50 protein-coding genes and 1 riboswitch (1 of these 51 running past the window's edge) are annotated in these 57671 nt (G+C 38.7%); of the genes, 13 read left to right on the forward strand and 37 right to left on the reverse strand.

What is annotated here, in order from left to right; translation table 11 throughout:
* Window positions 1-136: 136 nt before the first annotated feature.
* The 19 genes from JOE23_RS05270 to speE all read right to left on the reverse strand — a co-directional run bounded on the left by JOE23_RS05270 (window position 137) and on the right by speE (window position 20348).
* Window positions 137-685, reverse strand: coding sequence for a manganese efflux pump MntP (locus tag JOE23_RS05270; RefSeq protein WP_204436256.1), 549 nt, complete (start codon window positions 683-685; stop codon window positions 137-139).
* A gap of 203 nt (window positions 686-888) precedes the next feature.
* Complete coding sequence (locus JOE23_RS05275) at window positions 889-1914, reverse strand: L-threonylcarbamoyladenylate synthase (RefSeq protein ID WP_204436257.1); 1026 nt, start codon at window positions 1912-1914, stop codon at window positions 889-891.
* Window positions 1915-2122: 208 nt separating this feature from the next.
* On the reverse strand, window positions 2123-2488 hold the full coding sequence (locus JOE23_RS05280; RefSeq protein ID WP_204436258.1) for a hypothetical protein: 366 nt from the start codon (window positions 2486-2488) through the stop codon (window positions 2123-2125).
* Between the two features lie 66 nt (window positions 2489-2554).
* Window positions 2555-3115: a stage II sporulation protein R gene (gene spoIIR, locus JOE23_RS05285; RefSeq protein WP_204436259.1), complete on the reverse strand. Its 561-nt coding sequence runs from the start codon at window positions 3113-3115 to the stop codon at window positions 2555-2557.
* A gap of 57 nt (window positions 3116-3172) precedes the next feature.
* A complete protein-coding gene (gene prmC / locus JOE23_RS05290) occupies window positions 3173-4030 on the reverse strand; it encodes a peptide chain release factor N(5)-glutamine methyltransferase (protein ID WP_204436260.1) in 858 nt (285 codons plus the stop codon).
* Window positions 4031-4032: 2 nt separating this feature from the next.
* Entirely contained in the window at window positions 4033-5103 is a 1071-nt protein-coding gene (prfA, locus tag JOE23_RS05295) for a peptide chain release factor 1 (protein WP_204436261.1), read from the reverse strand.
* 216 nt (window positions 5104-5319) lie between these two features.
* Entirely contained in the window at window positions 5320-5943 is a 624-nt protein-coding gene (locus tag JOE23_RS05300; protein ID WP_204436262.1) for a thymidine kinase, read from the reverse strand.
* Between the two features lie 340 nt (window positions 5944-6283).
* Window positions 6284-6529 (reverse strand): type B 50S ribosomal protein L31, encoded by a 246-nt coding sequence (locus JOE23_RS05305; protein WP_204436263.1) that lies wholly within the window; start codon window positions 6527-6529, stop codon window positions 6284-6286.
* 278 nt (window positions 6530-6807) lie between these two features.
* Complete coding sequence (gene rho, locus JOE23_RS05310) at window positions 6808-8094, reverse strand: transcription termination factor Rho (RefSeq protein WP_204436264.1); 1287 nt, start codon at window positions 8092-8094, stop codon at window positions 6808-6810.
* A 512-nt stretch (window positions 8095-8606) separates the two neighbouring features.
* Window positions 8607-9890: a UDP-N-acetylglucosamine 1-carboxyvinyltransferase gene (locus JOE23_RS05315; RefSeq protein ID WP_204436266.1), complete on the reverse strand. Its 1284-nt coding sequence runs from the start codon at window positions 9888-9890 to the stop codon at window positions 8607-8609.
* A gap of 427 nt (window positions 9891-10317) precedes the next feature.
* Window positions 10318-11172 (reverse strand): class II fructose-bisphosphate aldolase, encoded by an 855-nt coding sequence (locus JOE23_RS05320; RefSeq protein WP_204436268.1) that lies wholly within the window; start codon window positions 11170-11172, stop codon window positions 10318-10320.
* 251 nt (window positions 11173-11423) lie between these two features.
* Entirely contained in the window at window positions 11424-11786 is a 363-nt protein-coding gene (locus JOE23_RS05325) for a response regulator (protein WP_204436270.1), read from the reverse strand.
* Window positions 11787-12485: 699 nt separating this feature from the next.
* A complete protein-coding gene (locus tag JOE23_RS05330; protein WP_204436273.1) occupies window positions 12486-14081 on the reverse strand; it encodes a CTP synthase in 1596 nt (531 codons plus the stop codon).
* Window positions 14082-14646: 565 nt separating this feature from the next.
* Window positions 14647-15192 carry a DNA-directed RNA polymerase subunit delta gene (rpoE, locus tag JOE23_RS05335; RefSeq protein WP_204436274.1) on the reverse strand — a complete coding sequence of 182 codons (546 nt, stop codon included), beginning with the start codon at window positions 15190-15192 and terminating at the stop codon, window positions 14647-14649.
* A 144-nt stretch (window positions 15193-15336) separates the two neighbouring features.
* Window positions 15337-15924 carry a P-loop nucleotide/nucleoside kinase family protein gene (locus JOE23_RS05340; protein WP_204436275.1) on the reverse strand — a complete coding sequence of 196 codons (588 nt, stop codon included), beginning with the start codon at window positions 15922-15924 and terminating at the stop codon, window positions 15337-15339.
* 207 nt (window positions 15925-16131) lie between these two features.
* The gene (gene argS, locus JOE23_RS05345) at window positions 16132-17802 is read right to left on the reverse strand and encodes an arginine--tRNA ligase (protein ID WP_204436276.1); all 1671 of its coding nucleotides are present in this window, start codon (window positions 17800-17802) and stop codon (window positions 16132-16134) included.
* The gene (locus JOE23_RS05350) at window positions 17799-18236 is read right to left on the reverse strand and encodes a YwiB family protein (RefSeq protein WP_204436277.1); all 438 of its coding nucleotides are present in this window, start codon (window positions 18234-18236) and stop codon (window positions 17799-17801) included. The genes argS and JOE23_RS05350 overlap by 4 nt, the downstream gene beginning before the upstream one ends.
* Window positions 18237-18641: 405 nt before the next feature.
* Window positions 18642-19514 (reverse strand): agmatinase, encoded by an 873-nt coding sequence (gene speB / locus JOE23_RS05355; protein WP_204436279.1) that lies wholly within the window; start codon window positions 19512-19514, stop codon window positions 18642-18644.
* Between the two features lie 12 nt (window positions 19515-19526).
* Window positions 19527-20348, reverse strand: a complete 822-nt coding sequence (gene speE / locus JOE23_RS05360) for a polyamine aminopropyltransferase (RefSeq protein ID WP_204436283.1) — start codon at window positions 20346-20348, stop codon at window positions 19527-19529.
* A 276-nt stretch (window positions 20349-20624) separates the two neighbouring features.
* Here speE and JOE23_RS05365 point away from each other — a divergent pair, with 276 nt between their 5' ends.
* Entirely contained in the window at window positions 20625-22520 is a 1896-nt protein-coding gene (locus JOE23_RS05365; RefSeq protein WP_204436292.1) for a transglycosylase domain-containing protein, read from the forward strand.
* Window positions 22521-22560: 40 nt separating this feature from the next.
* On the opposite strand, the gene JOE23_RS05370 is transcribed toward JOE23_RS05365, so the two are convergent.
* Entirely contained in the window at window positions 22561-23073 is a 513-nt protein-coding gene (locus JOE23_RS05370) for a YwhD family protein (protein WP_204436294.1), read from the reverse strand.
* A gap of 272 nt (window positions 23074-23345) precedes the next feature.
* On the opposite strand from JOE23_RS05370, the gene JOE23_RS05375 reads away from it, so the two are divergent.
* Complete coding sequence (locus JOE23_RS05375; protein WP_204436296.1) at window positions 23346-23531, forward strand: 2-hydroxymuconate tautomerase; 186 nt, start codon at window positions 23346-23348, stop codon at window positions 23529-23531.
* A gap of 108 nt (window positions 23532-23639) precedes the next feature.
* Here the strand turns inward: JOE23_RS05375 and JOE23_RS05380 are convergent, their stop codons facing one another.
* Both JOE23_RS05380 and JOE23_RS05385 read right to left on the reverse strand, forming a co-directional pair.
* A complete protein-coding gene (locus JOE23_RS05380) occupies window positions 23640-24146 on the reverse strand; it encodes a YwgA family protein (protein WP_204436299.1) in 507 nt (168 codons plus the stop codon).
* An 11-nt stretch (window positions 24147-24157) separates the two neighbouring features.
* Window positions 24158-25456, reverse strand: a complete 1299-nt coding sequence (locus JOE23_RS05385) for an HD domain-containing protein (protein WP_204436301.1) — start codon at window positions 25454-25456, stop codon at window positions 24158-24160.
* Between the two features lie 99 nt (window positions 25457-25555).
* On the opposite strand from JOE23_RS05385, the gene JOE23_RS05390 reads away from it, so the two are divergent.
* Window positions 25556-26395 (forward strand): lipoate--protein ligase family protein, encoded by an 840-nt coding sequence (locus tag JOE23_RS05390; protein ID WP_204436303.1) that lies wholly within the window; start codon window positions 25556-25558, stop codon window positions 26393-26395.
* Between the two features lie 167 nt (window positions 26396-26562).
* Here JOE23_RS05390 and pta read toward each other — a convergent pair whose 3' ends face one another.
* On the reverse strand, window positions 26563-27534 hold the full coding sequence (gene pta, locus JOE23_RS05395; RefSeq protein ID WP_204436305.1) for a phosphate acetyltransferase: 972 nt from the start codon (window positions 27532-27534) through the stop codon (window positions 26563-26565).
* 904 nt (window positions 27535-28438) lie between these two features.
* Here pta and JOE23_RS05400 point away from each other — a divergent pair.
* On the forward strand, window positions 28439-28858 hold the full coding sequence (locus tag JOE23_RS05400; protein ID WP_204436307.1) for a cell wall hydrolase: 420 nt from the start codon (window positions 28439-28441) through the stop codon (window positions 28856-28858).
* Window positions 28859-28886: 28 nt separating this feature from the next.
* The gene (gene gerQ, locus JOE23_RS05405; RefSeq protein WP_204436308.1) at window positions 28887-29348 is read left to right on the forward strand and encodes a spore coat protein GerQ; all 462 of its coding nucleotides are present in this window, start codon (window positions 28887-28889) and stop codon (window positions 29346-29348) included.
* Window positions 29349-29463: 115 nt separating this feature from the next.
* On the opposite strand, the gene JOE23_RS05410 is transcribed toward gerQ, so the two are convergent.
* Window positions 29464-29739: a YwdI family protein gene (locus JOE23_RS05410; RefSeq protein ID WP_204436310.1), complete on the reverse strand. Its 276-nt coding sequence runs from the start codon at window positions 29737-29739 to the stop codon at window positions 29464-29466.
* A 95-nt stretch (window positions 29740-29834) separates the two neighbouring features.
* On the opposite strand from JOE23_RS05410, the gene JOE23_RS05415 reads away from it, so the two are divergent.
* The gene (locus JOE23_RS05415; protein ID WP_204436312.1) at window positions 29835-30689 is read left to right on the forward strand and encodes a fructosamine kinase family protein; all 855 of its coding nucleotides are present in this window, start codon (window positions 29835-29837) and stop codon (window positions 30687-30689) included.
* A gap of 204 nt (window positions 30690-30893) precedes the next feature.
* Here the strand turns inward: JOE23_RS05415 and JOE23_RS05420 are convergent, their stop codons facing one another.
* A complete protein-coding gene (locus JOE23_RS05420; protein WP_204436314.1) occupies window positions 30894-31886 on the reverse strand; it encodes an acyltransferase family protein in 993 nt (330 codons plus the stop codon).
* Window positions 31887-32439: 553 nt separating this feature from the next.
* Between JOE23_RS05420 and JOE23_RS05425 the strand changes: the two genes are divergently transcribed.
* The gene (locus JOE23_RS05425; protein ID WP_204436319.1) at window positions 32440-33522 is read left to right on the forward strand and encodes an AI-2E family transporter; all 1083 of its coding nucleotides are present in this window, start codon (window positions 32440-32442) and stop codon (window positions 33520-33522) included.
* A 95-nt stretch (window positions 33523-33617) separates the two neighbouring features.
* The gene (gene recQ / locus JOE23_RS05430) at window positions 33618-35687 is read left to right on the forward strand and encodes a DNA helicase RecQ (RefSeq protein ID WP_204436325.1); all 2070 of its coding nucleotides are present in this window, start codon (window positions 33618-33620) and stop codon (window positions 35685-35687) included.
* Between the two features lie 377 nt (window positions 35688-36064).
* Here recQ and JOE23_RS05435 read toward each other — a convergent pair whose 3' ends face one another.
* Complete coding sequence (locus JOE23_RS05435) at window positions 36065-36832, reverse strand: class I SAM-dependent methyltransferase (RefSeq protein WP_204436328.1); 768 nt, start codon at window positions 36830-36832, stop codon at window positions 36065-36067.
* 173 nt (window positions 36833-37005) lie between these two features.
* Window positions 37006-37437 carry a DinB family protein gene (locus JOE23_RS05440; protein WP_204436330.1) on the reverse strand — a complete coding sequence of 144 codons (432 nt, stop codon included), beginning with the start codon at window positions 37435-37437 and terminating at the stop codon, window positions 37006-37008.
* A gap of 353 nt (window positions 37438-37790) precedes the next feature.
* On the opposite strand from JOE23_RS05440, the gene JOE23_RS05445 reads away from it, so the two are divergent.
* A complete protein-coding gene (locus JOE23_RS05445; RefSeq protein WP_204436341.1) occupies window positions 37791-42047 on the forward strand; it encodes a 2-hydroxyacyl-CoA dehydratase in 4257 nt (1418 codons plus the stop codon).
* Window positions 42048-43078: 1031 nt separating this feature from the next.
* Here JOE23_RS05445 and JOE23_RS05450 read toward each other — a convergent pair.
* From JOE23_RS05450 to cls, 3 genes are all read right to left on the reverse strand, one after another.
* Window positions 43079-44317 (reverse strand): aminopeptidase, encoded by a 1239-nt coding sequence (locus JOE23_RS05450; protein ID WP_204436344.1) that lies wholly within the window; start codon window positions 44315-44317, stop codon window positions 43079-43081.
* Between the two features lie 71 nt (window positions 44318-44388).
* The gene (locus tag JOE23_RS05455) at window positions 44389-46266 is read right to left on the reverse strand and encodes an ABC-F family ATP-binding cassette domain-containing protein (RefSeq protein ID WP_204436347.1); all 1878 of its coding nucleotides are present in this window, start codon (window positions 46264-46266) and stop codon (window positions 44389-44391) included.
* 274 nt (window positions 46267-46540) lie between these two features.
* On the reverse strand, window positions 46541-47983 hold the full coding sequence (cls, locus tag JOE23_RS05460) for a cardiolipin synthase (RefSeq protein WP_204436351.1): 1443 nt from the start codon (window positions 47981-47983) through the stop codon (window positions 46541-46543).
* A gap of 506 nt (window positions 47984-48489) precedes the next feature.
* On the opposite strand from cls, the gene JOE23_RS05465 reads away from it, so the two are divergent.
* Window positions 48490-48903, forward strand: coding sequence for a NusG domain II-containing protein (locus JOE23_RS05465; RefSeq protein WP_204436353.1), 414 nt, complete (start codon window positions 48490-48492; stop codon window positions 48901-48903).
* Here JOE23_RS05465 and JOE23_RS05470 read toward each other — a convergent pair.
* Complete coding sequence (locus JOE23_RS05470; protein WP_204436355.1) at window positions 48900-49346, reverse strand: Hsp20/alpha crystallin family protein; 447 nt, start codon at window positions 49344-49346, stop codon at window positions 48900-48902. The two genes, JOE23_RS05465 and JOE23_RS05470, sit on opposite strands and share 4 nt — an antisense overlap.
* Window positions 49347-49612: 266 nt before the next feature.
* A riboswitch (SAM riboswitch) is annotated at window positions 49613-49724 on the forward strand.
* A gap of 204 nt (window positions 49725-49928) precedes the next feature.
* On the opposite strand from JOE23_RS05470, the gene JOE23_RS05475 reads away from it, so the two are divergent.
* From JOE23_RS05475 to JOE23_RS05485, 3 genes are all read left to right on the forward strand, one after another.
* The gene (locus JOE23_RS05475) at window positions 49929-51611 is read left to right on the forward strand and encodes an O-acetylhomoserine aminocarboxypropyltransferase/cysteine synthase family protein (RefSeq protein WP_204436357.1); all 1683 of its coding nucleotides are present in this window, start codon (window positions 49929-49931) and stop codon (window positions 51609-51611) included.
* Between the two features lie 214 nt (window positions 51612-51825).
* Complete coding sequence (locus JOE23_RS05480; protein ID WP_204436359.1) at window positions 51826-52767, forward strand: SGNH/GDSL hydrolase family protein; 942 nt, start codon at window positions 51826-51828, stop codon at window positions 52765-52767.
* 53 nt (window positions 52768-52820) lie between these two features.
* Window positions 52821-53459 (forward strand): YpmS family protein, encoded by a 639-nt coding sequence (locus JOE23_RS05485; protein WP_204436361.1) that lies wholly within the window; start codon window positions 52821-52823, stop codon window positions 53457-53459.
* Window positions 53460-53727: 268 nt separating this feature from the next.
* On the opposite strand, the gene JOE23_RS05490 is transcribed toward JOE23_RS05485, so the two are convergent.
* From JOE23_RS05490 to JOE23_RS05515, 6 genes are all read right to left on the reverse strand, one after another.
* Window positions 53728-54564: a DUF4097 family beta strand repeat-containing protein gene (locus tag JOE23_RS05490; RefSeq protein WP_204436362.1), complete on the reverse strand. Its 837-nt coding sequence runs from the start codon at window positions 54562-54564 to the stop codon at window positions 53728-53730.
* Window positions 54564-55118, reverse strand: a complete 555-nt coding sequence (locus JOE23_RS05495) for an HAAS signaling domain-containing protein (protein ID WP_204436363.1) — start codon at window positions 55116-55118, stop codon at window positions 54564-54566. Before JOE23_RS05495 ends, JOE23_RS05490 begins: the two co-directional genes overlap by 1 nt.
* Window positions 55119-55136: 18 nt before the next feature.
* Entirely contained in the window at window positions 55137-55766 is a 630-nt protein-coding gene (locus JOE23_RS05500) for a response regulator (RefSeq protein WP_204436364.1), read from the reverse strand.
* A 6-nt stretch (window positions 55767-55772) separates the two neighbouring features.
* Window positions 55773-56813, reverse strand: a complete 1041-nt coding sequence (locus JOE23_RS05505; RefSeq protein WP_204436365.1) for a sensor histidine kinase — start codon at window positions 56811-56813, stop codon at window positions 55773-55775.
* Window positions 56810-57529, reverse strand: coding sequence for a cell wall-active antibiotics response protein LiaF (gene liaF / locus JOE23_RS05510; protein ID WP_204436366.1), 720 nt, complete (start codon window positions 57527-57529; stop codon window positions 56810-56812). Before liaF ends, JOE23_RS05505 begins: the two co-directional genes overlap by 4 nt.
* Window positions 57530-57599: 70 nt before the next feature.
* Window positions 57600-57671: the 3' portion of a PspA/IM30 family protein gene (locus JOE23_RS05515; RefSeq protein WP_204436367.1), read on the reverse strand. 558 nt of this gene lie beyond the right edge of the window; the window shows 72 of its 630 coding nt (coding positions 559-630); its start codon lies off the right edge, out of view; its stop codon occupies window positions 57600-57602.

Consider the following 57671-nt stretch of genomic DNA (forward strand, 5'->3'; position numbering starts at 1 on the left):
CGGAAAGCGAATCACTGGATGATCGAACCCATTTCTATTTTTAGAGAAATAGAAAAGACGTTAGCGAAAGTCTACCCCCATTTCACAAACGCATGAAATGGAGAATTCCCTTCACCATTCAAATAGTATACAACCTTTAAAATATAATATATAGACCAAGAAAGCAGAGAATCACACCACCTAACCAATCAAATGACCGGCCTATATTACGTTGTACCTTCTTGCCAATTAACAAACTTAGCCAAGTCAATGTGGTCGTTATCACCCCAAACATTAACAACGTTAATGTTGCTTCAATCCCCGACATTCCTAAACTTATTCCTACTGGGAAGCTATCAATACTTACTGAAAAAGCAAGCAAAATAATAGCCGTAACATTCAATGTTGTTTGCCGTTGTTGATAATGGTAGTGCTCACCAAATGTATGAATAATCATATAAGTACCTAATCCAAAAAGGAGCAGTCCACTCATTGTTTCTGTCACATTAGCCACGCGTTCAAAGAGAAGTGAACCTAATAAAAGACCGATTAGCGGCATAATAATATGAAAAAAACCGATCCAAAGCCCAATCACAGCAATTTTCTTGAGACGGATTTGTTGTAAGCCAATGCCCAAGCAAACCGAAAAAGCATCGAGTCCTAAAGCAAAGGCAATAAAAAATTGGGCGGCTATTGAATCAAGCATGAAATATCCTCCTTAAACGGACAGGCTACTCCATCTTATGTATCTTAAGCCAGAAAAATAACAGATTTCTATGCTTCTATTCCCTCGGTAACTCTATAAAACGAACCTTCAATCCGCGGGAGCTTCGTCCTTCGCCCACTGAGTGAAGCGTGCGTTATCACCCACCACAATAGATTTGCTCTACTCTCTATTTTGAGGGGGGTTTACGGACGGTTATCTATGATAGACGTGGCCGCTTTCTTTAAACGATTCATAATCGCTTGGCCTATCCCTTCTTCTGGAAAACACTCGGCTAAAATGACATCGACATCACTTTCTTTAAACCCCCTTAAGGATTGGTATAATTGAGCAGCTACAGTAGACAGGTCAGCAACTGAGCCACACATCTGCACTTGATCCGCTCTTAATAAACTAGCTAACTCTTCGCTAACAAGAAGCCCCACTTTTTTACCTTCACGTTGATAATCGATAATCTTTTGCTTAAAAAAATGTTGATCACCGGCAATTAAAATTAACGGAACCTCAGGTTGATAATGTGTATATTTCATTCCAGGCGCTTGAGGTTTGGCATCGTCTTGATCACTAGTTGCCTCTTCAACCACTTGATCTAATACAGACTCAATTTGCAGACGTGTAATTCCACCAGGACGCAATATCCGCGCCACATCACCAGTACAGTCAACAACGGTTGACTCCACACCGACTCCCGTTGTTCCACCATCAAAGATAGCTGCTATTTTGCCATTTAAATCTTGAAAAACGTGGATAGCACTGGTTGGGCTAGGTTTACCTGATAAGTTTGCGCTTGGTGCAGCAATAGGTAAATTAGCAGCTTTTATAATTGCACGAGCTGCAGGATGATCAGGAATACGAATACCTACAGTTGATAAACCAGCTGTTACATTCGTTGCAATCGTTCCATTACTTGGCAAAATAACAGTAAGTGGACCTGGCATGAAAGCCCTAATTAATTTATCAGCTATTATTGGAATCGTTGATGTATAACGAGCAATTTGATCTATTTCAGCAACATGGACGATCAATGGATTATCAGCAGGACGCCCTTTTGCTTGAAAAATCTTTGCTACCGCATCCTCTTGAGATGCATCTGCACCTAATCCATAGACCGTCTCTGTTGGAAAAGCAACCACTTCTTGCGCTCTTAGTAATTGAGCTGCTTCCTCAATAGACTGATCATTCCACATTAAAAAAGTTGTATGCCCTGACATGATTGCCTTCACTTCCTTCTCATTCAATGTTATTATGCAAAGATTATCAACAAGTTACACACAACTTATCCACAATCGATCCTTTTGCATACTTTTTCTTATCCGTTTTGTTAATAACTAATTAATTATTTTAGCCGTATATTGGATTTTTAACAAGTAAATCAATTGGAAATTAATTATCCACAAAAAAAGTGGATAACATCGGTCGTTACCCACAGGAATATCCCCAAGTATTACATTCATCTTTCCAATGCTTAAACCCAATCCATGTTAATAACTCAATAATATCTTGATGGTCCGTTTCAACCACGAGATAATGCATGTGGTTATCTTCTGCAATTTCTATAATTTTGTAAAACATTTCAACAAGATTCTCTGACTGATCTAATGTTGTAATCACAAATGTGGTTAACTTCGTCACTTGATCATCTAATGGATGTAGTGCAAAAAAACCGATCGCTTGTTGATGCTCTTTTATCAAATAAGCTTGCTGATCTCCACTTATCCGTTTTGAAACCTGTTCAAATGGCGTATCGTTAAGCTCACTAACCGATTGCAACCGAATCATATGCATGTCTCTTCCCTCCCAATCATTCTTAGTTAATCTATTCTATGAAAGATAGAGACATACTATGCTAGATTAGCGAAACCATTCTAGAAAAAAGAAAGAAACGTTGACAGATTCTTGCTCATCCTCAGTATCCTCTGGTTCTACCGTTGTCCCAGCTGAAAAATCAAGAAAACATAAGGGAGGAAACAATACACACCACCAATTTGAACCTTGACCTTCACCCAATGTAATTAAAATGGCTTCATATTCGCCAGCAGGATAAACATAATGATCATACAATTTGGCCGGAAAAGCAACGTGGTCATTATACTCTACTTGATAAGACATCGTAGCATCAAATCCATTCAGTGTCGTTGCCACAATTTGCTCGATATCATCAAGACGGTCTTGAATGATAGCACGTGCTGCTTCAATATCGGTTAAATCTGAAACCCATTCGGTAATTTCAGCATTAACCGCGTCACGAACTTGATGCTTAATCAGTTGATCCTCTTCTCCATCGCTTTCCGCTAATATTCGCAACCGGATAGCCTCATCTGGAATGACTTGATAATCAGACAAAGGCAACTGAGTTGATAGATTGAATATTGATAGAATAATAGTAATAATGGCTTGAACAAGGAATGGCATGGTTTGTTCCCCTCTCGTTTTTAACTTTATCTTAAGTATCAACAAGTTGAGGAGAATTTAAACTCGTTTTTTTGCAAAAACAATCCGGTCTTTCCCATTTAAATCTTTAATGATCGCCACATCACTTTTTGGAAACGTATTTTTTATAAGCGCCTGCACTTGTTTACCTTGTAGATCGCCTATTTCAAACGCAAGACAACCTTGTTTAGCTAAAAGCCTCGGTGCATTACTAATAATTTGTTGATAAGCAGCTAAACCATCTTGATCAGCGAATAGAGCCAGTTCCGGGTCAAAATCTTTAACCGTATCCATTAAGTCATCCTGCTGACTCCATGAAATGTAAGGAGGGTTAGAAACAATTAAATCAAACTGCTCACCTTGATTTAGCCATTCTGACAAAAAATCGCTCTCTCGAAATGTGATATCGGCCTTTAAGGCTTCAGCATTTAAACGGGCCACTGCTAATGCATCTGCTGAAATATCACCAGCTTCGACGGCTAAAGATGGCAGCTCCAATTTCAAAGTAATTGCGATCACGCCACTACCCGTTCCGACATCCAACACGCGGAGTGGCTGGCTTCGTTGCTTAACTTCGCCTAACACATATTGAACGAGCTCTTCCGTCTCAGGTCTAGGAATAAGGACATGCTGGTTAACAGTAAATGTTCGTCCGTAAAACTGTTCAACCCCTGTTAAATGTTGAACAGGAATGCCTGTATCAACATGTTGCTGTAAATCTGCTTGAAAAGCCTGATATATCGCTTGAGGAACCGATGTTCTTAATTCCATCAACAATTGGGCCTTCGAATATTGGAGGTGGTGCAGTAACAGAATCTCTGCTACTTTGGGTTCACGATGATGGTGTTGTAAAAAAAGAAAAGCCCTATTAAGGACTTCTTGAATCGTCAAGTTCATACTCACTCACCAATCTGTTCCATCTTACTTGTTTGCTCTTCCATAATTAATGCGTCAACGATTTCACCTAGCTTACCTTCAAGTATTTGATCCAACTTTTGAATCGTTAAACCTATGCGATGATCTGTCACGCGATTTTGCGGAAAATTATATGTTCTAATTCGTTCTGATCGATCACCCGTCCCCACTGCTGATTTACGGTTTTGATCAAATTCTGCTTGAGCCTCTTGTTGATATTTATCATAAATGCGGGCACGCAAAATCTTCATTGCTTTCTCTTTATTCTTGATTTGTGATTTCTCATCCTGCATTGATACAACAATACCGGTAGGCTCATGTGTTAGTCGCACAGCTGACATCGTTGTATTTACACTTTGTCCACCTGGGCCACTTGAAGTAAACGTATCTACACGGATATCTTTCTCCTGGATATCAACTTCGACTTCTTCAGTTTCAGGTAAAGCAACAACAGTGGCTGTAGACGTATGAATGCGCCCACCAGATTCTGTTTCGGGAACACGTTGGACACGATGGGCACCACTTTCATATTTCAACTTAGAGTAAGCCCCTTTTCCATCAATCATAAAAATAATTTCTTTATATCCGCCTACCCCAGTAGAATTGGACTCCATTACATCGACTTTCCAACCTTCAGCCTCTGCATAACGATTGTACATACGAAATAAGTCACCTGCAAATAACGCTGCTTCATCTCCTCCAGCAGCCCCTCGAATTTCCATAATAACACTCTTATTGTCATTTGGATCCTTAGGTAAAAGTAAAATTTTCAACTTCTCTTCAAGTTCAGGGATTTGTGGCTCAAGCTCTTCCATTTCTAATTGAACCATCTCTTTCATATCCGGGTCAGATTCTTCAGCCATCATCTCTTTGGCGCCTTGCAGCTGCTCAGAAACATCTTTATATTGACGGTACACTTGAACAATGTCAGATAAATCTGCTTGCTCTTTTGAATACTCACGTAATTTTGTTGTGTCACTAATAATTTCCGGATCACTTAATAATTCATTTAATTTCTCATAACGCGCTTCTAACGTTTGTAATTTGTCAAGCACAGGTTCCACCTCATTTAATTAAGTCCTAATCTTTATTATATAATAGTGCGCATGGAGCGTCAAAATCAATAATCTTAGTATAGAGGACCATCACCATTTAATGCCAGCGTGGTTTCATATCGTATCGTATATCACCAGAGAAAACACACGCTCAAAGCCGTGAACGTGTGCAATAATAAATCGGTCACAAAGATTTGTGACCTAGCGCTAAAATTTCTAGCGCTTCTCCTGTTCAATTGGTTTAATTTCAATCTCAACCTTAGGTTTGTTTGGCACTTGGTGGCAATGACGACAGCGTGGTTCATACGACTCTGATGCTCCGACTAATATAACAGGATCATGATAAGATGCCGGTTGTCCATCTATTAATCGTTGTGTTCGACTAGCTGGTGAGCCACACTTTGTACAAATAGCATTTAATTTCGTCACCGATTCACTTAATGCCATCAGTTGTGGCATGACCCCAAATGGTTCTCCACGGAAATCAGTGTCTAAACCAGCAACAATAACGCGGTAACCTTGATCTGCTAATTGTCCAATAATATCAACAATAGCCTCATCAAAGAACTGAACTTCATCAATACCGACCACATCGATATCACTGTTCATTTGCTCAATAATTTCAGCAGCACAAGTAACTGGACGAGCTAATATGGAATTGCCATTATGTGAAACAACAGACTCCTCATGGTAGCGGTCATCAATAGCCGGCTTAAAAACCCTAACTGACAAATGACCGTATGTAGCACGACGCACGCGACGAATAAGTTCTTCCGATTTCCCTGAAAACATACTGCCACAGATGAGTTCAACCCATCCACTTTGCTTCATGATGTACACGATCTCGTTCCTCCTCAATATCGAAAGGATAGCATCAATCTCTATTTATCATTACAGTAAATTAAGTTATTTTTTTAGTATAACCTATCCCTTGATTCCATCACTTATTAAACGAGTAGAGTGGTTTGCTAATAAATCAATTGCCCCACAAATCAACCCTCTACTCACTTATTTTCCACCCTAGAAATTAAAACAAAAAACAGGCATATAAAGATGCGTTCGCCTGTTTTATGTCATGTAAACTAACTCTTATCAAGAGCATAACCCTAATATTAGATGAAAAAAGGATTAAGACAAGCCATCCCTAAATGGGGATGGCCGTCTATACTAACTAACAATTCTAGTTAATGTTATATTTTTTCTTAAAGCGATCCACACGGCCACCAGCTTTGTCAGCTTTTTGTTTGCCTGTGTAGAACGGATGAGATTCTGAACTAATCTCAACACGGATCAAAGGATACGTATTACCGTCTTCCCATTCAATCGTTTCATCAGATGTTTTGGTTGATCCGCTTAAGAACTTGTAGTCAGAGCTTGTATCAAGAAATACAACTTTTCTGTATTCCGGATGAATATTTTCTCTCATGTCTTTACAACTCCTTCTGCCCTGAATCCCTTGGAAACAGAGTTAATTTCAGTATACTTGAGACCATTCTAGCAACGGATTCAAGCTACCCTTTTGCACACTTTAAAATTATAACAGTGTCACTTGGACAATGCAATAGTTAGTCTTAGAAAAACTCAAGTTTACGCAGCTCAACCGAGCGTTTATTAACACCATAAAACGAACCATTAATCAGCTGGCGTTTTACGGACAGTTATCTGTGATTAAAAATACCTATTAACACTTTTTGAAAGGCAAAATTAAGATTTACGCAGCGTCCCTTTTCGTTTCATTTCTTCGGTAAGTTGTTGATAAAATACCTCATTTGATTTAGTTGAGCGAATCTTTCTTAGGAAACGCTCGAGAAAATCAGGTGAGTCTTGCATACCTTTACGAATTGACCATATCATATCAAGCTTTTCTTTAGAAAGTAATAGTTCCTCACGCCGTGTACTTGAACGAAGCAAATCAAGCGCAGGGAAAATACGACGTTGAGCAAGTGACCGATCAAGATGAAGTTCCATATTCCCTGTCCCTTTAAACTCTTCATATATAACATCATCCATTCGAGATCCGGTTTCCACAAGGGCGGTCGCAAGAATGGTGAAACTTCCACCTTCTTCAATATTACGTGCTGCCCCAAAGAAACGCTTGGGCCTGTGAAACGCTGCTGGATCAATACCACCTGACAATGTTCGACCACTTGGTGGAATAACTAAATTGTAAGCTCTTGCTAGTCGGGTAATGCTATCCATTAACACGACGACATCTTTTTTATGTTCGACAAGGCGTAACGCACGTTCTAACACTAATTCAGATACCTTGATATGATTTTCTGGTACTTCGTCAAATGTTGAGCTAACAACATCGACATTTGGATTAACCGATCGTTCTATATCGGTTACTTCTTCCGGACGCTCATCAACAAGTAAAATAATAAGTTTAACATCAGGATGATTCTCCGTAATACTATTTGCAATTTCAGTCAATAACATGGTTTTACCAGCTTTAGGTGGTGCCACGATTAAACCACGCTGCCCAAAACCAACTGGTGTTATCATATCCATTATACGAGTAGAAATATCTTTAGATTCGGTCTCCAGTTGCATCATTCGATTTGGATAAAGAGGGGTTAATGCAGGAAAATGAACACGTTCTTTAGCTAATTCTGGATCTTCACTATTCACAGCATCCACATGCAATAATCCATAATAACGTTCATTCTCTTTAGGCGGGCGTACCTTTCCAGACACTTTATCACCGTTTCTTAAATCAAAACGACGAATTTGAGAAGCTGAGATATAAATATCTTCTGCACTTGGAGAATAATTAATCGGTCTGAGGAATCCAAACCCTTCTGATGGAATAATTTCCAATATACCATCCATAAATAAATAACCACTTTTTTCTGCTTGCGCTTTTAAAATTGCAAATATAAGTTCTCGTTTCGTTAATTTTGCATAATAAGACACTTTAAATTCTCTAGCTTTTGTATAAAGATCCTTTAAAGTCATTTCTTCCAATTGTGAAATTGTTACTTCAGACACGTAGTCATCACACCTATCCTATTGTTTTTTGCATTATCGGTTTATATTGGGATTTGTTAAATCAGAAGAGCTCCGATCGAGAGATAATCCAGAAGTACAACGTAGTTATGTTTATCGTACTCTTTTTACAGCAATTATTCAACCACTTTGTGAAAATTTAGTGTATAAAGAGAGGAAATACTTAGTGGATACAGGTGTGCTTTCCCCAATCAAGTTTGTGCGTAATCACACATTTTTATATCATATATGGTTAGCCTATCAGTGGGCGTTGTTCTCCCACTAATTGATAGTTGAGTGAATCAGGGCATTAGTGACCGTTACCGTTCGGCAATTAGCTTGACCACTGCATTGTATGTTGAACCGGCAGTTTACAGACGGCTATCTGTGATAAAGGTTGTTCAAAAAGCAGGTACTTTCCATTCCTATAAAATCGATCTTCCCTTTTTATAGAGGACTTCTACTCATTAATCGCTAGCATACACCAAACTTTTTGAACACCTCATAATGATCATTTAATTTTGAAATTGCTCAATTTCTTGTTCTGTCATTTCTTCACGCCAGATATTGGCACCCAACTTTGTTAATTTTTCAGTTAGTTGCTCATAACCACGATCAATGTGCTCTAAACCGGTAATCTCTGTTACGCCTTCTGCGAGTAAAGCGGCAATAATCAAAGCTGCTCCAGCTCGCAAATCGCTCGCACGAACTTTAGCCCCTTGTAATTTGACAGGACCTGTTACAATCGCACTCGCACCTTCTAGCTTTATTGTCGCATTCATACGTCTTAATTCATCGATATGTTTAAAGCGTGCACTATAAATTGTATCTGTTACAATAGATGTTCCCTCTGCTTGTGTCAATAATGAAGTAAAGGGCTGTTGCAGATCTGTTGGGAACCCTGGATGTACCAGTGTTTTAATATCTACAGCGGTCAGTGGATATGTTGATCTTATCCTTAACTGTTCCTCTCCTTCTTCTATTTGCACACCCATCTCTCTTAACTTAGCTAATAATGGTTCAAGATGCTGTGGTATGACATTATCAATAAGCACTTCTTCACCTTGCGCAGCTGCCATTATCGTGTAGGTACCTGCTTCAATACGATCAGGAATAATCGTATGCATACAACCTGTTAAAGTATCAACACCTTCAATTCGGATAATATCCGTTCCTGCTCCTTTAATTTTCGCGCCCATGCTTGTCAGAAGCGTTGCAACATCAATAATTTCAGGTTCGCGAGCTGCGTTTTCAATGACTGTTTTCCCTTTTGCTTTTACAGCTGCTAACATAATGTTAATCGTTGCTCCAACACTGACAACATCTAAATAGATTCTCGCTCCCTTTAGCTGATCTGCCCGTATGTAAACAGCTCCTTGTTCATTGGTAACTTGAGCCCCTAAGGCTTCAAATCCTTTAATGTGTTGATCGATAGGTCGGGGACCAAGGTGACACCCGCCTGGCAATCCAATCACTGCCCGTTTAAATCGACCAAGCATCGCTCCCATAAAATAGTATGAGGCACGTAACATCTTCACTTTTCCATTAGGAAGCGGCATCGCTGTCATTGATGATGGATCAATATATACGGCCTCACCATCACGTTTTACTGTTCCACCAATCTCTTCCAACAAGGCACTTAATGTTATTACATCTGATATATCTGGTAGCCCTTCGATCACGACTTCTGAATCCGCTAAAATAGTCGCTGGCAATAAAGCCACTGCACTATTCTTAGCGCCACCAATTCGCACTTCACCTTTTAGTCGCGTTCCACCCTCTACAAATAATTTTTGCATATTATAATAGCCTCACTTTATTAAATAATCGTCTTTTATAGTTACTGTTAGTTTATACGTCTATTTTAGATTAATGCGTAAATTAACATACTGACTCTATTATACAAACAATTATCATTTGTATCTACCTTTAAGATGAATAGGGAGTAATTTTTACATGATTTGCGACGAATGTAACAGGTTATATGTAATTTATGTTACAAACCATCATAATTGTCATACGTTGACAACTTGTATTATGGCGGTAAGCTAATTCATAACACAACAGGCTTATTTACTATTACGAGCTTATAAAACGAACATTAGCGTCCGTCCGTTATCACCCACCTCAATTGATTTGCTCTACTCTCTATTTTAAGGAAGGTGTTTTACGGACAGTTATCTGTGATAAAAAAAGGCTACCCAGATGGGTAACCTTAGAAAAAACTTATGCTTTTTGTGAAGAACCAAATTCACGCATTTTGCCAATAACTGTTTCTTTAATTGCATCACGAGATGGGCCTAAATATTTACGTGGGTCAATCATTTCTGGATTAGCTTCTAAGACTTCACGTACCACTTTAGCCTGTTGAATCTGGTTTTCAGTGTTCACGTTAATTTTAGATGTACCATAAGAAATCGCTTTTTGAATATCTTTTGTTGGAATACCTGTACCACCATGCAGTACAAGTGGCACTTCAGCAGCAGAACCAATTTCTTCCATCTCTTTAAATCCTAAGTTAGGCTCGCCTTTGTATGGACCGTGAACAGATCCAAGTGCTGGAGCTAACGTATCAATACCTGTACGCTCTACTAGCTCTTGGCATTCTTTAGGATCAGCATAGATAATATCACCTACAACATCGTCTTCTTGTCCACCAACAGTACCAAGTTCTGCTTCAACAGAAACACCATGTAAGTGAGCAAGTTCAACTACTTTAGATGTAGTAGCAATATTTTCTTCAAATGGATCATGAGATGCATCAATCATAACAGAAGTAAAGCCTGCATGAATCGCTTTTGCACACTGATCAAAGCTTGAACCATGATCTAAGTGAATCGCAACAGGAACGGTTGTTCCTTGCGCTTCCATTACCGCTTTAACCATTGCTACGACAACGCCGTAGCCACCCATATAGCGGCCAGCACCCTCAGATACACCTAGAATTACTGGAGATTTTTCATCTTCGGCAGCTTGCAAAATTGCTTGAACATACTCTAAATTATTAATGTTGAATTGTCCTACTGCGTAACTCCCTGCTTTTGCGTCTTGTAACATTTTTGTCATTGATACTAATGGCATGATTGTTCCTCCTTAAAAAGTTAAGAAAAATTTTGTAAGTATAAAGCCGGTCCAAAAAGGATTTTGAACATGCTCATATAGCCAGTCAATTACAACGGTTGATTGGATACTCTATTAGCATACCAATTTCATTAAATAGGTGCAACAAAACTTGTCGTATGTAAACGTTTTCTGTGAAAAAAATTAACAATATCATTACTTTTTTTAAAGTTTTTATACGATAATTAGAAATGAAAGGTTTTTTTGTCAATTTAATCCTGCAAAAGTTGATTAACTTGGTTTTTGGCTTCTAGTATATTAAATGGTTTAGAAAAATAACCTTTTACGGAGTTAAAACCCTCTATTTTTGGTTTAATTTCATCTACAAGACCACTCATTACAATTGTTGGGATTTGATAACCTTGTGCCTCTAAGTGGGCAATCACTTTACCCCCATTCATCATTGGCAACCGATAATCAATGATTAATAAGTCTGGCGGTTGATTTTCTATTGATTTAATAGCTGACTGACCATCTTGACAACTACTGACCCGATAGCCTTCACTTCGAATAACTTCTTCTAATAAAAAGCGAATTCCTTTTTGGTCATCAACAATTAAGACACTTTTGTCCATCATATCCCCTCCGAATTTTGTTTAATCATGCTTTACACTTGTAATATTCGTGGTTTATCGAGTATTATCCTGCAAATCCCTGGATTAAACACAAATCACGCGAATAATATAACGCAGTAGGTTGAAAAGTGTGTGTGACAGCGCTGCATATGCTCCCCACCGCTATTTATTATGGTTGTATACTATTTGACGTTGGTGAAGGGAATTCTCCATTTCATGCGTTTGTGAAATGGGGATAGACTTTCGCTAACGTCTTTTCTATTTCTCTAAAAATAGAAATGGGTTCGGTCATCCAGTGATTCGCTTTCCGCAGGCACGGCTTCAGCTAACTCATGTGCGCACAAAACGCGCACATGAGTGGATCTTCAGCTCGTGCTATTCCTGCAGGAGTCTCATCATTTCCTGACCGAACCCGTATGAATTTACGTGTAGATAGCTAAGTTAAGATCTATTGAATCGAAATCAGCCCAAAATGCACCTAACCAAACAAACATTCAAGCAGCATAATCCGACTTGAATATTTGTGAAATTCATCTATAAAATTGCCGGCAAAAATTCTCACCAACGTCATTTGACAAAGAACCATTTATTATACGACCATAATAGAACCACCACTTTATTCGCATCACCTGCTATTTGCTTTTAAAGCATAAATAGTTGAAGTGATCGGTGATTAAAGTGGTGGTACCCATGATCGCTTTATTTTACAATCGCACCGATAAATCCAGAGAATAACTCTTGTGGTCTTGTCGGTCTTGATTTAAACTCAGGATGAAATTGGGATGCAACAAACCACGGATGGTCAGCTAGTTCGATCGTTTCCACCAGTCTACCATCTGGGCTTGTCCCAGAAAAGATAAAGCCTTCAGCCTGCATCGCTTCACGATACTCATTATTGAATTCATAGCGATGACGATGACGCTCATAGACAAGGTCTTCTCCATGATAAGCAGCTTTTGTTTTGGTATCGTCCATTAAGCGACAAGGATACAAACCAAGACGAAGCGTACCACCCATATCCTCTATATCCTTTTGCTCTGGTAATAGATCAATAATTGGATGCGGTGTGCTTGGATCAATCTCAGCCGAGTGCGCTCCCTCTAGGTTTAATACGTGACGAGCAAACTCAACCGTTGCGAGTTGCATGCCCAAGCAAATGCCGAGGAATGGTACTTGGTTTTCACGTGCATAGCGAATCGCTACAATTTTCCCTTCAATACCTCGATCACCAAATCCTCCGGGTACAAGGATACCATCGACATCATTTAAATAACCTTTCACATTATCAGGAGTGACTTCTTCAGCGTTCACCCACTTCACTTCAACATCAACATCATGAGGATAGCCAGCATGTTTTAAAGCTTCAACAACAGAAATATAGGCATCCGGCAATTCAACATATTTACCAACTAAGCCAATTGTCGTTTTGCGCTTAAGGTTTTGAACATTGTTGGCAAGCTCCTTCCACTCATTCATTTCTGCCTCTGGGCAAGTCAAACCAAAATGATCACACGTAATTTGATCTAATTCTTGTGCTTGCAATGATAAAGGGATATGATAAAGCGTTGCTGCATCTGTTGATTCAATAACATTACGCTCATTAATGTCACAAAACAGTGCTATCTTTTCTTTCATTTCTTTACTAACAGACATTTCTGAACGCAGGATAATGACATCTGGTTGAATCCCAAGTGAACGAAGTTCCTTTACACTATGCTGTGTTGGTTTGGTCTTCAATTCCCCTGCCGCTTTAATATATGGAACAAGTGTCGTATGAATATACATGACATTTTCCTTACCGATATCACTTTTAATTTGTCGGATTGCTTCAAGAAACGGTAGTGACTCAATATCGCCAACGGTTCCGCCAATTTCGGTAATAACCACATCTGCATTACTCTGTTCAGCTGATTGAAAGACTTTATCCTTTATTTCATTGGTAATATGCGGAATAACCTGAACGGTTCCTCCTAAATAATCACCACGTCTTTCTTTCTTTATAACCGTAGAATAAATTTTACCTGTCGTTATGTTAGAGTATTTCGATAGATTGATATCAATAAATCGTTCATAGTGACCCAAATCCAAATCCGTTTCTGCACCATCATCAGTAACAAACACCTCTCCATGTTGGTAAGGACTCATTGTTCCTGGATCGACATTAATATATGGATCAAACTTTTGAATCGTTACATTTAAACCTCGATTTTTTAATAGTCGTCCTAACGATGCTGCAGCGATTCCCTTTCCAATCGATGACACAACCCCACCAGTTACAAAAATATACTTTGCCATATATCATCCGCTCCCCATTTCTAAATATTTTTCGTTTTCCTGTATAATCTCCAAGGTTATCAAATCTATGCTAGCAATAAATATTATCGTTATTACTATTCCTAGATTGATCTACCTTATCTCATGAATATATACATTATGAATACCCTATGATTAATATAAGATCATCTCGCTAAATTCCTAACTTAAAAACGAACCTTCAAAGTGGGCGGAGGGCTACAGGATGTAGGTTATGCAGACGTGGGCCTACAGGATGTAGGTTATGCAGACGTCGCCACAGGACGTGGCGGTCTTAGTCTGTAATCCTTCTTAAAGATGTGGCGGTTTTAGCCTACGATCTTACCCACTTACTGATGGTTAGTTGAGTGAATCAGGCATTAGCGTCTCCCGCCTTAATAGATGATCTCTGTTCTCTATTTTGAGGCGGGGGTTTTACCGACGGTTATCCGTGATAAAACAAAAACGTCCCCCTAATGAATTAGGGGGACGTAAAATAATATTAACATTATTTCGTAGAGCCCAAATAAAATATTACGCACTGACGCAAAAAAAGTCAAGCGTCTTTTTATTTACGGTCATCTTCTTCATCTTCTTCATCTTCATCTTCTTCCAAGTCTTCATCATAGTCTTCTTCATCTTCATCAAAGCTATCTTCAAGGTCCTCTTCTGCGATATCATCACCCAGATCAATTTCATCTTCATCATCATCATAGCTATCTTCGACAAAATCAAGTGGGACTTCGGTTAGATCTTCATCTGTCTCATCAATCGAAGGTTCAACTTCTTTCTTTGTTGTTTTTCTTTTTTTCTTTTTCTTCTTTTTCTTAGGTTCAGTTGTTATGTCTTCATCAATTTGTTCAACAGGATACCATATTTTTAAGCCCCATTGGCCTGATCCTATTGTAAGAAAACGCCCATCAAGGTTAAGATCGGTATAAAACTGCGCAATGTAAGCTTCTTTTTCAACTTTTGAAAAACCTTTTAGCTCAGCAACTTCGTCAAATAGTTCTTTATAATTTAATGCTTTATTTTCTCTTTCAAGTATCTTCGTTGCTAACTCAATCATTGAATGTTCTTGTTGTTCATCAAGATTTAATTCGGCTAAGCTCACCGTCAAAGCACTCCCTTTATCTGAATTATTGTTCTATCAGTATGTAGAACTTTATTTTGGTCTACTCATATGTCTCCAGTACATTATATGGGTATGCAATCTAAAATGCAATATTAATTCCATCTTGTGCAAAACCATCACTATTTATGCTTCGACAAAGCGGATTAACTGATCGATCTTCGCCACAGTTAAATCACCTGAATTATCAAATATATGAATGTGATCATCAGGAATAGCCCAGTTAATCGTTGGTATAAAATTAACACGTGATTCATAATTCGTCCAATTGTTTAGTTTCCAAGTATCCCTTACTGTTCCTCGATCTTCAATCCGTTCTCTTTGTTGTTTTATGTCTTGTAACGTTACCACAATCACTTTAACATCGACTTGTTGCTTTGTTTTTCCTGCTGCAGTTAGTACTTGATCAATCCAGTCCTTATTTTTCAATTCAGCTGTGAAAGGTGAAATCATAAAGACATTTTGCCCGACACGTAAGTTTTCAATACAAATATCTTTCGTTGCATCATACTCAAGATCACGAAGGTTCTCTTTGTAAAAATTGGAATCTCGATCGTTCTTATCGAGTCCTTGTTGCTCAAGAAAATGTTCGACAAAGCGACCACCGACTGTATCACGGTCAAGAAATGCACACGGTATCTTCTCTGCTATCCTCTCTGCTACCGTCGTTTTTCCAGTCCCTGCTACTCCAACAAAAAATACTAATTTCTGCATTTTTCTAGCACCTCTTTAATTTTGATTATTTTACTCTATGTTAACGTATACAAAGCTAAATTGCATTGTTTTTCTTTCTAGACTAACACTTAGAAAATTCAGCCACCATTGGGACTGACAAAGAGACCGCCAATGGTGAACGGTCTCTTTATCATCAAAAGGCGTATCTATGAAGGCTTCATCGATTCACATGAGCCTCTATTTCTTTTACATGCTTTCAGGCGCATCAACGCCAATGAGGCGAAGCGCATTAGCAAGAGTGATACGTACCGCTTGCATTAAGGCTAACCGAGCTTTCGTCTTTTCAGGTTGGTTCGGTTCAAGTACTTTTTCTGCATTATAGTAGCTATGGAGACGCGCTGCTAAATCAAACACATATTGTGTCAAGCGATGTGGTGTCCGATTGACGGCAGCATCAGCGATCACTTGCGGAAAATCACCAAGGTGCTTTAAAACGTCTTCTGCTTTATCTGTCATTAAGTGCTCCGCTAAATGATTCAAATCAACTTGGAAACCTTTTTCTTCAGCTTGCTTAAGCAATGTACAGATCCGCGCATGTGCATATTGAACATAATATACGGGATTATCATTAGACTCTGATTTTGCTAAGTCCATATCAAAATCCAAATGCGCATCACTCGATCGCATCACAAAGAAATAGCGCATCGCATCAATGCCAACCTCTTCCATTAATTCACGAAGGGTGACTGCTTTACCGGTCCGTTTACTCATCTTCACTTTCTCACCATTTTCAAACAAGTTTACCATTTGGATAATTTGAACTTCTAATGTGTGCTCATCATGTCCAAGTGCCTGAATAGCTGCTTTCATGCGTGGAATATAACCATGATGATCTGCTCCCCACACATTAATTAATTTATTAAATCCACGATCTAACTTATTTTTATGGTAAGCGATATCTGGTGTTAAATACGTATATGAACCATCATTCTTAACAAGCACGCGATCTTTGTCATCGCCAAAAGCTGTGGTTTGAAACCATGTTGCACCTTCATCCTTATATGTAAAACCTTTTTCTTCAAGTAATTGTAACGTCGGTTCAATTTTCCCCTCATCATAAAGCGACGTCTCAGAAAACCAGTGGTCAAAAGAAACACGAAAATCAGACAGGTCTTTGGCCAACTTGTCTAACTCATACTTTAACCCATGTTCACGGAAAAAAGCTCTCCGCTCATGCTCTGGTTTATCCGCCCACTTTTCTCCATATGTTGCTGCAAGTTGTTCACCTATTGCAATAATGTCCTTACCATGATAGCCATCCTCTGGCATAGGGAAGTCTTTACCAATCGCTTGCATATAGCGGGCCTCAACAGATAAGGCTAAATTATTAATTTGATTTCCAGCATCATTTATATAGTATTCACGTTCCACTTCAAAACCAGCAGCATCTAACAAATGACTTAGGGTATCGCCTACTGAAGCACCGCGAGCATGTCCAAGGTGCAAGTCTCCTGTCGGGTTAGCCGAGACAAATTCGACCTGAACCTTTTCACCTAAACCTGTGTTGGTACGGCCGTAGTTGTCTCCTTCAGTTAAAATCAAAGGAACTAAACGTGTCAAATAACTGTTATCAATAAAGAAATTAATAAAACCTGGCCCTGCTATATCAACTTGGTCAATCGAAGCTTCAGATTTATCTATGGCTTCAACAAGTTGTTCAGCAATCTGACGTGGCGCTTTTTTAGCAACACGTGCCAGTTGCATAGCAATATTAGTTGCATAATCTCCATGACTTTTTTCCTTTGGTTTTTCCAAAATAATATCAGGTATTTGGTCCTCTGTGGTTAATTCTGCTTTCAAAACCGCTTTTTTAATTTCTGCTTTTAAACGATCTTGCATCTCCTGTACAATACTCATCTATTATCCTCCTCAATAGTCAGTCTTACTTTATGTTGACGTTCAGCTTGTTGATTTAATTTTGTCGTGTAATGCAGGACAAGTTCCCCTGCGCGAGTTGGTGTTAAAGGTTGATAGTCTATCCTTTCAGTATATGTTTCCACATGAATAGCGCCGTACGGATGTCGATACATATGCTCCGTTTTTTTCTGCCGCATAAACTGCTGTGTCATTTCAACAGCACCTGAACGTTTAATCGTTATTTTCTCCGGTTTTATCGTTATCATCGTGCTCACTTCAGGTTGATCTTCTATTCGCTCTATAAATCGAATCACCGATTGTGAGTTTGATTGAAACCATTCTCCATTAGCTTCAACACACGTTAATTGTTGATCATTATCTTCAACAATTTCAGTCTGCAATGTTATTTTAACAAAACATTTCTCTTTATGCATATGACCATCCTTAAATGTTATCAGTACGTTTAAGTATAGAAATGATTTCAGTTAAACACAAGGGTATTAATATTTTTTCTTTAAATTTTTTGACTATACCTAACTTGGGGCGCACATCTAAAGGCAGTTAAATATTCGCACAACATGTCTAGAGTTTAATTACTTCTCTATTTTATTGGATTATTTTTATCATAGATAACCGTCCGTAAAACACCCCTATCAAAATAGAAAACAGAGGTAAGGTGATAACAGCGCCGCCTGATTGAAGGTTCATTTTATACTAAGGACTTTCAAACCCTATTTCTTCGTTAACATGCTCCTAACATGATTAAAGACGAATGAAAAGTAGTTTGGTTCATACCCTCATTCGTCTTCACGTATCCTATTTACTTCTCACTATTCGTTCTATTTAACCCAACCTAGCAACATTTCGCGCACACATTTACTTGCTAGAATAGCCGTTTGCTCTGTTGGGTCATAGGCTGGTGCAACTTCAACTAAATCTGCACCTACAATATTAACATTGGCGTTCGCTAATAGATGTATCGCTTCAAGCAATTCTTTAGCGCTGATCCCTCCTGCTTCTGCCGTGCCGGTTCCTGGCGCATAAGCGGGATCAAGAACATCAATATCAATCGTAATATATAGGTCTGAACCAGCTAAATCCGGCAATACTTCTGATAATGGTTTAGCTACTTCATACCTTGCCATATACATCCCACTTTCTTTGGCATAAGTAAATTCTTCTCTCATACCCGAACGAATCCCGAATGAATAAACGTTAGGGGCACCTATTAAATCACAAATCTTTCGAATTGGAGTAGAATGAGATAATGCTTCTCCCTCATATTCCTCTCTCAAATCCGCATGTGCATCAATATGAATCACTTTCACGCTAGGATATTTTTTATAGACCGCTTGCACGACTGGCCATGTAACCAAATGTTCACCACCAAGCCCTAAAGGAAACTTATCCTTTTCTAACCATGTGGTAACGTGCTGATAAATTTCAGCTAAGCTACGTTCAGCATTCCCAAATGGAAGGGGCATATCACCGGCATCAAAATATGAGACTTGTTCTAGATGCCTGTCTAAATACGGACTATACTCCTCTAATCCAATTGAAGCTTCACGAATTCGATTGGGACCAAATCGAGAGCCTGGGCGAAAGCTTACCGTCCAATCCATTGGCATCCCATAAATCACTGCTTTAGCTTGATTAAAATCGGGTTGAGACATAATAAACACTTTTCCAGAATACGCCTGATCAAACTGCATTAAGATCACTCCTTACTTCGTTAAATCTTCGACAAATTTAGGTAAAGCGAAGCTCGCATAATGGATGGATGGCGTATAATATTTTGACGCTAACTCAGCCTGACGAACATCTTCTAATGGGTGATACTTTTTACTGCCCATGGTAAACGTCCAAAGCCCACTTGGGTATGTCGGAATATTAGCTGTATACAGTTTGGTAATTGGGAAAATTTCTCTAACATCTTTGAAAACTTGCTCAATTAAATCCGCCTTAAACCATGGATTATCTGATTGTGCAACGAAAATACCGTCCGCTTTTAATGCTTTACTAATACCCGCATAAAAGCCTTTTGTAAAGAGATTAACTGCAGGACCAACCGGTTCAGTTGAGTCTACCATAATGACATCATAAGCATTTTCACTTTCTGCAATATGCATAAAACCATCAGCTATCTTTACTTCCACACGCGGGTCATCTAAAGCACCAGCAATAGAAGGTAGGTGTTTTTTCGATGCTTCAATGACACGACCATCAATTTCAACCAAAACGACTTTTTCAACCGTCGAATGCTTCAATACTTCTCGAATGACACCACCATCTCCCCCACCAACGACAAGAACATGTTTTGGGTTTGGATGCGTAAATAAGGGAACGTGACTAATCATTTCATGATAAACAAATTCATCCTTTTCAGTTGTCATCACCATACCATCTAACACAAGCATATTTCCCCACTCGGTTGTTTCAATCATATCTAATTTTTGAAAGTCTGTTTGTTCTTCTGCTAATGTTCGTTTAACTTTAGCTGTAATACCAAACGTCTCTGTTTGTTTTTCTGTATACCATAAATCCATTTTATCGACTCCTTTTTATCTATCTTAACATGTGCTCTATTTTGACTAGAAACACATTTATTTTAGAGTTTTTTAATGAAAAAGCAAGCATTTTTGATTAAATTTACTAAAAAAAGTGATACTGGATAAGTGATCATGCCAATAAGCAGTTAGTCAAAGCGGTAATAAAGCGATTGATCAAATAGGGCGTGATCTTAATGAAAGTAGAACTTTATTGCCTTACCGTTAACCATTCTTTTATTTCCTTTTTGAATACGCAATAAGGAGGGGATCATCATGCACAAACGCTTAGGACTATGGATAAGCTGGGGATTAATCATTGGATTTATAACGCTGTTAACAACGATTTTCTTATTAGGAAAGCCTGAACTAAACGATCAACCGATCATGATTTATGATAATGAAGGGAAATTACTTGGCTCCGTGTACCCTGAGGGTGAACGACTCTGGTCCGCTCTTGATCAAATCAATCCCAAATTAATTGAAGCAACCCTAATCATTGAAGATCAAAATTTTTATCAACATCGGGGATTTGACCTAAAACGGATCGGCGGGGCATTATTAGAAAATATTCGTCAACAAAACTTAGCTGAAGGTGCCAGCACAATTACACAACAATACGCACGTAATCTTTATTTATCACATGAGAAAACATGGATGCGAAAACTTGCTGAAGCTTTTTATACTTTTCGTCTTGAACAACACTATGATAAAGACACATTATTAGAAGGCTATTTGAACACCATCTATTATGGCCATGGTATTTATGGTGTTGAGACAGCAAGTCAATTTTATTTCGGTAAATCAACTAAACAATTATCAACGGCTGAAGTCGCTATGCTTGTTGCCATTCCTAATCGTCCAAATGCATATTCACCACTTGATCATTTCGACAGAGCAAAACAACAACAATTAAATGTTCTTCAAACATTAAAACGCACAGATGTTATTGATGAAACAGCATATGATTTAGCTACACGTGAACAACTCGAAATCATAGCGAACCCGCTCCACGATCAGCAATTTGGTTATGTGGCTGATCTTGCTATAGCGGAATCATCACAAATACTTGAAGAAGATCAAATTGGAGGATACCATATTCATACAACGATCAACTCTAGCAATCAAGACGCGCTTAACCAAGCCATTCAGCGACATATTGAAGACCTCCAAGTAGGCGCACTAATGGCCAATACAGCAACGGGCGCAATCGAGGCGATGGTAGGTGGTGTTGATTATTATCAAAGCCCATATAATCGAGCCATTCAGGCAAAGAGGATGGTTGGATCAACATTTAAACCGATTTTGTACTATACTGCATTAGAACATGGTTTTACAGCTGCAACAACTTTGACGAGTGAACCCACTACCTTTTTATTCAATGATCGAGACAGCTACTCACCAAGCAATTTCAATCATGCTTATGCCGATGATACCGTTACCCTAGCACAAGCGCTTGCTGTCAGCGATAATATTTATGCCATAAAAACACAATTATTTTTAACACCAGAACTTGTTATAGACCGCGGACGTTCACTTGGGATTTCAAGCCCACTTCCTTCTGTTCCTGCCCTTGCGTTGGGAACCGCTTCTTTGAGTGTAGAGGAGATCGTGGCTGCTTATAGTCACTTTGCGAACGGTGGTCATCAAGTGAATCCCTATCTGGTAGACCATATCGTCAACAACGAAGGCCAGAATGTTTATCAACGGGATCGTCATTTAGGTGAACAAGTATTGGATGAACAAGTTACCTTTATTCTCAATCAACTGCTTACGGGTATGTTCGATCCAAATCTGTCCAGTTATCTATCGGTAACTGGAGGTTCAATTAGTGAAGAATTAAGTGGTAACTATGCCGGAAAAAGTGGAACAACAGGTACCGATAGTTGGATGGTGGGCTATAGTCCCGAATTGATCGTTGGTGTATGGACAGGGTATGACGACAATCGAAAACTTGACAATACTCAAGCGGCTAAACGCATTTGGCGTGATGCCATCGAGTCCGGCCATGATCAAATAAGCAGTACTAGCTTTATTGCCCCTCCCGGGATTGTAGCTGCTTATGTCGATCCCACTACAGGTTTATTAAGTAGTGAACATTGCACGGTTAGCCGACTAATGTTTTTTATTGAAGGAACTGAACCTAAGCAATATTGTCAAGTCGATCATTGATAGGATTCACTAAAAAATAAGCTCTAGGCCTGACCAGAGCTTATTTTTTTAATGGAAGAGAAGCTTTCAATTGTTCTGATGCACGCCCCCACATTTCTGGGTTAAATTGACGTAGAAAATCTGCCAAAAGATCTCGTGATGCTTGGTCCATATGGTCGACCATCACATGGCCTTTTAATGATTTTTCCATATGAGTCACATGTTCAGGCATGGATTTATATGCACGTTTAATCGATCGATCAACACGTATCTCACTTGCAGCCACACCATGATAATAAGGACCCTCTTCTCCAGACTCAACCGTCACCCAGACGATCCAATACAGTAAGCCGTTCGGAACCTCTGTTTTATCAGGAATAAATTTCACCCGACGTTCCACTTCACTACGCGCATGCATTGCCCCCATATCAACAAAGGCACGGTTTTCATTGGGGTCAATAATAACAGGAGAAATATTTTCTAGACTAATGGCACCGACACCATAACCACCATGGCCATCAGTTGAATCATCTTTCATAATTGTAAAAGCCTGTTTTTCTTTCTTTTCAGTCATTTCAAAAACCTCCTTAACAACACTATTGTAGCATATTGAATCATTGCATTTCAGCTATTCTAACTGGTACACTTAGAATAATAGCACAGAAGAGGGCAAACAAAAGAAACACGGTGAGTCTGACTTTTCGTTACGTGATTGATAGTTGTGTGCATCAGGACATTAGCATCCGTTATCGCCCAGCTAAAGAGATTGACCGTTGCTTTCTATTCTAAGTCGGGCGCTTTACGGAAAGCTATCTGTGATAAAAAAAGAACAGGAGTGAGTCATCCATGCCGTATGTAACAGTAAAAATGCTTGAAGGTCGGACAGATCAACAAAAGAAGGACCTTGTCGAAAAAGTTACCGATGCTGTTGTTGAGACAACAGGAGCTAACAGAGAAAAAGTCGTTGTATTTATTGAAGATATGAAGCGTGAACATTATGCAGTGGGCGGCAAAAGGCTTTCTGATCAATAGCCCTTAAATCCATAATCTTGTTTTAAACGTTTTTGGCTTTGGATCATGAAATGCTATTCGAATCGATATTCATTTTAATATCATGTGAAAGAAAAAAGGATGTGTCCATTAATGAACACGTCCTTCTTTTAGTTGATCAATAAAGCGCCAAGCTTCTTTAATATCTGCATCACTATAATTAACACTTGCTTTCACTTGATGAATCTTCTTTTCTACTTCTTCAGGAGGTAAATCATCAAAGAATAACATGGTTGACACCAGTTCAAGAAATCGAGAACTTTGTGCTTTTAACAGTTCGATTTCATCTTTACATAAGGGTAAATCATCTGGAGCTTGTTCAAGAAAGGATAAGCCAGCATCTGTCACCGTATACTGGTATTGCAAATAATGGCCTTTATCTTGTTTCTCTTCAGAAACAAATCCAAGATTACATAGTTCTTCAATTCGCAAAGTTAACTCTTCCGAATAAGGCCCATAAAAATGAAAAGCAAACTTTTCATCAAAAGGAAGGTTCAATTTTTTTAGGATATAAATCATTTTTTGCAATTTTTTTCTACCAACAATGCTATTTGCATCGATAAAAAAGCGCACTAATCGCGCATGATTAAGCAACATGTTGTCATCTCCTATTCTAAGCCTAGTAATACTTTAATTCTTGCTTTTTCCGGTTGATCATCTGGTAATGCCTCTATTAAATCAGCCGGATAGTATAACTTATGGTCTGTACGTTTTTTTCCGGAAATCGATTCAACAATATCTGAAGCCCGAGACAACTCTTGCAATTCATCTTGAGGTGTTAATAAATAGATAGGTAGACGCTCTCCCTCTTCACCCGGACGATAAAAATCATAGGGTAAATCTGAAGAAGAATCGACCACTAAATAATAATCCGGATCTAGATTGATGGCTTCAAACAACTGAAATAACTCAATGGATTCCTTAATCTGTTGTTTTGGATTAAATTCAACATACTGAAATAACTTTCGGTTCGTAAAGCGACGACATAAATCAGAGAGAATGACATCATCCTCATTGATCCATGCTTGGAAATAATACATAACAATCGTTTCGTCTAAATTTATGTAATCCGTTAATGTGACATCCCCAGCAAAAAATGACAAAAAATGTTTCGGTTCTTGCTTAAATTGATAGTGCTGATTATGTAAATGTTTAACACGGTGAAGAATTTTTGAAAGAATCACTTCAGCGCTTCGGCTTACCGGATGAAAATACACTTGCCAATACATTTGGTAGCGACTCATAATATAATCTTCGACAGCATGCATACCAGATTGCTTAATCACGACTTGATCATCCAACGGACGCATTACCCTAAGAATGCGCTCCATGTCAAAGTGACCATAGCTAACACCAGTGAAGTAAGCGTCACGTTGTAAATAATCCATCCGATCTGCATCAATTTGACTTGAGATCAGACTGACCACTAACTTATCATGGTATGTCTTATTGATAACTTCGGCAACTTTCTCAGGAAATTTAGGCTCAACCCGCTGTAAAATTTGATTAATTTCTGTATCACCTAATATAATAGCCTTGGTAAAATCTTCATGATCCAACTTAAATACTTTTTCAAATGAGTGTGAAAACGGACCATGTCCTAAATCATGTAATAAAGCCGCCGCCAGACAAAGCAAACGTTCTTCAGGATTCCAATTGGAGCGACCTTCAAAATTAGTAAGAATACGGCGAACAATTTCATATACGCCAAGTGAATGATTAAAACGGCTATGCTCAGCTCCATGAAACGTAAGAAAAGTCGTGCCCAATTGCTTAATTCTACGAAGGCGTTGAAATTCGCGCGTTCCGATTAAATCCCAAATCGCGCGATCGCGCACATGGATATAGCGATGAACCGGATCTTTAAATACTTTCTCTTCACGAAGCTTCTCGTCACGGTACGCCATAACATGGTCCCCCCTTATCAAAAACAGTTAAATTAGCTTATCATTTTTATTCATTATATAATAGATGAGGTTAATCTGAAAGAGGAGTTGACGTTAAACATGGATGATTGGAAAGAATTATTCAGTGAAACAGAAGTACGTTTCATTGATCATACTAGAATAGATCGACCAGCTTGGGAATCTTTTGCGATTGATGATGCTTTAGCTGAATCTATTAATCGTGAGCACTCATCAAATGTGGTTAGAATTTGGCGTCATACAGATACCGTCGTATTGGGCATCGCTGATGCGCGTTTACCACATTTAACTGAAGCAACAAACTGGTTAATCAATCAAGGGTATCAACCTGTCGTCCGCAATTCAGGTGGCCTTGCTGTTGTGGCGGATGCTGGTGTATTAAGTGTGTCACTATTGATTCGAAACGGAGAAAAGATAAGCATTCACCAAGGGTATCAGAAAATGGTCAGTTTTATTAAAACACTTTTTTCTCAGTGGACACACGCTATTGAAGCATTTGAAGTAGTCGGTTCGTATTGTCCAGGTGATTACGACTTGAGCATAAATGGGAAGAAATTTGCTGGCATTTCACAAAGGCGTGTACGAAATGGGATTGCTGTGCAAATTTATTTATCTATTGAAGCTGACCATCAACAGCGCGCTAAGTTGATACAATCTTTTTACCAAAAAGGGCTTAAAAATGAAACGACACGTTTCAATTATCCTTCCGTTAATCCTGATACAATGGAAGCACTAGAAACGTTACTCGGTATACCTTTAACAGTAGACGACGTCATCGAAAAAATAAAGGAAACACTTGATACATTACCAAGCGAAGTGATCGAAAATGATTTGGACGAGGCAGAAAACGTTATTTATCAAAAGCGTAGAAAACAAATGTGGGAACGAAATAAGAAAGCATTAGGTGCGTTATTCCTATAAATCAAAACTTCAATCAGGGGATGGTTTCGACCTTCGCCCACTGATTGATAACTAGTCCGCTAGCGCCCGCTTAAAGAATGACCTCTGCTCCCTAATTTGAGATGAGCGGTTTACGGACGGTTATCTGTGATAAAAAAAGTCGGCTATCTTGAGCCGACTTTTTTATTTTATAGTGCTTGTGCTGCAGTAATAATAGCCAGTTTGTAAACATCATCTACGTTACAACCCCGTGAGAGATCATTAACAGGTTGGTTAAGTCCTTGTAAAATTGGCCCTACCGCATCAAAATTGCCTAAACGCTGAGCAATTTTATAACCAATATTACCTGCTTCTAATCCAGGAAAGACAAAAACGTTAGCGTCACCTTTAATATCGGCATGAGGTGCTTTCTTTTCTGCTACACTTGGCACAAAGGCTGCATCAAATTGGAATTCTCCATCTAAAGTTAACGACGGCTGCAGGTCTTTAGCAATTTTCACTGCTTCTGCGACCTTATCCGTTTCCTCTGATTGTGCAGAACCTTTCGTTGAAAAACTCAACATTGCCACACGTGGATCAATATCGAATAAAGCAGCTGTTTCTGCTGATGCAAGCGCAATCTCTGCTAAATCTTGGCTATCTGGATTAATGTTAATCGCACAATCAGCGAATACATAGCGTTCCTCTTCGCGTACCATAATAAAAACACCTGACGTCTTTTTTATGCCTGGCTTTGTTTTAATAATTTGCAGAGCAGGGCGAACAGTATCTGCTGTCGAGTGTGCGGCACCACTAACTAAACCATCTGCTTTACCCATATAAACTAACATCGTACCAAAATAATTTTCATCTAATAATAATTGACGCGCTTTTTCTTCTGTTGCTTTGCCTTTACGTCTTTCAACAAATTGATCCACCATCGCATCAAATTCAGGATACGATTCTGGATCGAGACATTCAACATCACCTAGATTCAGGTCAAGTTCTGCCGCACTCTGTTCTAATTCTTCTTTCTTTCCCACTAATACAGGTTGGATTAATCCTTCCGTTGCCAATCGAATTGCTGCTTCTAAAACGCGCTGATCAGAACCCTCTGGAAATACAATTCGCTTAGTATTCCCAGCTAGTCTTCCTTTTAATGTATCAAATAAGTTACTCATGTCTATTACCCTCCAAATTCTATTCTGTTATATATAATACGCCTTTTTCTGTTCAATGAAAAGGGTTAACGATTAAATTTCACAAATCTTTTATATTTAACTCAAATTTCGCACACATTCAACCTTGATCGTTTTCAATAGACGCGTTATTCAATAGGCTTGTTGACTTTACTTCTACATGGTTGTGCCGCATCCAACCTTCTCATATGCTTAAACGTTATGTCGTTCCGAAAAGCAAGGGATTCGCTTTTCGCGGGGATGGCCTCGGGCCTACAGGATGTAGGTCAATTAGACGTTGTCACACGAGGTGACGGGTTTAGTCTAATATTCCACTGTGTGAAGCAAAGATCGCTCCTCAAGTGGATCTTCAGCTCATCCTATTCCCGCAGAAGTCTCACCCCTTGCTTATTTCCACTTAGACGGGTGGTTATACTGAATGCATAAGCCCAACCGCACGAAGTAAAGCGAAGAAGATGTGACACGATTAGAATAAGAAGTTTCTTATTCTACGATGTCTTAATGATCTCCATGGTGGAAATCTAACGTCCACGGATTGAAATGGCGCTTGATGAGATCTTGAAAGACAACCATTATTAAGATAGATGATACTATTCAGCAGGTGAGCTATGTGTAGACTCCTGTGGGCGTAGCTCACCTGCGCGTCTAAAACGAAAGGTTGATAATACATCGAAAATTTATATTCAAAGTCAACCTTTATATTTAATATGAGGTTTACCCTTATGCTTTCTTGGCTGAACCTGAAAATTCAGATGAGAAAGTTAATATATTTAAGTTTAATAACCACATAAATTAAATTACCCTAATCTTTCTATAAAAAACATATTATTATCGATGGACGCATAAATATGGCTAAAGAAAGGTGTTGTAGAAATGAGGTGAAGAGATGGCCGTTGTTCCATTTACTGAGAAAGATGTGGCCTTGCTTGCCCGATTATTACGTGCTGAAGCCGAAGGTGACGGTAAGCTTGGTATGTTAATGGTCGGAAATGTAGGCATAAACAGAGTCATTGAGGATTGTTTGGATTTCACTGATATTCGAAATATTCGTGAGATGGTTTATCAAAGTCCTGGTGGGTTTGAAGCGACACAAATGGGCTATTTTTATCAACGCGCCAGGGAAATTGATAAAGCTTTAGCACGGCGTGTTATCAATGGCGAGCGCTTCCATCCAGCTACACGATCATTATGGTTTTTCAGACCAGACGGCCCCTGTCCAGAACAGTGGTTTGGTCAGTGGAATACCGGACGTTATAAATCCCACTGTTTTTTCGCACCACTAGCAGCCGATTGCCCACGTTTGTAGAAGAAATTATTTTAAGGAGTGAAAAAGAATGAGTGAAGAAAAGAACCAACGTCAAAAAATGCCAATGCCTGGCGCATTCCCAACTCAACAACCACATATGATGCCCATGCACCATTTCCCGCAACCGATGCCACAACCGATGCAGCCTATATCTCAATTTCAACCCGGAGGACCATTTCAACCTAGCTTTCCTTCTTTTCCACAACAACCGTCGCAATTTCCACAACAAGAAGGATTGCTACCATTGGAAGAGTCATACATTGAAAATATTTTGCGTTTAAATAGAGGGAAAGTAGCTACAGTATACATGACTTTTGACAGTAATGAGAGATGGAATGCGAAGATTTTCAAGGGCATTATTGAGGCAGCCGGGAGGGATCACATTATTTTAAGTGATCCAGAAACAGAAAAGCGGTACCTCTTACTTACCATTTATTTAGACTATATTACATTTGATGAACAGATTGAATATGACTATCCGATCAATTAATTAATTGAATGAAGGTGTATTTTCTAGGAGGAGAATGACATTTAAGTTAAGGCAAATAATCACTTTGCTAATAAAGTGATTATTTGCCTTTTTGGCTACCCTTTAATAGCTTAATTTAAAAGTCTAGTAATGAACTTGGATTATCGTATGTTTCACTTGGGGGTTCTGCGTTTTGCGGTTGATAGCGATCGCCCATCATTGTTCGAAGCTCAAGTTCTTCTGAAACGGTCTTTTCAATAGTCGGTTTGTGCTCTTCCTCAGTATCTAAAATTAAATCTGTTAGCAAGCGAATCGCGCGCATATGCTCTTTTAATTTCGCTTGATCGGGAGCCTGTTTTGCTAAGGCAAGTTCTTGCTCTATTTTTGATAAAATCTTATCATGACTAATCATGGCTACGCCTCCTTTACTCCTATTATAACGTGGTAGGTTGATATCTGTATAGAATCACGTATACTGAAAAAAAAGATGAAAGGTGAGTCGTACAGATGAATCAACAGATTAAAGACATTTTCAAACAATTTGATGCAGCTATGGACGTCATTAACATACAACCCGTGACGGGAGGCGACATTAATGCGAGTTATCTTGTGACAACAGATAAAAGACGCTATTTTATCAAAGTTAATCTTGATGCGGCAGATGATTTCTTTGCATTTGAAAGCTATGGATTAATCCGCTTAGCTGAAACAGGTACGGTTCATGTACCTATGAATTATTATCAGCAATCATCCCCTCCCGCCTTAATCTTAGAGTGGATTGAAACAAGTGATAGTGACGAGACGCCATCACTTTTAGGGCAACAACTTGCCCAACTGCACCTTATTAAACAACACGATTATGGACTTGATCGTGATGGCTATATCGGTTTACTTAACCAACCTAACCAATTAACTGATGATTGGGTTGATTACTTTGCAACGATGCGGCTTGGCAACCAGCTAAACATTGGTATAGATCAAGGTATCATCACTGGACAGAGACGCGCCAAATTAGAATCACTGATTACAAACTTGAAAAACCTCTTACCCGAACGCCCTCAGTCCTCATTATTACACGGTGATTTATGGGGAGGAAATTGGCTAAGTGGGACTAATCATAGCCCTTATTTGATTGATCCTGCCATCGTTCAAGGTGATCGTCATTTTGAATTGGCTTTTACTGAATTATTTGGTGGTTTTTCTAGTGATTTTTATGCGGCTTATCAACAAGTCTTTCCGCTCGATTCAAGTTATCCAGATACCAAGCAGATTTATCAACTTTTCTACTTGCTTGTCCACCTAAACATATTTGGAGAAATGTACGGACCACAAGTGGACCGCATCCTCAATAAGTACACTTAACACTGCTTTTATGGTGGTGAACAAGGTGAATAAAAACTCAGGCGTTTCGGTGAAGTTTTTCCGACAGTAGAGGCAATCTAGAAAACAAGGCAGCAATAATAACTTTTACATAAAACGAAACTTCAATCCGTGGAGTTCTCGACCTTTCCCACGGATAGTTAGTTGAGTAAATCAGAACATTAGCGTCCGATCAGGTGTGATCGATTAGCTAGGCTTTTGACTCAACTGCTTCCAAGCTGTTGTCTTGGTTTCAATAATCGGTTGAAATGATATAAAGATAGGCTTGCTTGACAATAATAAAACAAGCGCTAAACTAATGGCGATTACCACTACGAAATCGAGTAAACTATTGATTTGAATCAGGTCTCGTTCCCTGAAAAACTGAACAAATAAACCATGAAGCAAGTATACATAGATCGTTTGCTGACCAAACTTAGTCAGCAGCAGCTGTCTTCTCGGGACCCAAGCATAGAGACTAAATATTAATAAAAAAGCCACGATATATACACCAGTTCTTATAAATGCACCCATCGTAGGCGCATCTAAACTTTGATAAGAAGCAGAACCAAATAACCAGCCCATTTGAAAATCAGGCATAATATAGCTAAGTAATAAAGCTAAACTTATGACTGCTAAACTGATCATCCTTATACTTTTTCTCTTCACGACGAACAATTGTTCTTTTTTTAACCAATAACCGCTTAAAAAAAATGGAAAGAACACAAAAGTCCGTGACAAGCTGTATACATGACCAATCCCGTCAAAATAACCGATGATAAGCCCAATCATCACTGACAGTGCAATCCCCTTCTTGGCTGAAAATCTTTTAAAAACAATAAGTAACAGATGCCATGAAAACAAACTAAGCAAAAACCATAATGACCAGTGTGGCTCAAATAACGGGGTATCCCATCCACTATTAGTTAAGAAATCATAATAGGCTGTATAAATTAGTTGAAAAATTAAATAAGGGATTAACAATTTACGAACAAGGCCAAATAAATAACTAGGCTGACTGCTACCTTTAGCAAAAAAGCCACTCACTAAAATGATAGCAGGCATGTGGAACAAATAGATAAAACGATACAGTGTTGCAATCATCTCAGATTCTACTGTTATCGGTTGAATCACATGGCCAAACACAACAAAAAAGATTAAAATGAATTTTGCATTATCAAAAAATGCATCTCTTTTCATAAAACACCCATCCTCCATACAGATCTCTATGCATGTATTTCCAATTTTAAAGGAAACCAAACCATTATTAAAGTCATTTAATTGGATTGTTAGTCGACTGTAATCATCTTGTAAGAAATATTAACAATGTTAACTCAACTTTCGCAAACTGAAAATAGTCATTCATTGATGTGCCGCATGCGTTTAGCACGTTATTTTGTTTCGAAAGCAAGGGATTCGCTTTTCGCGGGGATGGCTTCAGCTCATCCTATTCCCACAGAAGTCTCGCCCCTTGCTTATCTCCACTTAGAATGGGGTTCATACTGAATGCGATTTCCATTTTGTGTGCGATCGCGGAAAGCGGAACATAGCTCACCTGCGTGTCTAAAACAAAAGATTTATAATCAATCGAAAATCTATATTCAAAGGCAACGCTTATATTTAATAGTAGGTCTATCCTTATGCTATACTTGAAAATTTAGATGAGATAGTTAAGTGATTAAGAAAAAGTATTCATCTCCTTGATTTCTATGCTATTATAAATTTATAGTGTTAAATGAAGGATGTGGTTTGCTTGACTAAAGAGAAAATGTTTCGTTTTTTAGTATATGCTATTTTAATTTTCACCTTAATCTATTTAGTACATTTAACCGGTTTTATTTTTAGACCGATCGGAACTTTAATTGCTGCGATTGCTGTACCAATTATTGGTGCTGGCTTACTTTTCTATATAACAAATCCACTTGTTAATCGATTAGAAAACTTTAAAGTTCCACGTATTGCTGGGATTTTACTTGTATTTCTCGGCTTAGTTGCCGTTGTTTTTTTTAGTATCTATTTTATTATTCCACCGGTGCAAGAACAATTTGCCAAACTGATTGACAACTCACCACAAATGGCACAGTATTTTGATGAATTATTTGAACTCTGGCAAAATCGGCAAGAATTCATACCTGCTAGTGTAGAAGATACGATTCAAAATGTGATAAACAACTTGGATAGTTATGCAGAATCGATTATGAGTTCGCTTTTCAATTTTATCGGTTCCGTATTTAGCTTTGTCTTTTCATTTGTGCTTATTCCATTCTTCCTGTTTTTCATGTTGAAGGATGGTCATAAATTTATCCCGTTTGCAACCAGTTTCTTTAGCCAATCAAAAGCGAGTAGCCTAGAGACATTACTTAAAAACATTAATCGATCACTTTCTGCGTTCATTCAGGGACAAGCTTTAGTTAGTTTATGTGTTGGTGCGATGCTGTTAATCGGTTACTGGGCGGTGGGCTTAAACTATGCTTTGATGCTCGCAATATTTGGACTGTTTATGAACTTAATTCCATTTGTCGGACCGTGGATCTCTGCGATTCCAGCTGTTATTATCGGTTTTTTCCAAGATCCCATGATTGGTGTGTGGACAGCTGTTATTATGATTGTTGCACAACAAATTGAAAGTAACTTTATCTCACCGAATGTGATGGGCAAGGTATTAAAGGTACATCCGCTAACCGTTATTACCTTGATTTTAGCTGCCGGAGCTATTGCAGGATTTCTCGGTTTATTGTTCGTGGTTCCTGCTTATGCAGTGGCAAAGACGATCATTAGTCACTTTTACCATGTATACACAGATAAACGACCTGTTGGGCAGAAGAACTTATTTTAGAAAACCATACATTCGCTAAGACCGAGCGGATGTATTTTCTTTTCTTGCAGTCAGAAAAACGGATTTTATTAATTGGTTAGAAAGGTGTTCACGAAATGTTAGATAAAGCAAGACATGTATTAAAAACCTATTACGGCTACGATCGATTTCGCCCTGGCCAAGAGGCATTGATTGACTCAGCATTAGCTGGTCATAATGCACTTGGCATTATGCCGACTGGTGGAGGGAAATCGATATGCTATCAAATACCCGGCATATTAATGCCTGGTACAGCTATTATCATTTCTCCGCTCATCTCTTTAATGAAAGATCAAGTCGATAGCCTCGAGACATTAGGGATGAAAGCAACTTTTATTAACAGTAGTTTATCACATCAAGACTACACTCAGCGGATGCGGAAAATACAGCAAGGAGCTTTTGACTTTGTATATGTCGCACCAGAACGTTTTGATAGCGACTCGTTTTTATATACCGTGCAACAAATAGAGGTTGCCTTTTTGGCGTTTGATGAAGCCCATTGTATCTCGCAATGGGGCCACGACTTTCGCCCAAGTTACCGTTCGATCATTGGTACCATACAAACACTTCAACATATTCCATTTCGCTTGGCACTAACGGCAACCGCCACACCAGAAGTGATTGATGACATTCAATCTCTGCTTGAAATCAATGATGCCAACGTTGTCAATACAGGTTTTGCCCGTGAAAATCTCCATTTCCATCTTGTCAAAGGACAAGATAAGCAAAACTTCTTACTTAAATACCTTAATGACCATAATCAAGATGCGGGTATTATTTATGCACCGACAAGAAAACAAGTTGAATCGATTCATGCGTTATTAGCGCAAAAAGGATTTCGGGTTGCCTACTATCATGCGGGTTTACCAGAGGAAACGCGTCGTGATCAACAGAATACGTTCATTAATGATGAGGTTGAGGTGATGGTGGCAACAAATGCTTTTGGCATGGGGATTGACAAATCCAATGTACGCTTTGTTATCCACAACAGTTTACCGATGAATATCGAAGCTTACTACCAAGAAGCTGGACGTGCCGGTAGAGACGGTGAACCGAGTGACTGTATTTTACTATATTCCGGTCAAGATGCCCACCTACAAAAGTATTTAATTGAACAATCGGGCCTTGATGATGACAAAAAAGCCCTTGAGTATAAAAAGCTCCAAGCGATGATCAATTATTGTCACACCGACGATTGCTTACAAGCTTACATCCTTGATTATTTCAATGATAAAAGACCAGACTACCAGTGCAACCACTGCTCAAATTGTACACATACCGGTGAAAAAATCGATCGCACACGTGATGCGCAAATGGTATTCTCTTGTGTTATGCGCATGGAACAACGCTTCGGTGCTGGGTTAACAGCTAAAGTGTTAAAAGGGTCTAAAGATCAAAAAGTAAAGCAATTCGGTTTTGATCGCTTATCAACATACGGGCTCATGCAACACCGCACAGAAAAAGAAATTACCCAATTTATTCATTTTCTTGTCGCTGAATCTTTTTTAACTACAGGAGACCAACGTTTTCCAATTTTACAATTAACCAAAAAAGCGGCAGCCGTTTTAAAGAACGAGAAAAAAGTATCAATGCGTGAAACAACTATTCAGCAAACAGAAGCAATCGACTTTGATCAACCATTATTTGAACAATTACGGCATTTAAGAAAAGAACTTGCTGATCAAGATCATGTTCCACCTTATGTGATCTTCTCTGATGCAACATTAAAAGAGATGTGTCGAGCACTTCCTCAAACCAAACAAGACATGCTCGCTATTAAAGGGGTGGGTTTAAAGAAATTCGATCAATACGGGGAAACCTTTTTACAAATGATCACATTAAAAACAAGTGACCAGCCTAGTTATCTGATCAGTTGCCAACTATATCAAGAGGGTGATACCATAGAGCAGATTGCTAAAAAACGTGGCATTCAAGAACAAACGGTGGCTAATCATCTCTTTCAGGCTCATCAAGAAGGCCATCCGCTTACTTGGTCAGACTTTTTTAACGAAGAAGTGGAGGAAGCTGTGTTAGAGGCTGCTCAGACCATAGATGAACCTAAATTAAAACCAATTAAAGAACAACTTGATGACAACATCGATTATACGATGATAAAAGCTGTTTTGTTAAAAAATCATGTCTCGTGACACTGCCTTAGGTAGCAATAGAACATTAGAATGTCCCACTCTACCTTTAGATTAGTAACTGGCTAGGTTACGCTTAAGACATACGTCGTTCGAGGGAAAGAAATAAGGTGATTAAACCTTACGCCTTTCGCTTTCGATAAATGGGACCATCAACAAAAAGATAGTCGTTTTTTAAAGAAAAAATGCACGCCAAAGCCAGATTGTTTTAACAGCTGGCTTTTTTTGGTTCCAGCGTACATGCACATAAACGAATGACTGTGCGCCCATTCGTTTTTTAAACATAACGATTGAAGGAAAGCAGTCTCAAAACGTCCCAAGCAAATGAACGCGTTTGCCTCAATTTGCAGTAAATCCCTTTTGAAGTTAATTTTAAATTACTATGCTTGAGGCTGCTTCTTTAATTTAAATACGATAAAATCAGCACACCTAAAATCTTCTTCAAAGGAAGGATATTTTTTTAACATCTCTACCGATGGCTTCGGTTCCACTACTTTTTCTAAAATAAAGCCTGTTTTAATTAAAGTGTTTATATAACTTGTTAACGTTCTGTGGAATAATATCATTTTTTCTTTATCACCTAACGATTGTTCATGTGCCCCTTCATAAAAATAGTTATCGACGTTCCAATGCAACTTCTTACCGTCTTTTGTTCTCTCCCAACCACTATTAGGAGTAACAAAGCAAGGGTGTAAAATGGAAAAAATAAAACAACCCCTATCTATTAATAACCGATACATTTCTTGAAATGCTTTTTCGTAATTCGCAAGGTCTTGAATAACCATGTTGGAAACTATTAAATCGAAAGCCTCATCTTCTAAAAAATGCAATGCTTCGCAATTCCCCTGCCGATAATTAATTTTCAATTCTGTTGGCGTTCTTTCTTTAGCAATTTCCAGCATTCGTGGTGAATAATCTACAGCAGTTACTTTGGCCTCGGATTTAGCTAATAGTCTACTTAGATAGCCTTCTCCACACCCAGCATCTAGAATTTTCTTATGACTTATTTCTCCCATAAGCGAAAATAAAGTCGGATTTAAAAAAACTTCTTTATGACGGTCTCCTTGTTCAGTATGAGTTGCAGAATATGTATCCGCAAACCGATCCCATCTTTTTATCGCTTCTTCAGTACCGCTCGTTCGTTCCATCTTTCTACCCCTTTTTTCATTACTTTAGCTTCTATACTCATATTCTACTATTCTACTCGTGACACAGTAGCTTTTCCCACTATCACTTTCCATTAGCAAATAACATCATTATACAACCTTTTCCTTTTCTGCTTCTTTGATGTTTAAGTAAATATATTTACAAAACTTCGGAATTACATGTGCCAACCCTCGACCCACTGTTTTGGTAGCTCAAATCCTGACTGTTTAAGTGCCACAAAATACTGCCCTTGATGAATGCCCTCGTGCTGTATTGCTGTACTGAATAATTCCATTATAGTTAGATACTCCGTTCCCATTTTTATCGATTTAAATTTTGTCTGTTTGAATGCAATTACTAATTCCTCCATACTACGTTCTAACTCATGAATCAAACTATCCTCTTCTGATGCCAATTCACCTGGAAAACAAACACACCCCGTTTTCAGACCATCACAATAAACATCTCTTACCCGAACCATGTGTCTAAAAAGCTTTCTCAATGTACCCAATTCTGGTATTAATTGAGCATCCCAATTACTTTCTGGAATTTCTTTGGCTAAAGAGTTAGTCATTTTTGCAGCATATACCAACCCATTTGTATCCAAATTATCCCCTTCTTTATCCTTTATTTTTATACTAACACAAAATTAAATGACAAACCTGAACATTTTACTAAGGCATTAGCTCGATGACTCCTACAGGTAGAGACCGAGCTAGGAAAAATTCAGAGACAATGAAATGAATAGCAGTTGTTCAAAGCTCGTAAATCATTTAAAGTACATATAGCTCGTGACATAATGACTGATCAATGGACGTGTTAGTGAAACATAGTTAAAGCGAACTGTTTTATCACATCAGCTGTTATCACTCTTTACTTACGGTATGTAAGAAATACGCATGTTTTGGTAATACTGGACAGTAATTATTCGATTATTCCATTTAAGAAAGGTGCTTTTTCATGAATCAACAACGACCTTTATTAGTAGGCATCGATATTGGATCGACAACGATTAAAATCGTTGTTCTTGATCAAGACCAGCATTTACTGTATAAAACCTATCAGCGGCACTATTCAGATATAAAATTAGCCGTCTATCGATTATTCCAAGAATTGATCGATACATTTGACGACAAGCCTATTAAGCTTAAAATAGCTGGTTCAGGTGGGATTGGTTTAGCTGACACGCTACATATAACCTTTATTCAAGAAGTGATCGCTTGTTCTAAAGCCGTTGAGACACTTATACCTGAAACCGAGATTGCGATTGAATTAGGTGGAGAAGATGCAAAAATAACGTTTTTTGATTATAACCTAGATCAACGCATGAATGGGACATGTGCAGGTGGGACCGGTGCCTTTATCGATCAGATGGCAAGTCTATTAAACACCGATGTTAACGGTTTAAATGAACTTGCTAAAACACATAAAAAGATCTATCCAATCGCCTCACGTTGTGGTGTATTTGCTAAAACCGATATCCAACCGTTAATAAATGACGGGGTAGCAAAAGAGGATATTGCGGCATCAATCTTTCAAGCGGTTGTTAACCAAACCATTACCGGGCTTGCTGCTGGACGTAAACTTCAAGGGAAGATCGCTTTTTTAGGTGGTCCACTTTGTTTTATGAGTGAATTACGGCAACGCTTTATTGAAACACTTGAGCTCAAAAACGACGAGGTTATTTTTCCAAGCGATTCGCAATATTTTGTCGCCATTGGCGCAGCACTTGATGCAACGTCTTGTCAACCGACTGATTTTATTGCTTTAAAACAAGCGCTTGAGACGGAGCAAGCAAAACAGCTGGCCCCATTACAGACATTAGAACCTTTGTTTGAAAATGAAGAAGCTTTGCAACAATTTAGAGATCGCCACCAAAAAGCAACCGTCTCCGAAAGTGATTTGGATTGCTATCAAGGGGTTTGCTTTTTAGGAATCGATGCAGGGTCAACGACGACAAAGGTGATCCTTATCGATAAAGAAGGCGAGGTGTTATGGAAATTCTATGGTTCGAATGAAGGTGATCCGTTACAAAAAACAATGTCTATTTTAAAACAACTTTACCAAGCGATGCCGGCAAACACCTATATTGGCCGTGCTGTCGTAACGGGTTATGGTGAAGCGTTAATCAAAAATGCCTTGCAAGTTGACCAAGGTGAGGTAGAAACGGTATGCCACTATAAAGCAGCCAATCGCTTTCAACCTGGAGTTGATTTCATTTTAGATATTGGTGGGCAAGATATGAAGGCGATGACGATAAAAAATGGAACATTGGCATCGATTCAATTAAATGAAGCTTGTTCTTCTGGTTGTGGATCCTTTATAGAAACCTTTGCACAAACGTTAAAGCATGATGTAAAAGAGTTTGCTCAGAAAGCCTTACTCGCTGATCATCCAGTTGACTTAGGGTCTCGCTGTACCGTATTTATGAATTCTAAAGTGAAACAAACCCAAAAAGAAGGAGCAAGTGTAGCGAATATCTCAGCAGGCCTTGCGATATCTGTCATTAAAAATGCCCTTCATAAAGTGATAAAAGTACGAAATCCTGAAGATTTAGGAGCGAAAATTGTCTGTCAAGGAGGAACGTTTAACAATGAGGCGGTGTTACGTGCTTTTGAGATCATGACCAAACGAGAAGTCATTCGCCCCAATCTTGCTGGATTAATGGGGGCATATGGCGCCGGATTGATCGCCAAGGAGAACTATAAAGACGGGCAAACATCCCAAGTGTTAACCAATGATGCGATTGAAGTATTTTCGACTAAAAAGAAATTCACACAATGTCGACTTTGCGAGAATAACTGTGCACTTACGATTATCTTTTTCCCTGACGGCAGGCGTTTCATTACTGGCAACCGTTGTGAAAAAGGGGCAAAAGCCCAATATAATCAAAAGCAAGAAACAGAAACACCTATTAATTTAATCGATTATAAACTGAAACGATTATTCGGCTATACACCGTTAGATAAAGCAAAGGCACCTAGAGGCACGATCGGGATTCCAAGGGTTTTAAACCTCTATGATCATTACCCACTATGGTTTACCTTTTTTACTAAGCTTGGTTTTCAGGTGCGCTTATCTCCACCATCAACGAAAAAAATCTATCAAAGCGGCATTGATACCATTCCAGATGATTCGGTCTGCTTTCCAGCAAAAATGGTACATGGTCATATTCAGTATTTAATTGATAAAAAAGTCGATATGATTTTCTATCCTGCGATAAATTTAGAAATGCCGGAACAAGAAACTGCAGATAATTCTTATAATTGTCCAGTCGTTACCTCTTATCCAACAGTGATTAAAAACAATATCGATCCGATCATGGCTCATGACGTTGACTTTCGCGCCCCTCATTTAAACTTGAGCAAGCCAACGCATGTGATCGATACACTTTACTTATTACTTAAAGATAAAGGGGTGACAAAAAAAGAGGTTAAGTTGGCTTATCAAGCGGGGCAAGAGGAATTAAATAAATATCGCCATGACTTACAAAAACAAGGTGAACAAGCCCTTGTCTCGGTTCAATCACGTCAAGAGCAAGCGATTGTGCTCGCTGGTCGTCCTTATCATTCCGATCCTAAAATCAATCATAGTATCGCCAATATGATCACCCAAGAAGGCTTTCATGTCTTAACGGAAGATAGCATCTCCCACCTTGAAGAAGTTAAAGGATTGCGGGTCGTCAACCAATGGACCTATTATGCGCGTCTTTTTGCTGCGGCAAAGGTTGTCTGTAAATTCCCAACACTAGAAATGGTTCAATTAAATTCATTTGGATGTGGGATTGATGCGATCACCACCGATCAAGTACAAGAAATTCTTGAGCAAGAGGGCAAGATTAACACCGTTTTGAAAATTGATGAAGGATCGAATTTAGGGGCGGCCCGAATTCGGATTCGCTCATTGAAAGCAGCAATGCATGAGCGACGTAATTCGACAGTTTCTATTGAAGAGGATCAAGCACTACCAAGCAAGGCTACGTTTACAAAAACCATGAAGAAAAATCATACACTATTACTGCCTTTATTAAGCCCGATTCATCAAGAAGGGCTATTTGATGAAGCATTACGGGCTTCAGGATATAATGTGGTTCAATTAACAGAAGATACGGGAAGAGCAGGTATTGAAGAAGGATTAAAATATGTTCATAATGATGCTTGTTATCCTGCAATCCTTACGATCGGTCAATTAGTTAAAGCGTTAAAAAGCGGAGCATATGATGTTAATCATACCTCAGTGATGATGACACAATCTGGTGGCGGTTGCCGGGCAACAAACTATATCCCCCTATTAAGAAAAGCATTGGCCGATGCAGGGTTTCCACAAGTACCAGTCGTGTCCCTTTCATTCGGCAATAAAGGGACAGAGAAAAATCAAGGATTTAAGTTAACGTTACCGTTAATCAAACGTGTATTTTTAGCCGTGTTATATGGGGATTTACTACAAAAATTAGTGAATCGGACACGGCCATACGAAATTGAACACGGCAGTGTCAATAGATTGTATGCTAAATGGTCAGCAAAAGCAAAGTTAACCGTTCAACGTGGACATTTGGCGAGTTTTACTAAACAAGTCCAAGACATCATTACAGACTTCGATACCATTTCAACCTCAAATCAACGTAAGCCTATTGTCGGCCTTACTGGTGAAATATTAGTTAAGCATTCAACCGTCGCCAATCACGATCTTATTTGCTCACTTGAAGCAGAAGGCGTTGAAGCTGTTCTTCCTGATTTGTTGGGATTTATGAACTATAACTTACTAACGATGAAATGGAAAGCTGAACATCTTGGCTTTAATGGTTCTAATAAATATACAGCTCGTTTTGCGCTCAAGCTCATCGAACGATTGACCAAGCCCATTAATCAAGCTTTAAAACAGTCCCAACGATTCACGCCATTTCATTCCATTGAAGAAATAGCTAGAGACGTTGAGGGGATTATCTCTTTGGGTAATCATACCGGCGAAGGGTGGTATATGACAGGTGAAATTGTTCAATTTCTCAAAGCTGGCATTAATAATGTTATCATCATGCAACCGTTTGGCTGTCTACCTAATCACATCGTCGGTCGTGGCATGATGAAGGCCATCCGATCACACTACCCAAAAGCAAACATGACAGCTATTGACTATGACCCTGGCATCTCGACCGTTAACCAGCTCAACCGGATTCGTTTAATGCTGGCTTCTGCATTTAAAACCGATTTAGATAAATAACGGGGGCACAATATACTCGAAATAAGATTGATACCATTTTAGGGGTTGTCTCAAGCTTGCAAAAAAAATCTACTTTTGTAAGCTTATTTGGTACTCCTAAAACAAGAACTTAATGAGAACAGTGTTGATATGACAGGAACCAGTGAGACTCCTACGGGAAAAGCAAGAAAGATTATGTTCAAGTGCTATTTCAACTGTTTTTTGAACTAACTCAACTTTCGCACACTGAAAATAGTCATTCAACCTTGATCGTGTTCAATAGACGCGGTATTCAATAGGCTTGGATTTAGCACGTTATGTCGTTCCGAAAAGCAAGGGGTTCGCTTTTCGCGGGGCTGGCTTCAGCTAACTTTAGAAGCGCTCTTAGCTTCACACAGTGGAATATTAGACTAAATCCGTCACTTCGTTTGACAACGTCTAATTAACCTACATCCTGTAGGCCCGAGGCCATGCCCCATAGCCGTCATCTTACTTATGAACGAACGTTCAAAGCAGTATAGATGAATATTTGGGTTTTGCCAAAGCTTATTGTTTTTTAACTTTGTTGATTGGAGAGGAAGGCATTCGACTCCTGCGGGAAAAGCGAAGACGATGAGACCCCACAGTGAGCGTTCTGTGCGAACGAGGAGGCTCAGCGCGAGCCCGCGGAAAGCGAATGCCTGGATCGCAAATCAACAGCCACTTTTAACAGCGTAATATTTTTAAAAAAGCAATAAAGTGGTTTTTACTAATCATGCACCGAATTGGAAAATAATATAATTTCGTGTAAAAATTACGCTCTAGACTTGCTTTTTCTGTAATTGATCCTTAGCTTGACGGCTATGGGCCGTGCCTGTGGAAAGCGAATCACTGGATGACCGAACCCATTGCTATTTTTAGAGAAATAGAAATGACATTAGCAAAAGTCTACCCCCATTTCACAAACGCATGAAATGGAGAATTCCCTTCACCAACGTCAAATAGTATACAACCTGCAATCCGCGAGTCAAAGAACGAAAACACCCATGGATTGCAGGTTCGGTTTATTCGATTTACATATCTATTGCCCAAGCGCCCTTACGAAACACAGGTTCAATTGTTCCATCCTCTGTTACACCATCGATATCAAGTTCACTAGAACCAATCATAAAATCAACATGTGTTAAGCTGTCGTTCACACCATGCTGGTCCAGTTCTTGATCTGACATTTCAGAACCACCTTCAAGATTGTTTGGATATGCTTTACCTAATGCAATGTGACAAGATGCATTTTCATCATATAGTGTATTATAAAAAATTAATCCAGATTGTGAAATTGGAGATGCATCTGGAACAAGTGCCAATTCTCCTAAACGGGTAGCACCATCATCTGTATCAAGCAAATGTTTCAACGTTTGATAACCCGTTTCTGCTTCAAAATCAACGACTTTACCATCTTTAAAGGTTAATTTAAAGTTATCAATCGTGTTTCCTCCATAAATTAACGGTTTTGTATTTGAAACGGTTCCGTTGACGTGATACTTATGTGGTAAAGTAAACACCTCTTCTGTTGGCATATTCGGATTAAAGTGACGTCCATCAGCTGTTTTTGCTCCGCCACCTTTCCAAATATGGCCCTTAGGTAAATCAAAAGTAATTTCTGTACCTGGTGCCTTAAAAATTAATTGCTTATATTGTTTGTTGTTTAATACTTCTCGCGCATCTTTCAATGCTTGATTGTGTTGATCCCAAGCAGCAATTGGATCATCTTGATCAACACGAACAATTTTAAAGATTTGTTGCCACAGCTGTTCTTTCGCTTCTTCTTGGTCCACCGCATCCGGAAAAATCTTTTGTGCCCAATCTCCTGTTGGAATTGAAATAATTGACCATGCAATCCGATCATTCATCGTATATTGTCGAAATTCTTTCATCGCTTGAGCTGAGGCTTTTGTTGCTTTAGCTACTTTTTCAGGGTCAACATCTTTTAATAAGTCGGGGTTGGTTGAACGGATTTGTAGTAAAGCTGCACCATCTTTCGCATAACTCAAGAACTTATCGACTTGCCATTGTGGAATCGTCGTCAATACCTGTTCGGATTCATGTTGATATTTCAGCAAAGTGATTGTATCGTCTTGCCAGTTAATCATTACTTCCTTTGCCCCTAATTCATAGGCTTTGCGCACGACAATACGGGTAAAATCTACACCTTCTATTGATGAGTTAATCATTAAAGCTTGCCCTTCTTGTAAGTTAACGCCTGTTCTTAATGCTAATTCCGCATATTTTTCTTGTAACTCCAAATCTGCCATTAATATCCCTCCAATATTTTCTATCCTTACTATTATACATAACCGCTATTAATTTAGAAATGCGTTTGCCACTATGTTAAGTCTTCTAAACGGAGCGAGAGAGCTTCCCAACGCTCGATTTTCGCCTCAAGCATTTGTTCAAGCTCTGTTTGTTTCTGATAATGCGTTTGCACTTGCTCAATATCTGATCCAGCTGCTATAACAGCCGCTTTCTCCTGTTCAATCGCTTGTTCTAAATCAGCAATCTCATCTTCAATCGTTTCCCATTCTTTTTGTTCATGATAGGATAATTTTTTTCGTTTTGTTCGTTCTACCGCTTTTTGTTTCGGTGGCTTAGTTGCTTGTTGAGTACTTGCTTTGTCCGTTTCTAACCAGTCACTGTAATTGCCATAAAAGCGTGTGATCACACCTTGTGATTTAAAAATCAGCAATTGCTCAGTTAGTTTATCTAGAAAATAACGGTCATGCGAAACCGTAATCACAACGCCTGAAAACTGGATTAAGTAATCTTCTAATATAGCTAACGTCTCTGTATCAAGGTCATTTGTTGGCTCATCCAATAATAATACATTGGGTTCTTCCATTAACACCTTCAGCAAATATAACCGGCGTTTTTCTCCTCCTGAAAGCCGGTGAATATATGTCCATTGCTGGGCACGAGTAAATAAAAAACGTTCGAGCATTTGCTCTGCACTAACTGTCTCACCATTTTCAGTATGAATCACATCAGCTGTTTCCCTAATATACTCTATTATACGCAATTCTTGATCCATATCTTGATGATCTTGTTGATAATAACCGATCTTTACAGTTGAGCCTACTTCAACATCCCCTTGATCTGGTATAATTTGTTGAGCGATTATTTTTAATAACGTCGTTTTTCCACTACCATTGGCACCTACAATACCAATTCGATCGCCAGGTTTAATTAGAAAACTGAATGGTTTAATCATTTGTTGGTGATGATAGCTTTTTTCAATATTTTTTAATTCAATAACCTTATTACCTAATCGTGTCATGCCTACACCTAAATCAAGTTGTTCCTGATTGGTATTGAATGTCTCTTTTTTCATCGTTTCTACCCGATCAATTCTTGCTTTTTGTTTTGTTGATCTTGCCTTAGCTCCTCGTTTCAGCCAAGCGATTTCTCGCTTCAAAATATTGGCATGTTTCTGCTCATTCTGTGTTTCTAACCTTAATCGCTCCGTCTTTTGCTCTAAATACGTTTGGTAATTTCCGCTGTAACGATAAAGTTGACCTTGATCAAGCTCATAAATACGATTGGTGACACGGTTAAGAAAATAACGATCATGCGTCACAAGCATAACCGCCCCCTGATAGTTCGGAAGATGTTGTTCTAACCATTCAATCGATTGATGGTCAAGATGGTTGGTTGGTTCATCTAAAATGAGTAAATCCGCAGGCTGAACTAGTGCCTTCGCAAGTGCGACACGTTTTTTTTGCCCACCAGACAGTCGTTCAATCTTTTGATTAAAATGCTCAATGCCGAGCTTTGTTAAAATCGTTTTTGCCGTTGTGTTTGCATCCCATGCATTCAATTCATCGATCTTAGCTTGGGTGCGACTAAATTGCTTTTGTGCCTCGACATCATCAGGCTGTTCTGCTAAGGCGAGTAACGCTGTTTCATAATGGCGCATCGCCACCATAATGTCAGCTTCACCGGCGAACACCTCATCTAATATCGTTCGGTTAGCGACTAGATCCGGTTCTTGAGCCAAATAACCAATCGAGAACGCTTTAGCATGGTTTATTTCACCACTATCCTGCTCTTCTTTGCCGGCAATGACTTTGAGGAAAGTAGATTTACCTGTACCATTAACACCAACCAATCCAATCCGATCTTTTTTTTCAATCGAAAAAGATATTTGATCAAATAACACTTTATCACCAAAGGCCTTTGTTAATCTTTCAACTGATAATATTTCCATTTTATTAACCCTCTATTCCTTACTTGTCTCTCTATTGTTTCATGACCATAACAATTGTCAAGCCATTAGGCTATTAACGCTTACCAAACAAACCAAACTTGACAGTTATCCGCCAAGCTTAATCTTTATCACCGATAAACGCCCGCCTCAAAACAGAGAACCGGGATCATCTATATAGGTGGGCGATAACGGACGCTAATGTTCGGATTCACTCAGCTATCCATCAGTGGGGCAAAGTACAAGAGCACTCACTGATTGGAGGATGAATTTATTATTATAAAATAGGAGAAATTAACCGTGCGACTGATTCTTTAAAGCGAATCCAGATCGACCGCTTTTTATAGGCTTCATATGTGAGCAAATAAGACTCCTCCATGTCTCCTTTAAAATCCTGTACTAAGCGATTGGTCACATCTTCACTGTAAAGAAATGCATTCACTTCAAAATTTAATCGGAAACTACGCACATCAATATTTGCTGTACCTACTGAAGCAAGCTTACCATCAACCATTATCGTCTTTGCATGTAAAAAACCATTTTGGTATATGTAAATTTTCGCTCCAGCTTCAAGCATATTTCCTATATAAGAAAAGGTTGCCCAGTATACAAATGGATGATCTGGTTTATTTGGAATCATAATTCTCACGTCGACGCCTGACAGCGCGGCAATTCGAACTGCATCTGCCAAACTTTCATCCGGGATGAAATAAGGGGTTTGAATATAAATATATTCTTCCGCTTCCATAATCATCTTTATATAACCATATTTAACTTGTTCCCATTCGGAATCAGGACCACTTGAAACAATTTGAATGCCGACATCGCCTGTTGGTTCTGCTTGATAATAAGTCGGTTCATATTGTAAAATTTGCTGTTTTGAAGCTTGATTCCAATCTAAAATAAATCGTGTTTGCATATTGCGAACAGACTCACCGACAATCCGGAGATGAGTATCTCGCCAATAACCAAATTTGGGGTCTTCTCCTAAATATTCATCACCGATATTAAAGCCACCAATATAACCAATTTTTCCATCAATAATAGCCAACTTACGGTGATTTCGATAATTAATTTTTAAGTTGATTTTAGGTATAGGAGACGGAAAGAACGATTCAACCATAACACCTGCTTGTTTTAGCTGATGAATAAAATGACGCTTTAATCGCCTTGCCCCCATATCATCATATAAAAACCTAACCGTCACCCCTTCTTTCGCTTTTTTAATTAATGCATCGGCAATACGGTAACCTAGTTTATCACTTCTTACAATATAGTAAAGAATATGAATATGATGACTGGCTGCTTCAATATCTCGAATTAATGCATCAAATTTTGCTTGTCCATCATTAAAAATTTCGACCTCATTTTCTTGGGTGAGAATAGCATCATTATTTCGAAGGTGCATATAAAATAAGTCCTTATGCTTTTGATAGTGATCTGGAATCGGAAAACTATCTTCATCTAATAATTGCAATTGATTTTCGACTGCTTTTTTCACACCTAATCGACTTTTATTATCCCAAACAAACAATTTTTTTCCGCTTAATTTTCGGCCAAATACTAAATAAAGCGCAAACCCCACAACGGGTACGAACGTTAGTACTAATAGCCATGCCCAAGTTGAAGTTGGATTTTTTCGTTCTAAAAAAACAATAGCGAATGCTAGAGTAATGTTTAAGAAAATGGTAAGACCAAAAATAATTGCTATAATATCCAAATATAACCCTCCCTTACACTCGATAACCACAATATAGCATAAATAGACACCAATTAGCATCATAAAGCTATTTAATTTAGTCATTTATTTCTAATTGGACTTATCTTACGTCACCTTGCTGTTTCAATACAAAAATAAAACGAATCTCCAATCAGTGAACGGAGGGCTACAGGACGTAGGTCATGCAGAGGTTGCCACAGGACGTGGCGGTCTTAGTCTGTAATCCTTCTTAAAGATGTGGCGGGTTTAGTCTACGATCTTACCTGCCCACTGGTTGTTCGTTGAGGGAATCCCAACATTAGCGGTCGTTAGCTTCCACCCTAATATTGATTGACTTCTACTCTCTATTTTGAAATGGGCGGTTTACAGACGGTTATCTGTGGTAAATATTATTTTTTAATGGTTGACGAAACTGGCGTTAATCCTATAGGCTTAACATATATAATCTTTGTCGCATATAATGAACAGCAAGATGAAGACATTTAAATGTGAGGAGGCTGACCGTCATGTGGACAGCTTTAAAACAACAAATTAGACCGACCGATATTGTTATTATCATCGTTTTACTTATATTATCCTTTGTTCCTCTCTTTGTTTTTACATCTTACCATGCGGGAACGCAAAATGATGGAGAACCAACGATCGCTACCGTTTCAATAAATGGCGAGGTCGTTGATGAGTTTGTCCTATCTGAAGATACACCGCATCAGGAAATCACTTACTATCCCAATGATGGTCAATACAACATTATTGAAATTGATGGTCCACGTATACGAGTGAAAGAGGATAACAGTCCTGACCAAATCGCAGTCCAAACCAGTTGGATTAGTCGACCTGGTCAGACAAGCATCTGTCTTCCTCATCGTTTAATGATCGAAATAAAAGGTGGCCAATCATTTGATGATGACGTGATTTATTAATCAATTAATAAATCACGCTTTTTTTCATTCTTTTTCCTTGCCTTAACCGTAAGTAAACCATCATTAAATGAAGCCGTCAATGTTGATGGAATAACATTATTGGGTAAATGAACAAACCGCTCACGCTCTCTTTGAAAATGTTTAAAATGATAGACTTCTTCTTGATCATCTTTGACCTCTTGTCTTTTATCTTCTGTAATACGAACAACAAGATAGTCTTGCTCAACCGAGAGCTTTACTCTATCTTTAGTCACACCTGGCAGCTTAATGGTGGCCTGCCATTCCTCATTCGTTTGATTAACATGGGTAGGAATATGACTATTTTGAAAAAATTGATCAATTGAAGCGAGCATACTATCTTGATGATAGCTATGAAACAAGTTATCCATTTTTTTAACCCAATCACGTGCAACTTCCCATACATCAAAATTTTGTTCTGACATAGCTCTCCCTCCTATCCATAACTAATTTATGCATTTATTCTAAAATAGGTACTCAACCTTTGGCCCACTTTCTTCGTGGGTCCTAACAACTTAAAAACATTTGCAAAGACTAATCGATCATGGAACTTTTTAAATGAATACATAATAGCACCCATTTGATCATTCATATGCTTGCAGCTAAATATAAAACTGAATTTTCGTTATAATCAGAAAAAACCATTGACTAATGAGGCTATTTAAACTATAATCCTTACTAACATGTATAACTCTTATCAAGAGAGGCTGAGGGAATAGGCCCTGTGAAGCCCGGCAACCCGCAAGGTAAAGCTTGCAAAGGTGCCAAATCCTACAGGTTACAAATAACCTGATAGATAAGAGGGGGAAATCACTGACTAAGTCCTCTTCTTACCTTTTAAGAAGAGGGCTTTTTATATGTTAGCAAAGCATAAACTTCTAAAGTCAAAGGCTAAGCGAATGCCAGTTTTGCTAATGAAAACGACCATGCGCTATTTATACGCCCCATGTCATGTTTTTTCAGCCCCTAATTGAAAAGAGTGTACTTAGAAAAAGGAGGAATTTATTATGGCTAAACGATCTTTTGCTTCATTTGGCACAGAAACACAACTTATTCATGGTGGACAACAGCCTGATCCTACAACAGGTGCTATCGCTGTACCCATCTATCAAACAACTTCCTATGCCTTTCGTGACACAGAACATGCTCAAAATTTATTTGGGTTGGCTGAACCTGGGAACATTTACTCCCGTATTATGAACCCGACAGTAGACGCTTTCGAACAACGGATGGCCTTATTGGAAGATGGTGTAGCCGCTGTTGCAACCGCTTCCGGAATGTCCGCGATTACACTTGCTATTTTAAATTTAGCTGAAGCGGGTGATGAAATTATTGCCGATAGCAATTTATATGGTGGTACTTATAACCTGTTTGATAAAACACTTCCGAAGTATGGGATAAACGTTATTTTTGTCGACGGAAAAGACCCAGAAAATTTCCGCGCGGCAATAACAGAGAAGACAAAGGCGATTTTTGCTGAAACGATTACTAACCCTTCTTTAAATATTTTTGATATTGAAGCAGTAGCAGATATCGCCCATGACCACAAGATCCCGTTAATCATCGACAATACATTCGCAAGCCCTTATAGTGCAAAACCGATAACTTGGGGAGCTGATATCGTTGTCCACTCAGCAACAAAATGGATTGGTGGCCATGGGACAACAATTGGTGGAATCGTTATCGATGGTGGACGCTTTAATTGGAACCAAGAACGATTCCCTGGCTTTACTGAACCCGATTCATCCTACGGTGGGATTAGATTCGGTATCGATACTGGACCAGCTGCATTTGCTATTAAATTGCGTGTCCAATTATTACGTGATATGGGTCCGGCACTAAGTCCACAAAATGCCTTTAACTTCTTACAGGGTCTGGAAACATTAAATTTACGGATTAAACGTCATAGTTACAATGCTGAACGCATCGCCCAATTCTTAATTGAACATCCACAAGTTGACTGGGTTAACTACCCAGGTTTGCGCACACATCCAAGCCACGAACTTGCCAAAAAGTATCTAGCCAATACGTTTGGTTCTGTGATCACCTTTGGAGTCAAAGGCGATCGTGAAACAGGTCGAAAGGTAATCGATAATATTCAATTGTTCTCCCACGTTGCCAATGTTGGTGATGCTAAATCATTAATTATTCACCCAGCTTCAACCACACATCAACAATTAGATGAGCAAGGCCTTGAAGCCAGTGGAGTGAGTGATACGTTAATCCGTCTATCTGTTGGACTTGAAAGCTATGATGACCTGGTTAAAGACCTTGACCAAGCCATTGCAACAGCTACTGGAACTGCTGTTACCCTTCAACCTATGCTTGATGATGTGATTCGCTGGGTACTTGAATCACCATTTGTACGTGCTGATGGGGACATACGTCTGAAAAATATTGTCGTTGCAGGTGACCAAACCAAGCACAACTGTCTAAAAAAACTAGCCAAATTGGGCTTCCATTTTACTGATTTGGCAGACAATGAGGATGCTATTGATCTGTTATTCATTACAGAGCCAAGTCGGATTAAGACCTTACCGTTAGATGCGAAGATCATTTGGTTCAGAACAGAAGCAGATTACAGCGCCTTAAAAAAACAAGCTGAACAAAATGGTCAATTTATTGTTGAAAATGAATGCTTATTTAAAACCGCGAACCTCATTCGCCACCAGCCTAAACACGATCACTAATAGATTGAATTATAATAACTAAAACACAGTGGAAAAGGTTACGATTTACCTTCCTTCCCCTGTGTTTTTTAGTTGGGTGGTCGATTCGAATTCGTGCCGGCTATTGTCATTGCCCTTATATTTGTCTTATAATGAGTTGCACAGCCTTGTTTTAATTTCATTAAATAGGGAATATATATGATCACATAAACTATTTTGAATGGATGTTTTACATATGAAACGACGAAAAAAAATGGCACTAATCTCACTTGTGTTAATCTTTTTAATCGTAGGAGGTTTGCTCTTCTTTATCTTCAGACCTACATCATCTAATCAAACGACCACAACAGAACCTGACAGTGAAAATATAGATCAAGTTCTTGAACAAGTAGAAAACATGGATGAAGAAGTGGCGACGGCAACAAATGATTTATCTCAAAATTTAAGAGATGCCGTTGAACAGACACTTGGGGTTTTTACACAACATGATTATCATATAACAGCTCTTGGAGATTCCTTGACACAAGGGGTTGGTGACGAGACCAATAATGATGGTTATATCGGTATATTAGAACACCGTTTAAATGACTTAGATTATCAAGTCAACATTGATAACTATGGGAGACGCGGCAATCGTACTGATCAATTGTTGACACGATTAGAAGAAGAAAATGGACTTAAACGCTCGATACAACGCGCTGATCTTATTTTGATTACCATTGGCGCAAATGATATTATGCGTATTGTTAGAGAAAACTTCCTTGATCTAAATGAAGGGGTATTTGATCTGGAACTTGACGACTATCAACAAAGATTAACGAGCGTATTTGAAACGATTCACTCATATAATGATGAAGCAGAAATCTATTTAATTGGCTTTTTTAATCCATTTGAAGGCTATTTTGATGATGTAGAAGCGCTTGATAGTATATTAACAGAGTGGAATGAAACGGGTAGGACAATAGTTGAGCATTATCCAAATGGTCACTTCATCCCAATTGAAGATCTGTTTCAAATTAACGAAGTCAATCTATTGGCAGATGATAATTTCCATCCAAATGGTACAGGGTATTCTTTAATGGCATCACGCATCCTTTTTGCAATTATCCCTGCACTCGATGAAATAGCTGAAGAACGAGAAGAAGCAACAAATGCACAAGGGATATCTTTAGAGTAAACAGACTGACTATAATTCGACAGCAAAAAGCAGTTAAGAAAGTAGGTGGGAAGATGAAAGTAATAAAACAAGGGACAGACAAAGTTTATAAGCGTTATTTTTTAATTCTTGTTAGTATAAACCTTGTTTTATTGATTCTTTTCATTACTCTCATTTTGGTTTCCCCACCTCGATCTGAAGTCTTACCTACACCACAATATATTGATGAACCAGGTGCTGAATTTAGGGTGGAATCAACGAAAGAAGACTTAAACGAATTAATTAATGATTATTTAGATCAGGTGCTATTAGCTGACAACGCTGACTTTTCTGTGCATATTGATCAAGATGTCCATTTGTTTGGATCATTTCAAGCCTTTGGCGCATCTATTCCACTTAATGTAAGAATGGAACCTAACGTGCAAGCTAATGGTGATTTAATCTTAAATATGACCGAAATGTCACTCGGCTTACTAGACTTACCAAGTGATCGGATCTTACATTATATTAATCAACAAATTAATACACCTGATTGGCTTTACTTTGATTCAGAAAATGAACAACTTTATGTTGCAGTGACTCAAATTGATATTCAGAGCAACTTTCGTTTCAGTGTTCAAGAACTGGACTTAACCGATGATAATATTTCATTTTTAATCAAGATCCCTCGTGCTGGAGCCATTCAAACTGAAGACACTGGTGATGAGGCGTGACCGCTCGTTAAGTACTGAATCTCATATAAACAAAACGTCTATCTGCGGGCGGTTTAGTTCTTCGCCCACGGATAGTTAGTTGAGTGAATCAAGACATTAGCACCCGTCTAAACAGATGAGCTCTGCTCTCTATTTAGAGGTGTGCGTTTTACAGACGGCTATCTGTGATAAATCAACCTTCTTTTTTGCCGAGCATGATGTGATGTCTCGACTTTTTTGCTGTCACAGGATGATACAACAGCTTATAGAGTTAACCGACATGTCTCCCTTACCAATCTACTTCAATATCACCTATTTGACTTTCTACGATTAAATTCGGACCATGGCTACCAACGTTTTCGACATACGTTTTCCCTAGATTTTCTGATCTTGTCTCAACGAAATCCCTGAACTTAATTGCACCCAAATCTGTTTCTAGATGGAGTGAATAGTTGTCCGGGCGATCTGGTAACTGCACACGAATGTCACCTATATTCGTACGTGTTTCTATTTCTCCTTGCCATTCAATAAGGTCAAGTCCTATTTCACCTAGATTGGTTTTAATATACCAATTGCCACTCACTTGATTAATATTAATGTCCCCAACTGCTACCACTGCTCTTCCCGACTCAAGTTGTAATTGCGTAAATTCAATTCGACCTACACTGGCTTCAGCAGATAAGTTTTCAAGCATTAAACCTTTACCATAAATGGAGCCGACATCGACACGGGCATCAACATGACCTTCAAAAGATCGAGGTACAGCTATGGTTAACTTGAGTTGAGCATTATTTCTCATCGGTAGCAATGAAAACCAGTTTCTTAACTTTTGATCAACTTCGACCCGTAAAGTTTCCGCTTGTTGATCAATCATTAAAATATCTTCAACCGCTTGGTCTGATGTTCCTGATACATGTACTTCAATCTGTTGGTCTTCGCTTTCAATGAAATGAAGACTAGCAACATCAGCTTTAATAAGTATATTTGTTATAGAAGAATCCTCTATAATCATCACTTCTTCTATCTCTTCCCCTTCAGCAACATCAAACAATTGCTGACGATAAATGAACGTACCAATGCTACCAATCATAAATGCCAGAAACCCAACGATTGCTAATTTCCTCATTACATCACCCCTCGCACGAATCGATTCATTGTTTTAAAATAACCTCGGGTGAGCCAACTGATAAATTTAGCCACATAGTGCATCGCTACAAAAAGTAAAGTGCCTAGCCCAAATAACATTAAAATAAAAAAGGCTTCCGGAAGTGAAAACAGCACATCACCCCATAGCGCAAAAAGTGGCGTTGCCATTAAAACCATTGCGATTATCCAAAAAGAAAATATCACACCAGCCACCGCAACCGCTGGACCTAAAACAAAGATAAGATTAAAAATAATCAGCATAATGAGGACTGGAATATTTGTTTTTGTTCGTGATCGGTTCATGGCATCAGGTTGTTCTTGTTCTTTATCAATCTGGTCGGCGTGTAGCGCTAACTCTTTTTCTGCTACCGCCTTTGGACGTCCTAAAGTTAAAATAACATCTTGAACAGGTTGCCCTTCTAATTCAGCAATCTTAAATTGATCTTGATACATTTCGATAATATCTTCACGTACCGACTTTGGTAAGCGTCGTAAATGATAATTGAGTTCTTGCAAATAACGCTTTTGCTCCAAAATAAACGCCCTCCTTCTTTAAACAAGCTCATGCTGATAGGCATAAATAGCAGCTTGTGTTCGATCTTGCACTTCAAGCTTACTTAAAATATTACTTACGTGAACTTTTGTTGTTTTTAATGCAATAAACAATTGATCTGAAATTTCTTGGTTCGTTCTTCCTTGTGCGATCAACAACAAAACTTCGCGCTCGCGAGCGGTTAATGTTTCATGTAAAGGGACTTCTTGTTGGCCACGCATTCTAGCCATCATTTTATTGGTAACTTCCGTTTCAAACACGGACTCTCCTTGCGCTGTTTTGCGAATGGCATTGGCAATCTCACTGGCTTTTGTCGTTTTAAGCAAATAACTCATTGCACCAGCTTCTAGTGCTGGATATACTTTATCATCATCAACAAAACTCGTTACCATTAAAATTTTTGCTTCGGGCCACTTGGCGATAATTTGTTTCGTTGCTTCAATGCCATCCATTTGATCCATCACAATATCCATTAAAATGATATCCGGCTTTAATTCAAGTGCCCACTTAACCGCCTCTTCCCCATTACTAGCCTCAGCAACGACTTCAATATCCGGTTGCGTAGACAAATAGGTTGTCACACCGATCCGCACCATTTCATGATCATCCACAAATAATACTCGTATCATTTATCTTCACCCTTCATGCTTATTAATCGGTACACGCACATCTAACTTTGTTCCTTGATCGGGTACACTTATTAATTGATATTGACCACCGATTTCTTCAGCTCTTTCTTTCATATTAGCTAATCCATAAGATCCCGATTGTTCCGAATCACAATCAAAGCCGACACCATCATCGACAACCGATAAAACGGCGACGTGGTCGCGTTTAATAAAGAGTACATCAATTTGCGTCGCCTTTGCATGACGTAAAGCATTAGAGAGCGATTCCTGTAAAATTCGGAATAAGTGATCCTCAACCGCTCGATTAAGTGTAATCGGCTCTGTTCGCCAATCAATTGAAATTGGTACTTTTGATACCAACTCTGTAAGCAGTTGATTAATCCCCTCTTGTAAGCTGTGATCCTTTAAAGCGATCGGTCGTAAATGCAACAACAATGCCCGCATTTCCAGTTGGGCTTGTTGGATCATCCGTTCAATCTGTGCTAAAGGTTGATTGAGTTGCTCGTTGTTTTGTTCCGACATTTCGTTAACAGCTGAGACAAGCATGGAAGCTGCAAATAACTCTTGACTGACTGAATCATGAAGCTCACGTGCTAACCGATTCCGTTCCTGGGTAAGACGTGCTTCTATTTGTTGCTCCTGATCTTCGATGCGTTCACTGATTACCTTTTGCATCCGATTCCGAGCCGACTGTAAATGCAGTTGTATTTGACGAATTTGCGCAATGCATTGATAAGCTTCTTTTGATCGACCATAGTAACGCACCTTCTCATCGGTTGACTTTGATTCAACCTGCACAAGCGCATCATAAATCGCCTTTAGTTCTCTTTTATGAAAGAAAAATATCATAAAACCATTAAACGTTCCGATGATCACACTTGTTAATACCAAGACGAAGCCCAACGGTAATTGTTGAAGGCGTATCGTCCAAAGCATGGACCATTGCAACGGATCGATCTGACTGAAAAGCAATATAGTTAAAGAAAAAATCAATAGATTGGTTATCATTAAGCTACGCATTAAAATTGGAAATAAAGAGCTTCTCATCCGCGTCTCACCTCAATCTGACCCGCTATCATTGAGGTGTAAATTTTGATGCGTTGAGGAGCGGTTTGATAATTTTTCGTTCGATAATGAACGGTACGATTAACGATTCGGTCATCTCCATAACCAAAAATATCTACTGACCCTGCCAGGACAGAGTGGTGAATACTTACCTCAACATCATAAGGAATAATCAGCGTTATTGTTCCTACTAAGTGGCGTAATACCACGGTCGGCTCTCCCTTTGGTAAGACGGTCTGATTTAGATTAATCGTGGTCTGGCCAAAAAGCGTTTGACTGTTAATGTCTTGCCATTGATAGGGCTTAGCTCCAGTTTGTTGTTTACCAAACCAACGGTTGGAGAAAAGCAACTCTTCCTCCTCAATCGGTTCTTCACCAAATTGTAATAGCTGTGATGCCTGTTTTTTATCTTCCCTCATTTGATAAAAATACAAGCCAATCACAACCAGAATTAACGCTAAGATAAAACGAAATAAAAGCGTTGACAGCATCGTTATCGAAAGAGCAACAATACCAATCCAAAACAAGACACGCCCCTCTTGGCGATAATAATATTGCCAAGCAAAATAGGTGACAATGCCCCAAATAAGCAACCAAAAATACGCATCAGAGCGTAGAAAGACAAATTCAACAATAAACAATGCGATCGTAGCCAAAATCAAATATGGTACGATTTTTTTATCTATTGAGTTAAACATAGGCGTACCCCTTTTTTGATTAAAATAGGTAGTTAAGTGAACAACTTAACTACCTATAGCGTACACGATCTTACTTTGAAAGAGAATGCTTTTTTTCTAATTCAGCAAAACGCGCATCTAAAGTATGCAACCTGTGGTTCGT

This window comes from Amphibacillus cookii, assembly GCF_016908375.1.
In the GTDB taxonomy this organism is placed as follows: domain Bacteria; phylum Bacillota; class Bacilli; order Bacillales; family Amphibacillaceae; genus Amphibacillus_C; species Amphibacillus_C cookii.

Coding starts and splice junctions, on each gene's coding strand:
- JOE23_RS05350 (WP_204436277.1), bottom strand. CDS start 18,236: ATGCATAAAGAGAAATGTTTTGTTAAAATAACATTGCAGACTGAAATT.
- JOE23_RS05450 (WP_204436344.1), bottom strand. CDS start 44,317: ATGGCAGATTTGGAGTTACAAGAAAAATATGCGGAATTAGCATTAAGA.
- JOE23_RS05415 (WP_204436312.1), top strand. CDS start 29,835: ATGAATCAACAGATTAAAGACATTTTCAAACAATTTGATGCAGCTATG.
- JOE23_RS05365 (WP_204436292.1), top strand. CDS start 20,625: ATGCACAAACGCTTAGGACTATGGATAAGCTGGGGATTAATCATTGGA.
- JOE23_RS05500 (WP_204436364.1), bottom strand. CDS start 55,766: ATGATACGAGTATTATTTGTGGATGATCATGAAATGGTGCGGATCGGT.
- prmC (WP_204436260.1), bottom strand. CDS start 4,030: ATGAACTTGACGATTCAAGAAGTCCTTAATAGGGCTTTTCTTTTTTTA.
- JOE23_RS05370 (WP_204436294.1), bottom strand. CDS start 23,073: ATGACTGAAAAGAAAGAAAAACAGGCTTTTACAATTATGAAAGATGAT.
- JOE23_RS05435 (WP_204436328.1), bottom strand. CDS start 36,832: ATGGAACGAACGAGCGGTACTGAAGAAGCGATAAAAAGATGGGATCGG.
- JOE23_RS05280 (WP_204436258.1), bottom strand. CDS start 2,488: ATGCATATGATTCGGTTGCAATCGGTTAGTGAGCTTAACGATACGCCA.
- JOE23_RS05490 (WP_204436362.1), bottom strand. CDS start 54,564: ATGAGGAAATTAGCAATCGTTGGGTTTCTGGCATTTATGATTGGTAGC.
- recQ (WP_204436325.1), top strand. CDS start 33,618: ATGTTAGATAAAGCAAGACATGTATTAAAAACCTATTACGGCTACGAT.
- JOE23_RS05400 (WP_204436307.1), top strand. CDS start 28,439: ATGGCCGTTGTTCCATTTACTGAGAAAGATGTGGCCTTGCTTGCCCGA.
- JOE23_RS05390 (WP_204436303.1), top strand. CDS start 25,556: ATGGATGATTGGAAAGAATTATTCAGTGAAACAGAAGTACGTTTCATT.
- JOE23_RS05485 (WP_204436361.1), top strand. CDS start 52,821: ATGAAAGTAATAAAACAAGGGACAGACAAAGTTTATAAGCGTTATTTT.
- JOE23_RS05340 (WP_204436275.1), bottom strand. CDS start 15,924: ATGCAGAAATTAGTATTTTTTGTTGGAGTAGCAGGGACTGGAAAAACG.
- JOE23_RS05385 (WP_204436301.1), bottom strand. CDS start 25,456: ATGGCGTACCGTGACGAGAAGCTTCGTGAAGAGAAAGTATTTAAAGAT.
- JOE23_RS05305 (WP_204436263.1), bottom strand. CDS start 6,529: ATGAGAGAAAATATTCATCCGGAATACAGAAAAGTTGTATTTCTTGAT.
- speE (WP_204436283.1), bottom strand. CDS start 20,348: ATGGATTTATGGTATACAGAAAAACAAACAGAGACGTTTGGTATTACA.
- liaF (WP_204436366.1), bottom strand. CDS start 57,529: ATGTTTAACTCAATAGATAAAAAAATCGTACCATATTTGATTTTGGCT.
- spoIIR (WP_204436259.1), bottom strand. CDS start 3,115: ATGCCATTCCTTGTTCAAGCCATTATTACTATTATTCTATCAATATTC.
- JOE23_RS05465 (WP_204436353.1), top strand. CDS start 48,490: ATGTGGACAGCTTTAAAACAACAAATTAGACCGACCGATATTGTTATT.
- JOE23_RS05315 (WP_204436266.1), bottom strand. CDS start 9,890: ATGCAAAAATTATTTGTAGAGGGTGGAACGCGACTAAAAGGTGAAGTG.
- JOE23_RS05380 (WP_204436299.1), bottom strand. CDS start 24,146: ATGTTGCTTAATCATGCGCGATTAGTGCGCTTTTTTATCGATGCAAAT.
- JOE23_RS05270 (WP_204436256.1), bottom strand. CDS start 685: ATGCTTGATTCAATAGCCGCCCAATTTTTTATTGCCTTTGCTTTAGGA.
- speB (WP_204436279.1), bottom strand. CDS start 19,514: ATGCAGTTTGATCAGGCGTATTCTGGAAAAGTGTTTATTATGTCTCAA.
- JOE23_RS05375 (WP_204436296.1), top strand. CDS start 23,346: ATGCCGTATGTAACAGTAAAAATGCTTGAAGGTCGGACAGATCAACAA.
- JOE23_RS05445 (WP_204436341.1), top strand. CDS start 37,791: ATGAATCAACAACGACCTTTATTAGTAGGCATCGATATTGGATCGACA.
- JOE23_RS05320 (WP_204436268.1), bottom strand. CDS start 11,172: ATGCCATTAGTATCAATGACAAAAATGTTACAAGACGCAAAAGCAGGG.
- JOE23_RS05470 (WP_204436355.1), bottom strand. CDS start 49,346: ATGTCAGAACAAAATTTTGATGTATGGGAAGTTGCACGTGATTGGGTT.
- JOE23_RS05325 (WP_204436270.1), bottom strand. CDS start 11,786: ATGGACAAAAGTGTCTTAATTGTTGATGACCAAAAAGGAATTCGCTTT.
- JOE23_RS05480 (WP_204436359.1), top strand. CDS start 51,826: ATGAAACGACGAAAAAAAATGGCACTAATCTCACTTGTGTTAATCTTT.
- argS (WP_204436276.1), bottom strand. CDS start 17,802: ATGAGTATTGTACAGGAGATGCAAGATCGTTTAAAAGCAGAAATTAAA.
- JOE23_RS05420 (WP_204436314.1), bottom strand. CDS start 31,886: ATGAAAAGAGATGCATTTTTTGATAATGCAAAATTCATTTTAATCTTT.
- JOE23_RS05410 (WP_204436310.1), bottom strand. CDS start 29,739: ATGATTAGTCATGATAAGATTTTATCAAAAATAGAGCAAGAACTTGCC.
- JOE23_RS05505 (WP_204436365.1), bottom strand. CDS start 56,813: ATGAGAAGCTCTTTATTTCCAATTTTAATGCGTAGCTTAATGATAACC.
- JOE23_RS05275 (WP_204436257.1), bottom strand. CDS start 1,914: ATGTCAGGGCATACAACTTTTTTAATGTGGAATGATCAGTCTATTGAG.
- JOE23_RS05455 (WP_204436347.1), bottom strand. CDS start 46,266: ATGGAAATATTATCAGTTGAAAGATTAACAAAGGCCTTTGGTGATAAA.
- JOE23_RS05330 (WP_204436273.1), bottom strand. CDS start 14,081: ATGGCAAAGTATATTTTTGTAACTGGTGGGGTTGTGTCATCGATTGGA.
- pta (WP_204436305.1), bottom strand. CDS start 27,534: ATGAGTAACTTATTTGATACATTAAAAGGAAGACTAGCTGGGAATACT.
- gerQ (WP_204436308.1), top strand. CDS start 28,887: ATGAGTGAAGAAAAGAACCAACGTCAAAAAATGCCAATGCCTGGCGCA.
- JOE23_RS05475 (WP_204436357.1), top strand. CDS start 49,929: ATGGCTAAACGATCTTTTGCTTCATTTGGCACAGAAACACAACTTATT.